We start from the raw sequence: 42,015 nt of genomic DNA, 5'->3' as shown, positions 1-42,015 counted from the left end.
AGCCAGGTCTCGCCGGGGAGAGCACGATATAAGCTGTAAGGCCATTGCGCAGGGAAGGCCGGAGTGTTTCCGCTGAACCTGTATGCTCGTGTGCGCGTTGCTATGTGTATCTTGGCACGCGAGATCGCGGGTGCAGCGCGCACCCGGTCTTCCCTGCGCCCTCTCTTTTTGAGGGCAAACGTTTTTGCAAAACTCGGGCGCATCGCGTCGCGAGACCGTCAAATCATATCTGCCAGCAATTAGCGGATGCCGCGGCACATCCATCGAGCTCTCTGAACGGCGGATGAACGATCGGTCACATTATTATGTGTTCGGGAACCTAGTCACAGCGCTTACGCTATCGTGATTGCACTCGAATCATCCAAGGGGGATTCCATGAAGTCACTCGCCTATGTTTTCGCAGCTTTGCTCACCCTGGCCGTTGTCGCGCCGTCGGCGGCCAGCGCGCACCATCATCACCACCATCACCATCACCACCACTAATGAGATTGGCCCCTTAACCGGGGCCTTTTTCTTATCGGCTCCGGGACATTCAACCGATCCGGCGGTTGCGTGGGAACCTGGATCGCGGTCAAGCGACGCTTGATCTCGCGAACGGCTTGCTGAGGAATTTCGATCCCTTCAGGCCGTAGCGCCACGGCAAATCCGCAGCCTTGGTGATTCCGATGCGGACACCGGTGGCAATATCGGCTTTGCCGATGCGTGCATGCAATCCGAACGGTGGCTGGTCGAGCGCCAGCTCGCTGGTCCGGATGGTGATCCCGAGCGCTTCGCACAGCTTGCCGGGCCCCGAACACAGCGCGCGCTCATCCTCTACGCCGCGACGACGGCGCATCGCGGCGAGGCCATGGGTCGGCTCCAGCGCGCGGATCAGCACCGCGCTGGCGGAGCCTGCTTTTTCGCAGACGAAATTGACGCACCAATGGATGCCGTAGGAGCGATAGACGTAGGAGAAACCGGGCGGTCCGAACATCACCATGGTGCGCGGGGTCGGCCCGTTGAACGAATGCGCGGCCGGCTCGGTCTGGTGATAGGCTTCGACCTCGACGATGATGCCGCCGACGCCATTGACCAAAAGGGTCGCCCCGATCAGATCGGGCGCGACGTCATGGACGCTGCGGTCGAAGAACGAACGCTTCAGCGGCCGCCCCAATTTGGGGGCAGGTGCCTCGGTTGCGATTCGGGTCGCGGAAATGCGGTTTCGAGCCATTCAAAACGATCAGCGGCGGGCGGGGCGGACGGAACTGCGTGGAGGCCGATATGCTAGAGGTTCCAGGCGTCCATGGCGAGCGGTTGCGATTCCCGGTCAGGCGGATTAGCTAAAGCGTTTTCGAGCGAAGTGGGCACCGGTTCGCATGAAGAAAACGCGTCAAAACAAAAGACTATAGCCCCGTTCCGATTCCGTCGGAACGGGGCTATAGGGCATCTGTTGAGAACGGATAGTGCATGGTCGTCGTCGTCGATACCATTTCAGCCACGCCGCTGCGCCCGCGTCACCCCGAAAAGGTGAACCGGCCGGACGCCTTGTCGCCGCCGAAACCGGACTGGATCCGGGTTCGGGCGCCGAATACGCGCGGCTATGCCGAGACCCGCAATATCGTCAAGGAAAACGGCCTCGTCACGGTGTGCGAGGAGGCGGGTTGCCCGAACATCGGGGAGTGCTGGGACAAGAAGCACGCTACCTTCATGATCATGGGCGACACCTGCACCCGGGCCTGTGCGTTCTGTAACGTCAAGACCGGCATGCCGGGCGCGCTCGATCCGCTGGAGCCGGCGCATATCGCGGAAGCGACCTTCAAGCTCGGGCTCGCCCATATCGTGATCACCTCGGTCGATCGCGACGACCTCGCCGACGGCGGCGCCGCGCATTTTGCCGAGACCATCCGCGCGATCCGAGCCCGCTGCCCGCGCACCACGATCGAGATCCTGACCCCGGATTTCCTGCGCAAGGAAGGCGCGCTGGAGATCGTGGTTGCGGCGAAACCCGACGTATTCAACCACAACCTCGAAACGGTGCCGTCGCGCTATCTCACGGTGCGCCCGGGAGCGCGCTATTTCCATTCGATCCGGTTGCTGCAGCGGGTGAGGGAACTCGACCCCACCATCTTCACCAAGTCAGGCATCATGGTCGGGCTTGGCGAAGAGCGCCATGAAGTGCTGCAGGTGATGGACGATTTGCGCACCGCCGAGGTCGATTTCCTCACCATCGGGCAATATCTGCAGCCGACCCGCAAGCATCACGCCGTGATGCGCTACGTGCCGCCGGATGAGTTCGCCGGCTACGAGAAGGTGGCCTATACCAAGGGTTTCCTGATGGTATCGGCGAGCCCCCTGACCCGCTCGTCGCATCACGCCGGCGACGATTTTGCGAAACTCGCGGCGGCGCGGGCGGCGATCTCCCGCTGAGCGTTCGATAATGCCGAGATTTTCCAGCAAGCGCCGCGTTCATCACAGCGCGCCCCAGATGTTCGATCTGGTGGCCGATGTCGAGCGCTATCCCGAATTCGTGCCGTTGTGCCAGTCGCTGAAGATCCGTCAGCGTACGCCGCAGGCGGACGGCACCGAGATCGTGATCGCCGACATGACGGTGTCGTTCAAGCTGGTGCGGGAATCCTTCACCAGCCGGGTGACGCTCGACCGCGCCAATCTGAAAATCCTGGTGGAATATCTCAAGGGGCCGTTCAGCAATCTGGAGAACCGCTGGACCTTCGAGCCGAAATCCGACACCGATTGCGACGTCGGCTTTTTCCTGAGCTACGAATTCAGGAGCCGGATGCTCGCGCTGTTGATGGGCACCATGTTCGACGCCGCGTTTCAACGTTTTGCCGCAGCCTTCGAAAAGCGCGCCGACGTGGTTTACGGCAAACCGGACATTGCAAAGTCGTCGTAAGGCCTCACGCCCGCGTCGGACGCCGCCGTTTGACCGCGGTTCGGCGCGGCGAGCGGGCGAGGCGCGGGCGCAGGCGGCTGGTGGTTTCTCGCTGGGGCTTGGCGGACGGTTGCGGCCCGCGCGCGAGCTCCATCAGCATGCGCAGCGCCTCCACAACGGAGCGCTGACGCACCGCGGTGCGTCCGATCGCGCCAAAGCGGCATTCGCGATGCAGGATGCGTCCGTCGCGGGCGGCGGCGGCGAAATGCACCAGGCCTACCGGCTTGCCCGGCGTGGCCCCGCCAGGGCCGGCAATGCCGGTGATCGAGACCGCGAGATCGACGCCGGCTTTCTCCAGCGCACCGATCGCCATCGCGGTCGCGGTTTGCTTGCTGACCGCGCCGAAGGTTGCAAGCGTGGTGGCCTCGACGCCGAGCATCGCGCGCTTGGCATCGTTGGAATAGGTGACAAAACCGCGGTCGATCACGTCGGAGGAACCGGGAATGTCGGTCAGTGCGCCCGCCACCAATCCGCCGGTGCAGGATTCGGCCGTGGCGATCGTCAGCTTGCGCATCCGGCACAAATCGAGCAGCGAGCGGGAGAGGGCGCGGGCGTCGCTGCCGCTCATGTCAGTCGCTCCGGCCCTGATCGTTCGGGCCCTTATCGTCCCAGGGAAGGCGGATGGTGGCGCTTGCGGTCGCCGCGATACCTTCCTCGCGGCCGGTAAAGCCGAGCCGCTCACTGGTGGTCGCTTTCACTGCGACACGCGAGATGTGCAAGCCGGTGATCTCGGCGATCCGCGCGCGCATGGTGTCGCGCAGCGGTCCGATTTTCGGACGCTCGCAGATCATGGTCACTTCGAGATTGGCGATACGGCCGCCGCGCGCGGTGACGCGATCGACGGCGTATTTCAGGAAGCGGTCGGACGCCGCCCCCTTCCACTTCATGTCGCTGGGCGGGAAATGCGATCCGATATCGCCGTCCGCCAGCGCGCCGAGAATAGCGTCGACCAGCGCGTGCAGGCCGACGTCGCCATCGGAATGCGCCAGAAAGCCGCGGCTGTGCGGCACCCGAACGCCGCAGATCATCAGGTGATCGCCGTCGCCGAAGGCGTGAACGTCATAGCCGGTACCGGTCCTGATATCGCCGAGCGCTGCGGCAAGGCGGGCTTCTTCGCGGGCGAAATCTTCCGGTGTCGTCAGTTTCATGTTTGCAGGATCGCCTTCAAAGGTCGCCACCGTCAATCCCGCCCATTCCGCCAGCGCGGCATCGTCGGTGAAATCGCTGCGGCCATCGCGCGCGGCGCGGCGATGCGCATCGAGAATCACATCGAACCGGAACGCCTGCGGGGTTTGCGCGATGCGCAGCCGCGCGCGCTCCGGGGTCGCTTCGACATTCCCGGTCGCGCCAACCAGCTTGATGGTGTCGGTGACGGCAATCGCGGGAACGGCAGCGCCGGTGCGACCGGCGGCTTCGATGGCGCGCGAGATCACCGCCGCCGTGACGAACGGCCGCGCGGCGTCGTGGATCAGAACGATATCGGGCTTCTCGCTCGCAAGCGCTTCAAGGCCGGCGTGCACCGAGGCCTGGCGCGTGGCCCCGCCATTGGCGGGCGGTGCGTGGCGCAAGCCGCTGACGGCCTCGTTGAAAACCGCGGCATCGTCGGGATTTAAAACCGGCTGCACCGCGAACACCTGCGGATGGCGACAAAATGCCTCCATCGCCCGATAGATCACGGTCTGGCCGCCGATCTCGCGATATTGCTTGGGACCTCCCGCGCCGGCGCGAAGTCCGCGTCCGGCTGCGACAAGGATGGCTGCGGTACGCTCAGATTTGGACATGGTGACTCAATGAAAGGCAATTCAAGGTTGTTTTCGGGGCGGATCGGCTTGGCCGGCGCACAGCCCTTATCATGCCAGCGGCCCAAAAACAGAGCGATTCCCAATAGCTGTGGGAAAACTTGTTTTTGCTGCAGTGCACTTGCACATTTGATAGAACTGTCTAAAGTGTAGGCATGAAGCTTGACTGCCCAAGGTTTGAGCGCAGAATGTGCAGCAGCCGTCGCAATGATGCGGCAGGCGGAAAAACGAGACACCCGTGACCGGCTCGCCATCGTCGTGCCTTAAGCCTTTGAAAATAGGCGGTATTACAGTCTCCAATTCGGTCTTCCTGGCGCCGATGTCGGGCATCACCGATGCCCCGTTTCGACGTCTGTGTGCAACGCTCGGAGCCGGACTTGTCGTGTCCGAGATGACCGCCAGCAACGATCTCGTCAATGGCCGCCCGATGTCGCGGTTACGCTGCGAGGCGACCGGGGTCGGCCCACATGTTGTGCAGCTCGCGGGCTGCGAGGCGGATTGGATGGCGGAGGGCGCACGGATCGCGGAAGCCGCGGGCGCCGACATCATCGACATCAATATGGGCTGTCCGGCGCGCCATGTAACGGGGGGCCAATCCGGGTCGGCCCTGATGCGCGATCTCGATCATGCCCTGACCTTGATCGAGGCCACGGTATCGGCGGTCAAAATTCCGGTGACGCTGAAGATGCGGCTCGGCTGGGACGATCGCTCGCTCAATGCGCCCGAATTGGCGCGCCGCGCCGAATCAGCCGGCGTACAGATGATCTCGGTGCATGGCCGCACGCGCTGCCAGTTCTACAAGGGCGAAGCCGATTGGAGCGCGGTGCGCGCCGTCAAGGATGCGGTTGCGGTTCCGCTGGTCGTCAACGGCGACATCACCTCGTTCGAAAAAGCCGTCACCGCGCTCGAAATGTCCGGCGCCGATGCCGTGATGGTCGGCCGCGGCGCGCAGGGCCAGCCCTGGCTGCCGGGCCAGATCGGCCGTCGTCTTCAGGGCGGAGCCGCCGAATCCGCGCCGTCGCTGGCGCAACAACTCGGCTACATCCGCGCGCTCTATGATGAAATCTGTGGCCATTATGGTCTGCGTATCGGTCTGCGCCACGCGCGCAAACATCTCGGTTGGGCGCTGGACGCAGCCTCCCAGTGCAGCCGGGCGCCGGCCGCGACGATCAAGGCCTGGCGGCAGAAGATTCTGACATCAAGTGATCCCGCCGGCGTGCATCGCGCGCTGCAAGATGCATTCGACGACTTTGCATGGAGCGCAGCTGCATGACGAGAGCCGTGGAACATCTCCGGCCAGCGCCGTCCGATGGCGAGGCCATCCTCAACGCGCTTCCCAATCCGGTGTTGCTGGTCGGGCCCGATGGCAAGATCGTCGACGCCAACATGGCGGCGGAATCCTTCTTCGAGATTTCGACGCAATTCCTGCGGCGCCAGTCGCTGAAGGAACTGGTGCCGTTCGGCAGCCCGTTGCTGGCCCTGATCGAGCAGGTCCGCGCCAGCGGCTCGCCGGTCAATGAATACAAGGTCGATCTGGGCACACCGCGGATCGGTGGCGACCGCCAGGTGGATCTGCACGTCGCGCCGCTGACCGAACGGCCCGGCCATATCGTCGTGATGCTGCAGGAGCGCACCATCGCCGACAAGATGGACCGGCAATTGACGCACCGAAGTGCCGCGCGTTCGGTGATCGCGCTGGCGGCGATGCTGGCGCACGAAATCAAGAACCCGCTGTCCGGTATCCGCGGCGCGGCGCAATTGCTGGAGCAGGCGGCCTCGTCCGAAGACCGCATGCTGACGCGACTGATCTGCGATGAAGCGGACCGCATCGTCACGCTGGTCGACCGCATGGAAGTGTTCGGTGACGACCGGCCGGTGGCGCGCGGTCCCGTCAACATTCATTCCGTGCTCGATCACGTCAAGCGGCTGGCGCAATCCGGTTTCGCCCGCAATATTCGCTTCGTCGAGGAATATGATCCGTCGCTGCCGCCGGTGCTGGCCAATCAGGACCAGTTGATCCAGGTATTTCTCAATCTGGTGAAGAACGCCGCCGAAGCCGTCGCCGATCTCGGCTCTGACGCGGAAATCCAGCTCACCACGGCGTTTCGTCCGGGCGTTAGGCTTTCGGTGCCGGGCAAGAAATCCCGCGTGTCATTGCCGCTCGAGTTCTGCGTCAAGGATAACGGGCCGGGCGTACCCGAGGACCTCTTGCCAAATCTGTTCGATCCGTTCGTCACCACCAAACAAACCGGCAGCGGGCTTGGCTTGGCGCTGGTGGCCAAGATCGTCGGCGACCATGGCGGCATCATCGAGTGCGAATCGCAGCCGCGGAAGACCACTTTCCGGGTGCTGCTGCCGATGTTCAACAGCGCGAAACATTTCGATCAAAGCAACCGCGATGACGTTTCGGGTACGTCACAGGACTCAAGATGAGGATTAACAATGCCCGCAGGTAGCATACTTGTCGCCGATGACGACACCGCCATCCGTACCGTGCTCAATCAGGCGCTCTCGCGTGCCGGATATGAGGTGCGGCTAACCGGGAACGCCGCGACCTTGTGGCGCTGGGTCAGCCAGGGCGAGGGCGATCTCGTCATCACCGACGTCGTGATGCCGGACGAGAATGCATTCGATCTGTTGCCGCGGATCAAGAAGATGCGGCCGAATCTGCCGGTTATCGTGATGAGTGCGCAGAACACCTTCATGACCGCGATCCGTGCGTCCGAGCGCGGCGCCTATGAATATCTGCCCAAGCCGTTCGACCTCAAGGAACTGATCGCCATCGTCGGCCGCGCACTGGCGGAGCCGAAGGAACGTATCGCCAACCCCGCCGATGAAGCCGAGTTCGATTCCATCCCGTTGGTCGGCCGTTCGCCGGCGATGCAGGAAATCTATCGGGTGCTCGCGCGCCTGATGCAGACCGACCTTACGGTGATGATTTCAGGGGAATCCGGCACCGGCAAGGAACTGGTCGCGCGCGCGCTGCACGATTACGGCAAGCGTCGCAACGGTCCGTTCGTCGCCGTCAACATGGCGGCGATCCCGCGTGACCTGATTGAATCGGAATTGTTCGGCCATGAACGCGGCGCGTTCACCGGCGCCAACACGAGGGCTTCCGGACGGTTCGAACAGGCCGAAGGGGGCACGCTGTTCCTCGACGAAATCGGCGACATGCCGATGGAGGCGCAGACCCGCCTGCTGCGCGTGCTGCAGCAGGGCGAATACACCACCGTTGGCGGTCGCACGCCGATCAAGACCGACGTGCGGATCGTGGCGGCGAGCAACAAGGATCTGCGGATCCTGATTCAACAGGGCCTGTTCCGCGAGGATCTGTTCTTCCGCCTCAACGTGGTGCCGCTGCGGCTTCCGCCGTTGCGCGAGCGGATCGAGGACTTGCCCGACCTGATCCGGCATTTTTTCGCGCTGGCCGAAAAGGACGGCCTGCCGCCGAAGAAGCTCGATGCGCTGGCGCTGGAACGGATGAAGCAGCATCGCTGGCCGGGCAACGTCCGCGAACTGGAGAACCTGGCGCGCCGGCTGGCGGCCTTATATCCGCAGGACGTGATCACGGGTTCGGTGATCGACGGCGAATTGGCACCGCCTGCCGTGAACTCGGGCGGCAGTGTTTCCCTCGGCGTCGACAATCTCGGCGGCGCGGTCGAGGCCTATCTGTCGTCGCACTTCTCCGGATTTCCCAATGGCGTGCCGCCGCCCGGCCTCTATCACCGGATCCTCAAGGAGATCGAAGTGCCGCTGCTGACGGCGGCGCTGGCCGCCACCCGGGGCAATCAGATCCGCGCCGCCGATCTTTTGGGCCTCAACCGCAACACGCTGCGCAAGAAGATCCGAGATCTGGATATTCAGGTGTACCGGAGCGGGGGCTAGCGAGACGGCGTAACCTCCCGCAATGAGGCAGTAAAACCACGGGGAACGTCGCTTTTCTCGGAGGGGCACGCCGCGGAATTGTCGCAATTCGGCAACATTGTGATATGAATGCATCAGTCTGTCGCTGGACAACTCCGGCGACCAGACGGCCTTCAGCCCCATTGCCGGAATGACCAGCGCAGACCCTTCGACCCCACCGTTCGATCCGACGCTTGCCGAATCCAAGAGGGGTCTCTTGCGGAGGTGGCTGGCGCCGTTTGCCGTCGGCCTGGCGCTGCTGTCGGCCTTCCTGACCTTCGTGGTGCTGACCGGCGTGACCCGGGTCGCGCCGACCCGCGACGTTGCTGTCACCTTCATGCTGATCAACGGCGCCACCATCCTGGTGCTGATCGGCTTCATCATCCGCGAGATATGGCAGATGCTCCAGGACCGCCGCCGCGGTCGGGCGGCGGCGCGGCTGCATTTCCAGGTCGTCGGCCTTTTCTCCGTGATCGCCGTGTTGCCGGCGGTCCTGGTCGCGATCATCGCCAACTTGACCATCGATCGTGGGTTCGAGCGACTATTTTCAGGTCCGACCCGCGAGGTCATTCAGAACTCGCTGAGCATTGCCAGGGCTTACACCAATGAGCATGCGCAGCTCATCCATGGTGACATTCAGGGAATGGCCAACGACATCGCGCGTGCCCGGCCGCTCTACGACCAGGACCGCGGCACGTTCCAGGAGCTTTTGACCGCGAGTGCTGCCGCGCGCAATCTCCCGGTCGCAATGCTGATCGACAAGGATGCCACGCCCCTGGTGAAGGCGGAAACCGGCGTTCAGCTCAACTTCAAGCCGCCGCCCGCCGAGTTCCTCAGCAACGTCAATGAGAACGAGCCTGAGATTTCGGTGTTCCCCGAAAACTACGTGGCGGCGGTGATCCGGCTGCGGGCGTTTGACAATACATTCCTTTACGTGGCTCGGCTGCTGGATCCCCGCGTGGTCGCGCAGCTGCGGCAAACCGAAGCCAGCGTCGCCGAATATGCCGAGATGGAATCGCGCCGGCTAGGTCTGCAGGCCAATTTCGCGCTGATTTTCGCGGTGATCGCGCTGACCATCCTGATGGCCTCGGTGCTGATCGGCTTGAATTTCTCCAATTGGCTGGTGTCGCCGATCAAGCGGCTGATGAGCGCCGCCAATATGGTCTCGACCGGCAATCTCGACGTACAGGTGCCCGTGCACAAATCGGAAGGCGATCTCGCCCAACTCGGCGAGACCTTCAACAAGATGACGCAGGAATTACGCACCCAGCGCGACGAACTGGTCAGCGCCAGCGATCTGATCGACAGCCGCCGCCGGTTCATCGAGGCCGTGCTGTCGTCAGCCAGCGCCGGCATCATTGGTGTCGATGCCTCCGGCAGCGTCGGCATCATGAACCGTTCCGCCGAAAAACTGATCGGCCACGCTGAATCCGAGACGCTGGGTCATCCGCTATCGGAGGTGCTGCCCGAACTCGACGATATGATGCAGTCGGCGCGCGAGGGCAACCAGCGGCTGGTTCAGGGCCAGATCACCATCAACCGCGAAGGCCACGAGCGCAATCTGTCGGTTCGGGTCAGCGCCGAGTCGACGAGCCAGGCGCGCGACAGCTTCATCATCACGCTCGATGACATCACCGAACTGGTCTCGGCGCAGCGGACTTCGGCGTGGGGCGACGTGGCCCGCCGCATCGCCCATGAAATCAAGAATCCATTGACGCCGATCCAGCTCTCGGCCGAGCGCATTCGCCGCAAGTTCGGCAAAGTCATTACCGAAGACAAGGCGATCTTCGAGCAATGCACCGACACCATCGTGCGCCAGGTCGACGACATCAGGCGGATGGTCGACGAATTTTCCCGCTTCGCACGGATGCCGAAGCCGGTCATGGAAGGCGAGGACGTCTCCGACACCGTGCGGCAGGCGGTGTTCCTGATGCGGGTCGGGCATCCCGACGTCGATATCGAAGCCGAAATCAAGCAAGATCCGCTGCGGGCGCAGTTCGATCGGCGGCTGATCTCGCAGGCGCTGACCAATATCATCAAGAACGCGACCGAGGCGATCGAGGCCGTCCCTCCGGATGAACTCGGCAAGGGTCGTATTGATGTCATCGCCGCGCGCGACAACGAAGACATCGTGATCGACGTCATCGATAACGGCATCGGCCTGCCCAAGGTCAGCCGGGCGCGTTTGCTCGAACCCTATGTCACCACGCGCGAGAAGGGCACCGGCCTTGGTCTCGCCATCGTCGGTCGCGTTCTGGAGGACCATGGTGGCCGAATCGAACTCAAGGACGCATCCGATTTCCGGCCCGGCCAACGCGGGGCATGGATGCGGTTGCGATTTGCGGTCTCGGGCGAGGCGGCCAAGGATGAGGTGAACAAGCCCGAACTGAACCAGTCTGGACCGAACAGAGCCGAGGCAAGCGAGACCCAAGCGAAAGTACCGACCGTCGATACCAAAGGCCCGGCGGCCGAAACAAAACCGCCGGAATCGGGAACCGTTGAACCGGTTGAAGCGACCAATAACCAAGCAAAAATCAAAGCCGCAACAGGCAATTGACAAGACAGGCGTGATCCATGGCGAATGACATTCTCATTGTTGACGACGAAGCAGATATTCGAGATCTGGTCGCCGGCATTCTCGACGACGAGGGATTCTCGACCCGGACCGCGCGGGACAGCGATTCGGCGCTGACGGAAATCGCCAATCGCCGGCCGCAGCTGGTGTTTCTCGATATCTGGCTGCAGGGCAGCAAGCTCGACGGGTTGCAATTGCTGGAGCAGATCAAGAAAGACCACGCCGACGTGCCGGTCGTGATGATCTCCGGCCACGGCAATATCGAGACTGCGGTCGCGGCGATCAAGCGCGGCGCTTATGACTTCATCGAAAAGCCGTTCAAGGCCGATCGGCTGATCCTGGTGGCGACCCGGGCGCTGGAGACGTCGCGGCTGAAGCGCGAGGTCAAGGAACTCAAGCAATTGGCACCGGCGGCGAGCGTGTTGACCGGACGCTCGGCCTGCATGAACCAGTTACGCCAGACCATCGAACGCGCCGCCAAGGCCAACAGCCGCATCCTGATCGTCGGCCCCTCCGGCTCGGGCAAGGAACTGGCGGCGCGCACGCTGCACAATGCTTCGAGCCGCGCCGAAGGCCCGTTTGTCGTGATCAACGCCGCGGCGATCACGCCGGAGCGCATGGAAGTCGAACTGTTCGGCATCGAGCAGTCCAATGGCGAACAGCAGCGCAAGGCGGGCGCGCTGGAAGAAGCCCATGGCGGGACGCTGTTCATCGATGAAATCGGCGACATGCCGCGCGAAACCCAGAACAAGATCCTGCGGGTGCTGGTCGATCAGACATTCCAGCGTTCCGGCGGCACCGCCAAGGTCAATGTCGATGTTCGCATTATTTCCTCCACCGCGCGCAACCTGGAAGAGGAGATCGCCGAAGGACGGTTCCGCGAGGACCTCTATCACCGGCTCTCCGTGGTGCCGATCCGGGTGCCGCCGCTGTCGGAACGCCGCGAGGACATTCCGGAACTGATCGATTATTTCATGGACCAGATCTCGGTCGCGACCGGCTTGCCGAAGCGCCAGATCGGACAGGACGCCATGGCGGTGCTGCAGTCCCACGTCTGGCCCGGAAACGTCCGGCAGCTTCGCAACAATGTCGAGCGCGTCATGATCCTGGCGGGCGGCGGTCCGGAGGTCATCATCACCGCGGACATGCTGCCGCAGGACGTGGGTTCGATGGTGCCGGCGATGCCGACCAGCAACAACGGCGAACACATCATGGGGTTGCCGCTACGTGAGGCCCGCGAAGTGTTCGAACGCGATTATCTGATTGCCCAGATCAGCCGCTTTTCCGGGAATATCTCTCGCACGGCGGAATTTGTCGGCATGGAGCGTTCGGCGCTGCATCGCAAGCTCAAGGCCCTGGGCGTCGGCTAAACGCCACCCGGGATCGCGCATCCATGCATTTGCTTGAGAAATTGGGACATTTTCCGGACTTTTCCCGGGAATTGCCCATTTCGGCGGTGGTAGTCACACGTGAACTGGCTTGCCTAAAAACCGCGCCTGCCTTCTAATCATGCCGCCGCGCCCCCCGGAGGGGGATCTCAGGGGAAGCCGGCAACCGGGGGACGCTCCATCAGAGAGCAGCAACCGGTTCAATAAAATAAAAAGAACGGGACAAAAACAATGGCGGCAGACCGCGCACAAAACCTACAAGACACCTTCTTAAATCACGTTCGTAAAACCAAGACACCGCTGACGATCTTTCTGGTCAATGGCGTAAAGCTGCAGGGCATTGTCACCTGGTTCGACAATTTCTGCCTGCTGCTTCGGCGCGACGGTCATTCGCAGCTTGTATACAAGCACGCGATCTCGACCATCATGCCGGGCGCGCCGATCCAGTTGTTCGAAGGCGGCGAGGATGCTCCGGCTTGAAAGTGATCTGATTGGAACCCCGAAATCTTGAGGGGAATGCCGACCGTCCGCGGTCGGCGGGGGGTAAAGCGACCGGGCGGGTGATCGTCATCGGCCCTTATTTGCGGATGCGCCGCGGTGATCCCGAGGCGCAAACGGAGAGTCATGCCATGCGCGGGTCGGAGGCGCGGCTCGAGGAGGCCGTCGGCCTCGCGCGTGCCATCGACCTCGTCATCGCGGAGGCGCTGATCGCGGCGGTCAGCGAGATCAGGCCTGCGACCTATCTCGGCAAGGGCAAGGTCGAGGAGATCACAGGCCTCATCACCGGACATGACATCGAACTCGTGGTGATGGATTGCGCGCTCTCGCCAATCCAGCAGCGCAATCTCGAGAAGGCCTGGAACACCAAGGTGCTCGACCGCACCGGACTGATTCTGGAAATCTTCGGCCGACGTGCCAAGACCCGGGAAGGCACGTTGCAGGTCGAACTGGCGCATCTGAACTATCAGCGCAGCCGCCTGGTGCGATCATGGACCCATCTGGAGCGCCAGCGTGGCGGCTTCGGTTTCATGGGCGGTCCCGGCGAGACCCAGATCGAGGCCGATCGGCGCCTGATCGGCGAGCGCATCACGCGGCTGGAGAACGAGATCAAGAAGGTCCAGGCCACGCGGCGGCTGCATCGGGCCGGCCGGCAGCGGGTGCCTTATCGCGTGGTCGCGCTGGTCGGTTACACCAATGCCGGCAAATCCACGCTGTTCAACCGGCTGACCCGCGCCGACGTGCAGGCCGCCGACATGCTGTTTGCGACGCTCGATCCGACCTTGCGCGCACTCAGCCTGCCGCATGGCGGCAAGGCGATGCTGTCGGACACCGTCGGCTTCATTTCCAATCTGCCGACCCAACTGGTGGCGGCCTTCCGCGCCACGCTGGAAGAGGTGCTGGAGGCCGATATCATCCTCCACGTCCGCGATATCGCGCATGAGGATGCCGAGGCTCAGGAGCGCGACGTCGACACCGTGCTGCGCCAGCTCGGCATCGATCCGAATGGTAGCCAGGGTATCCTTGAAGTCTGGAACAAGATCGATCGCTTCGATCCGGATGAGCGCGAGAACCTGCGCAATATCGCAATGCGCCGGCCGCCGGAGCGGCCATGCTTCCTGGTCTCCGCGGAAACCGGCGAGGGCGTCGATGCGCTACTCGCCGCGATCGAGGACCGGCTCGCCGCAACGCGGATGACGCTGGATCTGTCGATCGACGCCTCCGATGGCGCCGGCATCAGTTGGCTGCATCGCAACGCCGAGGTGCTCAACAAGGAGCTGAACGACGGCCGCTTCGACATGACCGTGCGCGTCGACGAAACCAAGCGCGACATCGTGGTCAACCGTTTCGACGCGGTGCCGCACCCGGTATAAGCGGCTTCATGATCGTGGCGTTGTCGCGGGGGGCGACCCCTCACTCCTTCGTTTTCGCCTCGTTCCACAGCGCATCCATCTCGGCCAGCGAAGCGTTTTCGAGCGATCGCCCCTGTGCTGCCAGCGTCTGCTCGATATAGCCGAAGCGACGTTCGAACTTGGCATTGGTGCCGCGCAGCGCAAGGTCGGGATCGGCCCCGACATGCCGCGCCAGATTAACCAGTGCGAACAGGAGATCGCCGGTCTCGCCGGCGAGTTCATCGGCGTCGCCATGATCGAGGGCCGCTTCGATCTCGTCGGCCTCTTCGCGGATCTTGCGCAGCACCTCGCGCGGATCGTTCCAGTCGAAGCCGACGCTGGAAGCCTTGCGCTGCAACTCCATCGCGCGGCTCAGTGCCGGTTGTCCGGCCTTGACGCCCGAGAGTAACGCTACGCTCGTTGGCTGCGCCTCCGGCGGCCGCCGCGCCGCGCGTTCAGCCTTTTCTTCGGCCTTGATGCGATCCCACGCACCCTTGACATGCGCTGGCGTGATCACGCCGTCATGGTCGGCGAAAACATGCGGATGCCGCCGGATCATCTTGCGCGTGATCGCCTCGACCACGTCGGCGAATGCGAACGCGCCTTGTTCTTCCGCCATCCGGGCGTGGAACACCACCTGCAGCAAGAGGTCGCCGAGTTCGTCGCACAAATCGAGCAGGTCGCCGCGCGCGATCGCCTCCGTGACTTCGTAGGCCTCCTCGATGGTGTAGGGCGCGATGCTCGCAAAGTCCTGTTCGAGGTCCCACGGACAGCCGGTGCCCGGCGTTCGCAGCGCCGCCATGATCTCGAGCAAGCCTTTGATGTCGCGGGAAGGGGTCATGATGCACCGGGGCCAGGATACGCTGAAAGGATACGCTGAAATCTGAGTTGTTCAGGCCTGTATGCCGCAAGACGCTGGCCCATCCCAGCGAAACGCGCCGGATTTCCCGCCGTTTCCACCGATTGGCGCGGGTGCCGATGGGTGCTATGGGCAGCGCCATGAGCGATCAATCGAGCGACCGGTTCCAGACCGAGACCGCGCTGGTGCTGTTCTCCGGCGGGCAGGATTCCGCGACCTGTCTGGCGTGGGCATTGCAACGCTTCGCGCGGGTCGAAATGCTCGGCTTCGATTATGGCCAGCGTCACCTGATCGAGCTGGAGTGCCGTGCCAATCTGCTCGATGGCATCAAGGCCTTACGGACGGATTGGGCCGCGAAACTCGGCCAGAGCCATACGTTGGAGATTCCGACGCTGGCGGAGATTTCCGATACCGCGCTGACCCGTGATGTCGCGATCACGATGGGCCAGGACGGCCTGCCCAACACCTTCGTCCCCGGCCGCAATCTGGTGTTCCTGACCTTCGCCGCGGCGTTGGCCTACCGGCGCGGCATCAGCCACATCGTCGGCGGCATGTGCGAAACGGATTATTCCGGCTATCCGGATTGCCGCGACGAGACCATCAAGGCGTTGCAGACCGCGCTCAATCTCGGCATGAGCAAGGCATTCGAACTGCATACGCCGCTGATGTGGCTGGACAAGGCCAGTACCTGGAAGCTCGCCGGCCAGCTCGGCGGGGCAGGGCTGGTCGACCTGATCTGCGAGCATTCCCACACCTGCTATCTTGGCGAACGCGGCGCGCGACACGCCTGGGGATATGGCTGCGCCGAATGCCCGGCCTGCGCGCTGCGGGCAAAGGGCTGGAAGCAATACGCCGAGCAGCGCGGATAGCAGCGTCTGGCGCGGGCGGCCGACCGTCGACGCGGAAGCTTTGTGTTTTTTATTTCTGGACATGTCCTGAACGCGCAAGACCATTCACCTCGTCGCGCGTCATTTTTTTATCCACGAATCGAGCTTGCTGTTTTATAGCGAAGCATGATCCTGCGGCGCTCCCGCTTTGTTCATCTTTTGCCGGTTGGCGACGATCGCTCACTCATCGTGCACGCGATCAGCCATATGCGCCTGCCTGCCAATGGCGAGATCTGCGCCCTGCTCGAGCATTTCACCGAGCCGCGCCGAATCCCGGAGGATTGCGAGGCCATGATGGCGCTGTTTCCGCAAGCGCGGGATACGCGGACGGATTTGCGCGAGGTGATTGAGCGCACGGTGCTGGACCTGCGCGAACGCCAGATCCTGACCGACCAGACACCCGAGCAGGAATTGGCATCGGTCGGCGCCGAGCTCGCTCCCACCCATGGCCGAGATCCGGCCGAAATCCTCGAACGTTATCGGCGTGATCGGCAGCAAGGGCCGGCGTCCTATTGGGCGGTCGGCGCCTCCTACGGCATCGACGATTTCGCCGCCATCGGCGAGAGCCTCGATGTCATCCTGATGGGCGATTGCGATATCCAGATGGAGGCCGATTTTCTGCGCCGGGAAGCGGCGCGGCGCGGCATCGATTTGCGGGTGTCGGCGACGTTTCCGGACGACATTCGCTTTGTCGGTGAGAGGAAGCATGACGCCGTCTTCATCGGCGCGTTGCGGGCCCGCCATCTCGTGGCCGGCGATCTCGCCGACGGCCTCAATCCGCATGCCGCCTTCATCGCCTTTGCCACGCAGCTTCTGACGCAATTGCGCGAGATGACCGCAGCGCCGATCCTGATCGACAATCTGCCGGAACCGACCGTGCAGCCGATGGGGCTGGCGGAGCGCGGCATTGCCGGACACCGCACCCGGTTCCGGCTGACCAATGTCGCGCTCGCCGAATTGGCGAACTCGCTTCCGGGTGTCTACGTCGTCGACGTTGCGGCAGCATTTGCCGCGGTCGGCTCCGAACGCATGCTCGACGATGGGCAGGTCGGATTCACCCATTTCGGTTCGCCCGGATGGATGCTGCAACGGCCGGAAAGCGAAAAGGCCGCCGTCCACGGCATCTTTCCGGATGTCGCTCCGCTGGCCCACCTGCTGGATGGCGACCCCTATGGTCGCGAAGCGCTGATGGCCGCGAGGCATATCGATGCGCTGGTCACCGTGACCGGAAGCGGGCGCAAGAAATGCGTCATCCTCGACCTCGACGGCACGTTGTGGCCGGGCGTGCTGGCCGAGACCGGCAGCCCGTTTGCGTGGACCCCCGAAGTCAGCGGCGCCTTCTCCTTTATCGGGCTTTATTTCGGCCTGCACGAAGCGCTGCTGGCGCTCAAGAAGCGCGGCATCGTCTTGGCCTGCGTCAGCAAGAACGACGAAGCCACCGTTCGCGAACTCTGGAAATATCCCGATCACTATCCGGCACAGCGTCTGCTGAAGCCCGACGATTTTGTCACCTGGCGCATCAATTGGAACGACAAGGTCGGCAATATCCGCGAGATCGCGGCGGAACTGGGTTTTGCGCTCGATGCGTTCCTGTTCATCGATGACAATCCGGTCGAACGCGACCGGGTTCGCCAGCGTCTGCCGGAGGTGGAAGTCTGGGGCGAGGACCCGTTCGGCCTCAGGCGTCGATTGCTGAACGATCCCCGTTTGCAGTTACCGGTGATCACCGAGGAGGCGGCCGCGCGCAGCACGCTGGTCAAGGCGCAGATCGAACGCCAGCATCTGCGGGCGGAGACCCTGAACGACGCGCGCTATATCGAATCGCTCGGGATCCAATGCCGGTTCGAATGCCTGACGCCGACCTCCGCGCGATGGCAAAGGGTCGAGGAACTGTTCCAGCGCACGACGCAATTCAACACCAATGGCCGCAAGTTCTCTGCCACCGAACTGGCGGCGCTCGCCGCCAATCCAGAACCCTGCGTTTTTGCGCTGGATGTGTCGGACCGCTTCGGCCATCACGGACTGGTCGGAGCCGCCGTGGTCGCCGGGAACGAAATCCAGGGTCTGGTGGTCAGTTGCCGGGCGCTCGGAATGGGGATCGAACACAGCTTCCTGCGTCATGTCCTCGATACGATGCGAGGCACGATAAAAGGCAGATCGCCTGCGCTGCGCGGGCAAATCATCCCGACCGCCCGCAACATCCCGGTGCGCAACCTCTATCGCGATAACGGTTTTGCGGAAGTCGAGGCCGGCGTTTGGGAATGCAGGCTTTGAGGGCGGGACGCGAGGCCTACCCCTCGAAATCCTCGGGGCGCAATTCGATCGGCGTGCCGTGCGGGGTGCGATCGGCGGCGTGATCCCAGGCATCGCGATAGCGGTGCAGCGTCTCTGATGTCGCGACGCCCTTCGCCGATACCAGCCGCTCCAGCGTGGCCATCCAGTGCCGGTAATAGGTCTCGCCGGTGTCGGGATCGCCGGCCGCCTGCGCGCGCTTGATCTCATCGGACAGCGTGGCGGCCCATTCGTTCCAGCTGAACAGCCCGCGCTCATGCAGCGTCAGCGCCATCGCGAAGGCCTGCGCCTCCCACGGCTCGCGAAACACCGGCCCCTCGGCGTCATGGGGAATGCCGGGGACGGCGCCGGTCGCGCGCGCCGCAGCGGCCGCATCCATCATGCCGGCTCCAGATAGGGCTCGAACGCATCAACCGAGATCTTGACGGTCGGATCGGCATCCGGCCCCCACAATTCAGCGCCGTCGAACACCACCGTGTAGAGCCATTGCGGGTTCTCGCCGGCCTCGATCGCGGCCGTATCGGGATAAACACTGCAGCCGAGATTGAGCTCGACCACGCCGACATGGCCGCGCACGTAACGCGGCAGCCGCGTATGCGTCGTGGGGTGGATGTTCTTCGCACGCACCCGGTCACCCGGCTTGAATTTCGCGGGCGCCGGCGGCGTACGGCCGAATTGACCGCGCACCATGATGCGCTCGACCTGGTCGACCGTGAACTTGCCATGCTTGAGCGGTTTCGGCGGTTCTGCCGCGTGGCCGGCCGCGACTTCCGCCGTGGTGATGTAGCCCTTGGCGATCAAATTCTCCTCAAGGCCAAGCAGCCATTTCTTGTAGTAGGAGCTGGTGAGATAGACCTCAGGGGGCAACGCCTCGCGGTAGGAACGCGAGGTATCGATGTTGAAGGCGCCCGCGGCCCCCATCGCCCGCACCATCGCCAGCACGCGGCTTTCCCATTCGGTATGAAACATCGGTTCGTTCGGCTCCGGCTCGACCTTGCCGAAGCCGTCCATGCCGCCCATGTCGTGCACGCCGTTCATGAGGGCGCGCCCGGCGTTGTGGGGAATCCGGTTCCGATCATGGAGTCGCGCGTCACGATCTCGGCCAACTGCGCCTCGCTCCAGCCCTCGGTCCCCTCCGGCCGCATCGGCAACACCAGAAAACGCGTCTCGGCGGTCGAATCCCAGACCCGGATTTCGGTGTCCGTAGGCAGGCTGACGCCGAAATCGGCCAGCACGCCGCGCGGATCCTTGACGGCGCGGGAACGGTAGGGCGCGGCCTTGTACCAGACCGGCGGCAGCCCCAGCACTTCCCAAGGATAACAGGAGCACAGCGTGCACACGACCATGTTGTGGCGCTGCGGCGTGTTCTCGACCGCGACCAGATGATCGCCGACCCGGCTGACATGGCCGAGCGTGCCGACGGCCTTGCTGGCATCCGCCAGCAGGGCCTGTTTGAAGGCCGGATCGGACCAGGCTTTTGCTACGACCTGCGCGCCGTTGCGGGGGCCGATCTTGCTCTCATAGGCCTGGACGATGCTGTCGAGCGCGGCCGCGTCGACATAGCCTTTTTCGGTCAGGATGGTTTCGAGCGCGCGCGTGCGCAGCTCCATCTCCGACAATTCCGAATGGTCGTGATCGTGATCATGGTTGCTCATGGGCTTAAGAATAATCGCCCGGTCGGGCGCTGTCGAGATCGGCGCACCCGCAAACCGGCATGGCCGGTCCGTCCTCACGGTAAAAGCGCAGGCGAGAACAGCGCGGGATCGCTATCCCGGACTCACCGCGAACAGCAGCAGCGAGCGACCGGTCACTTCGTAGGCGCTGCCGGCCTTGAACAGCTCTTCGGAAGCCGCATCAGGCATGTTGGTGTCGATCAGCAGCGACCAGGATTCGCTGGTATCGGAGGCGGGCAGGGTGAAGCCGACCGGTCCTTCCCAGCTATTCATGACCAGCAGCACGGTCTTGTCGTCGCCGCGCCGCTTGATGCCGGTCTTCTGCGCGCGGCCGTCGAGCATCATGCCGAAGCACTTCATCCATGGGTTCTTCCAGTCGGCGTCCTGCATCTCGTGGCCGCTGGCGTTGATCCAGGTCACGTCCTTGATGCCGAGCCCCTCGTCGAATTGCCCGGTCAGGAACCGGCTACGGCGCAGGGCAGGGTAGGACTGCCGCAGTTTGATCAGGCGTTTGGTGAATGCGAGCAACCTGTTGGCATCGTCACCCAGATTCCAGTCGAACCAGGAGATGTCGCTGTCCTGGCAATACGCATTGTTGTTGCCGCGCTGGGTCCGACCGAATTCGTCGCCGCCGAGCATCATCGGCGTGCCCTGCGAAAACAACAGCGTCGCCAGCATGTTTCGCTTCTGCCGCTGGCGCAGTGCGGCGATCGCCTTGTCGTCGGTCGGGCCTTCGACGCCGCAATTCCAGGAACGATTGCTGGAGCTGCCGTCCTTGTTGTCCTCGCCATTGGCTTCGTTGTGCTTGTCGTTGTAGCTGGCCCAGTCGTTGAGGGTAAAACCGTCATGGGCGGTGATGAAATTAACGCTGGCCCAGGCGCGGCGGCCGCCATGGTTGAACAGGTCGCTGGAGGCGCAGAGGCGCGGCGTCAGGGCCGCAATGCTTGTCTCCGCGCGCCAGAAATCGCGCACGGTATCGCGGAATTTGTCGTTCCATTCGGCCCAGCCCGGCGGAAAGCCGCCGACCTGGTAGCCGCCCGGCCCGCAGTCCCACGGCTCGGCAATCAGTTTGACTTGGGCGAGCAGGGGGTCCTGATCGACGGCTTTCAGGAAGCCGCTCTGATCGTCGAAGCCGTAAACTTCACGCGCCAGGATGGTCCCGAGGTCGAAACGAAAGCCGTCGATATGCATATGCGACGACCAATAGCGCAGGCTGTCAGCGACCATCTGGATGACGCGCGGGTGCGACAAATTGACGGTATTGCCGGTGCCGGTGTCGTTGATGTAGCGGCGCTTGTCGGCGGGCAGCCGGTAATAGCTGACGTTGTCGATGCCCTTGAATGACAGCGTGGGGCCGAGTTCGTTGCCCTCGGCGGTATGGTTGTAGACGACGTCGAGAATGACCTCGAGGCCACCGGCGTGCAGCCGCGCCACCATCTCCTTGAATTCGCGCAAACTGTTGGGAACGTCCGACGCGTAGCGCGGATCGGGCGCAAAAAACCCGATGGTGTTGTAGCCCCAGTAATTGGTGAGCTTCTTGTCCAGCAAATTGCTGTCGTTGATGAAGGTGTGGACCGGCAACAACTCGATCGACGTCACCCCGAGCGCCGTCAGGTAATCCACCATCGGCTGGCTGCCGAACCCCGCATAGGTGCCGCGCAGATTTTCAGCAACGCCTGGGTGCTGCTTGGTAAAGCCCTTGACGTGGACCTCGTAGACGACGGTCTGATCCCACGGCACGGCCTGCCGGCCGGCTTCACCGGTCCAGTCGAAATCCGGATCGACGATCACGCATTTGGGCATGAAGGGCGCGCTATCGCGTTCGTCGAACGTCAGATCGTCGCCGGTTTCCATCTTGTAGCCGAACACGGCGGAATCCCACTTCAGCGAGCCGGCATGGGCGCGCGCGTAGGGATCGAGCAACAATTTGTTCGGGTTGAAGCGATGCCCGGCCTCGGGCTGATAGGGGCCGTGGACCCGATAACCGTAAAACGTGCCCGGACCGACATCCGGCAGATAGCCGTGGAAAATCTGGTCGGTATATTCGGGAAGTTCGATGCGGCTGAGTTCGCGCTCGCCGGTCTCGTCGAACAGGCAGACCTCGACCTTGGTGGCATTGGCGGAAAACAGGGCGAAGTTCGTACCCTTTCCGTCCCAATGCGAGCCGAGCGGGTAGGGCAGACCTTCTTCAATTGATTTGACTGGCACGCTGTCCCCCGAACGACCCGCGCCCCAATGCGCCGATTACAACGATGATAGCTCCGGATTGTTGCAGTGCGTTGGGGGATTTTTGCGGAACGGCGCCCCGTTGCTCAAGCGCGACGTCCGGCATGGGTGGAGCACGTGCCCCCGCGCTTCCCTTGCGCTTTCAACTAAACGTGTGGGGTCAAATCCGTAACATGCGAGCCTGCCGCCCGAACTTGACGCGTGAACGACAAACGGAGGTTCAAAATGCGCGCATGGCCATTGCTTGTTATCGGGACGCTCGCGGGGTTCTCTGCGCCTGTTGCGGCGGCTGCGGAACGGCCCATCGTGGTGGAGCTGTTCACGTCGCAAGGCTGCTCTTCCTGCCCGCCGGCCAACGCCTACCTGAATGAGCTGTCGCAGCAGCGCGCCGACGTGTTGGCGCTGGCCTTCCATGTGACCTATTGGGATTATTTGGGTTGGAAGGATCCGTTCTCCCTGCAAACCGCGACCGACCGGCAGGCGCGCTATGGGCAACGGTTCGGCGATGGATCGTATACGCCGGAAATCGTCGTGGATGGTTCGAGCGGCCTTGTCGGCTCGTATCGCGACGACGTGAACAAGGCGATCGCAAAGGCTCGCAGCGCTATCACGACAGAAGCTGACGTGCGCGTCGTCGCCAAGGATGGCAAGGTCTCGATCGACATAGGCGCAGGGCAGGGCGCAGCAAAGGTGCTTCTTGTCGGCTTCGACCGCGAGCACGTGACGCCGATCGGCCGCGGCGAGAACCGGGGACGCACCATGGCGGAGTCCAACATTGTCCGGTCGTTCCGACCGGTCGCGGACTGGCGCGGCGCGCCGGTCCATATCGACCAGCCGCGTCCGGACGGCGAAGAAATTGCCGTGATCCTGGAAGCCCCGGACGGCCATATCGTCGGAGCTTCGCGCGCCTCACACCCGGGCGCTTCATGACGGCCGCGGCGCGGGGCCTTACTGCACGACCGTGGTCACATGCTTGCCGATCCAGTCGAGCAGGATGTCGGCAATATCGAGGCTGTTGTCGTCCTGCATCAGCATGTGGGTGTTGCCCTTGATGCCGATGTCCGGCAGCACCAACAACTCGGCCTTGCCGCCGGCCGCATTGGCCGCGGCGATAAAGGCGCGGCAGTTCGCAAGCCGCGGCGCCCAGCGGGGAAACTCGTCGACATAGTCGCCGAACAGCACCAGGATCGGCAGGCCCGCATACGGCTTCATATCTTCGGTCGGGGTGGGGCAGGCGCCCGGCTCGATCGAAACGATGCCGGCAATGCCCTTGCGGCTCAGCGCCGCGGTCTGGAACGGATAGATCCCGGACTGCGAATGGCTCATCAGCACCGTGCCGCCGATCTTCTGGGCCAGTTCCGATAGTGCCGGCACGGTCGGGTTGGGCGTCGGCAGGTTGTTGAGACTGTCCGGCACCATCTGCTTCCAGAACTCGGCTTGGGCTGCGAGCGGATAGCGCATCCCGGGCATGGTTTGCGGATATTCCTTGCCGAACCGGAAGATCGCCCAGGCGCCTTCGTGGCCGGCCGAGAACACCGTCGGCAATTGCTCGATCGGGGCCTTGCCGCTGCGCACCGCGTTGATCGCCGATGGATCGCCGGCCGAACGCCCACGCCAGACCTGATCGATGACGTAGGTCGGATGGCTGTGTCGGACGAAATACTCGTCCCAGCCCATGCGGCCATCAGGGGTGGTCTCCCAGGTCTTGCCGGTCAGGCAGCAGCCGTGGATCAAGGTAATGGGAATACCGAGTTCACCGACCGGCACCTGATAGCGCACATACATCTGGTCGATGGTGATGGTGCCGGAGGAGGCATAGGCCGGCAGCGTCGACAGCGTGTCGGATTTCACGTCGCGGCCGCCGACGAAGAAGCTGCCTTGGCGGGCGATCGTCAGCGGGCCGGGGTCGGGACGGGCGGTTTGGGCTGACGCCGAGACGGCGATGGAGCAAAGGCTGGCGGCGAGCAGCACGGCGCGCATGGTGTTTTCCTTCCAAGTCGAGGCGTTACGCCTTCATTCGTGAGCCGAAATGCAACGGATCGGCTGGTACGGACAGTCTTACCCCACGCCTGTGGCGGGGTCGATTCCAGTCGCAGCAGCAAATGCCGACGACGGCATCAAGCCGGGAGTCCATCAAGGGATTTTGACTATCGGCGCGGCCCGCACGCGGCTAGACAGCCGCAAGAAAACCCAAAAATCTCAGGCGCGTACGGGAAGATCATGAAATTCAACACTAGGACGATTTTTGTCAGCGCCGTACTTTCGGCCGCGCTGTTTGCGGGATCTGCGTCGGCGCAGCAGCCGCCTAAGCAGGCCCCGTCCTACGGACCGGAGCTGGAGGGATTTGACTATCCGTTCCCGGTCCAGCGCTTCAGCTTCACCGCGCAACGGCAGAAGCTCGAGATGGCCTATCTCGACGTCAAGCCGGACCATCCGAACGGACGCACGGCGGTGCTGCTGCACGGCAAGAACTTCTGCTCCGCGACCTGGGAGCCGACCATCAAGGATCTGGTCGCTGCCGGCTACCGCGTGATCGCGCCGGATCAGATCGGCTTCTGCAAGTCGAGCAAGCCGGCCGCCTATCAGTTCACGTTCAAGGAGCTTGCCGGCAACACCCATGCGCTGCTCGCCAGCCTTGGCGTGGAGAAGCCGGTGGTGATCGGGCATTCGACCGGCGGCATGCTGGCGGCGCACTACGCGCTGCTGTACCCGAAAGACGTCAGCCATCTCGTGCTGGTCAATCCGGTCGGGCTGGAAGACTGGACCGCAAAGGGCATTCCGCCGATCCCGGTCGACCAGTGGTATGCGCGCGAGTTGAAGACCAACGCCGACGGCATCCGGGCCTATGAGAAATCAACCTATTATGCAGGCAAGTGGGAGGACCGTTATGAACGCGCGGTCGATATGCTGGCCGGTCTCAACAACGGCCCGGGCAAGGAAGCGGTCGCCTGGGACTCGGCGCTGATCTACGACATGATCATCACCCAGCCCGTCGTCTACAGATTTCCCGACATTGCCGTGCCGACCTTGCTGATGATCGGCCAGAAAGACACCACGGCCATTGCCAAGGACATGGCGCCGCCGGAGCTTCGTGCAAAACTCGGCAATTATCCGGAGTTGGGGAAGGCGGCCGCTAAGGCCATTCCCGGCGCCAAGCTCGTCGAGTTTCCCGACTACGGCCACGCGCCGCAGATGACCGACCCCGAAGGGTTCGACAAGGCGCTGATCGCGGGCATTGCTGCGCCCTAAAGCATGATGGGTTGGAGTTGGCTCGCTGTCAGCGCCAGCACGGCACATCTGGGTGCTCTGGAGGGGTCAGGCACAAAATAGCGAAAACAACCCCATGCAAAGTAGGACGGCGACCTAATCTCACCCCGCTCCAGAGTCCGAATTAGCGCCAGCCGAGGGCGGGGGCGATGCTGGTCAGGATCGCCTCGATGACATGGGTGTTGTAGGCGACACCAAGCTGGTTGGGGACGGTGAGGAGCAGGGTGTCGGCCTCGGCGATGGCTTCGTCCTTCCGCAGCTGCTCGATCAGCACGTCCGGTTCGGCCGCGTAATTGCGCCCGAAGATCGCACGCGTGTTCGCGCTGATGAAGCCGATCTGGTCTTCCGCCTCGCGCTCGTGACCGAAATAGGCGCGATCGCGATCGTCGACCAGCGCGAAGATGCTGCGGCTGACCGAAACCCGGGGTTCGCGCGCATGGCCGGCCTCCTTCCAGGCGGCGCGGTAGGCACGAATTTGCTTGGCCTGCTGGACGTGGAATGGTTCTCCGGTTTCGTCGTCCTTGAGGGTCGAACTCTGCAGGTTCAAGCCGAGCTTGGCGGCCCAGACCGCGGTGGCATTGGAGCCGGCGCCCCACCAGATCCGCTCGCGCAGACCCTCCGAATGCGGTTCGAGACGCAGCAGGCCCGGCGGATTTGGAAACATCGGCTGCGGGTTCGGCTTTGCAAAACCTTCGCCGCGCAGAACGTCCAGAAACAGCTCGGCGTGACGCCGCCCCATGTCGGCATCGCTCTGGCCCTCGGCCGGCCGATAGCCGAAATGGCGCCAGCCATCGATCACCTGTTCGGGCGAGCCTCGGCTGATCCCGAGCTGGAGACGCCCGCCGGCGATCAAATCGGCGGAACCGGCGTCTTCGGCCATATACAGCGGGTTCTCGTAGCGCATGTCGATCACGGCGGTGCCGATCTCGATACGCTTGGTCCGGGCGCCCACCGCCGCCAGCAGCGGAAACGGGGAGGCGAGCTGCCGGGCAAAATGATGGACCCGAAAATAGGCGCCGTCGGCACCGAGTTCCTCGGCTGCGACTGCCAGATCAATCGACTGCAGCAGCGTGTCGGCCGCCGATCGGGTCTGGGATTGCGATGATGGGGTCCAATGCCCGAACGAAAGGAAGCCGATCTTTTTCATGCGGGCACTGTACCGGTACTCGGGAGCCGTTTGAAGGCGTAGCGCCGACCGAAAATTCCCGGCTGACGTCGAAACCTGTAGCGGAGCGGAAAGAATCCAGTCCCTCCGCACTGCACATCAGTCAGCAAGCCCTGATCAACGATCCGTCAAGCGGGGTCTATGTAGGGGATCAACAAGGTTCTATCCAAATGCATGATAAGCTATCGTCAGTTGATCGGTAGGTATGACGAGGCGGGCTTTATCGGATGCATCCTCGGAGGACGACATGAACGCGGCGATGTCCACTCCGGCCGGCTGCGGCACCGCTCCCATGATGCAAGTCGAGGGTTTGTCCAAGTCGTTCGGCAAGATCGAGGTGCTGAACGACATCGGCCTGCAAATCGTACCCGGGACGCAAAGAGAGAATTGAAAACACGAGATGGAACCCGGTGACGACATTGCCGGGTTCTCGTCCTTCTCCTCAGAACCCGATCCCGGCGCGAGCGGGGATCGGCTGCAAAACCAACACCAAGCAAAAAAATCCGTCAGCGACGTCCTCCGGCGTGGCGGGACGGCCCAACGGGAGAGAAAAATGCCTGCCACGATGAAAGGACCTGCGATTTTCCTTGCCCAGTTCGCGGGCGACACGCCGCCATTCAACAGTTTCGATGGCATTTGCCGCTGGGCCGCCGGGCTCGGTTACAAGGGTGTGCAGATTCCGACTTTCGATCCACGCATGATCGATCTGGACAAGGCGGCGGCCTCGCAAACCTACTGCGACGAGATCGTCGGCGTTGCGGCGAGCCACGGGCTTGCGATCACCGAACTATCGACCCACTTGCAGGGACAGCTCGTCGCAGTTCATCCAGCCTATGACGAAGCTTTCGACGCGTTCGCGCCACCGGCGCTTAAAGGCAAGCCGGAAAAACGCCAGGTCTGGGCCGTGGACCAGTTGATGAAAGCCGCGCAGGCGTCCCGACGCCTCGGTCTCACCGGCAGCGTCAGCTTCACCGGTGCGCTGGCCTGGCCGTACCTCTATCCGTGGCCGCAGCGGCCGCCAGGGCTGATCGAGACCGCCTTCGACGAACTTGCCCGGCGCTGGCGCCCGATCCTCGACGCATACGATGAAGCCGGCGTCGATCTCTGCTACGAGATTCATCCAGGCGAGGACGTGTTCGACGGCGCCACTTTCGAGATGTTTCTCGAGCGCACGGGCAATCATCCGCGCTGCGCTATCAACTACGATCCCTCCCACTTTGTTCTGCAGCAACTCGACTACCTGGCCTTCATCGACATCTATGCGGAGCGTATCCGCGCCTTCCACGTCAAGGACGCCGAGTTCAATCCGACCGGCCGGCAGGGTGTATATTCCGGATTTCAAAGCTGGATCGACCGGGCTGGCCGCTTCCGTTCGCTGGGCGACGGGCAGGTCGACTTCAAGGCGATCTTCTCCCGGCTGGCCACCATTGGATATGACCGCTGGGCAGTTATCGAGTGGGAGTGCTGTCTGAAGAACGCGGAGGACGGCGCCCGGGAGGGCGCGGCCTTCATCAGGGATCATATCATCCGCGTTACCGAAAAGGCATTCGACGATTTCGCCGGCGGTGCTGCCGATGACATGCAGGCCCGGCGCATGCTGGGGCTCGCCTGAGCAAGGACGTGAGATAACGAGATCAAGGAGCACAACATGGCCGACACGCGCATTCGACTGGGAATGGTGGGCGGCGGGGAGGGCGCGTTCATCGGCGCCGTCCACCGCATTGCCGCGCGCCTCGACGACGCCTACGTCCTCGTCGCCGGCGCGCTCTCCGCGTCCCCCGAAAAGGCGAAGCGTTCCGCCGAGGCCATCGGGCTTGCGCCCGAGCGATCCTATCCGGACTTTCGGATGATGGCGCGGGCAGAAGCGGCGAGAGCCGATCGCATCGAGGCGGTCTCGATTGTCACCCCGAACCATATGCACGCGGCCATCGCCGAGGCCTTTCTGGAAACCGGCGTCCATATCATCTGCGACAAACCGTTGGCGGCAACTTTGGAGGAAGCACGCCGCCTGCGTGACAAGGCGCGCGCCAGCGGATTGATCTTCGCGACCACCTATAACTACTCCGGCTATCCGCTGATACGTCATGGACGCGCCATGGTGCGTGGCGGCGAACTCGGCACGATTCGGATCGTTCAGGTCGAATACCCGCAGGATTGGCTGGCAGCACCGATCGAGACCACAGGTCAGAAGCAGGCCGAGTGGCGCACCGATCCAGCGCGGGCGGGGGCAGGAGGCTGCATCGGCGACATCGGCACCCATGCCTATCAGCTCGCCCACTTCGTCACCGGAATGGCCCCGGAGCAGATTTTGGCCGAAGTAACCACCTTTGTGCCGGGGCGTCGCCTCGACGACAACGTGCAGATTCTGCTGCGCTACGCCAACGGGGCACGGGGCGCATTGTGGGCAAGCCAAGTCGCACCGGGCAACGACAACGGACTTCGATTACGGGTGTTCGGCGAGAAGGGCGGGCTGGAATGGAGCCAGGAGGAGCCAAACCGCCTTCTCTGGTCGCCGCTCGGCGAGGCGCCGCGGCTTGTTCGCCGTGGCACGGCGGTTATGAATGCCGACGGCCAGCGCATCAATCGCATTCCGTCTGGTCACCCCGAGGGCTATTTGGAGGCGTTCGCGACGATCTACACCGAGGTGGCCGCGGCCATCGTGGCCCGTCGCACAGGCGCGCCGATCGATCCGGCGGTGACCTTTCCGAGCGTCGAAGACGGCTTCGCTGGCGTCGCGATGGTCGATGCGGCGCTGCGCTCGAATGCCGCCGGCGGGATCTGGGTTGTACCGGAGCGTTGAACGGTAGCTCGGACGGTGCAAGGGCCGGCATTGCTGTCGTGGGACCGGCGACGCGAACTCGAAATGAGTTGGATGGGACACGCTTTCTGTTGGGACGTTCGCGACCTGCGGCAGCATCCCGATATCCTAGATTCGCATAAGGTATATTATGGAATATTTATATCCATAGGAATTACAGAGACTTGTCGGAAACTCCTATCATTCCAAGGTAACTCAGGCCCGGACCGGCAGATATCCGGCCGCGGCAAAGCCGCCATCGACGTTGAGGATGTGGCCAGTGACAAAACTCGCTTTGCTGTCGTCCATCAGGAACAGCGCCGCGCCGGCGATCTCGTCCGGTGCTGCGTAGCGCCGCTGCGGGACCTCGCTGAGCCATTCCGAGCGCATCCGGTCGGTCTGCATCGCCTGGACCAGCGGCGTCTCGACCGGACCCGGCGCGATGGCGTTGACCCGGATGTTCTGCGGCGCCAGCTCGCAGGCCATCACCTGGGTCAGCGTGATCACGCCGCCCTTCGACGCGCCATAGGCCGACCGGCCGAGATTGCCGCGCTGGCCCGAAATCGAGGCGATGTTGACGATGGCGCCACCGCCATGGGCCCGCATCAATTTGCCGGCCTCGCGGGCTACCGTGAAGCTTCCGGTCAGGTTGATATCGAGAATCTTGCGAAACAGCTCGACGCTGGTGTCGAAGAACGGCACGTCGCAGCCAATTCCGGCCGAATTGACCAGGCCACGGACCGGGCCAAAACCGGCCTCGCAGCGCTCCAGCCCGGCGATCACGCTGGCCTCGTTGGCGACGTCCATGACCACGCATCGGGTGGCATCGGCGCGCACTGATTCGAGTTGGGCGCGCGCGGCATCCAGCGGACCTTGCGCCAGATCGGCGATCACGATCTTCCAGCCATCGCCGAGCAGGGCCTTCGCAATCGCCAGCCCAATACCGGAGGCCCCGCCGGTCACGATTGCAACGCCGCGATCGGTCATGATGGCCTGCCCTTCCTTTGATCAGCCGGTCTTATGATCAGCCAGTCTTGGCCGCCGGCCTCGTTACGGCAACTTCGCACGAAATCAATCCGCATAAAAGCTGACGGCGGAACGCTTGGTATTTTCACGGAAAGCGGGCAATAGACCGGGGCAATATGCCCCAACAAGGCGTGCCAAGACTGTTGGTGCCAAGACCGTTGGTGACCCGGCCAGACCGGGCCCGTATGATGTCGAACAAGAAAACCGCGAGGGAGAAAACGAGATGAGCTTTTCACGACGCACGCTGCTGAAGGCGACCGCGGCATCGGCGGTCATGGGCGGCGTCGGCGCGCCCTATGTCGCCCGCGCGCAAGCGGCCGAGTTCAATTACAAATTCGCCAACAATCTGCCGGAGTCGCACCCGTTCGTGACGCGCGCCCGGGAAATGGCGGCGGCGATCAAGACCGAGACCAATGGCCGGTTCGATCTGCAGGTTTTCCCCAACAGCCAGCTTGGCTCCGACACCGACATGCTCAGCCAGGTCCGTTCCGGCGGCGTCGAGTTCTTCACGTTGTCGGGCCTGATCCTGGCGACCCTGGTGCCGGCGGCCTCGATCAACGGCATCGGCTTTGCGTTCCCGGATTACCCGACGGTCTGGAAGGCCATGGACGGCGATCTCGGCGCCTATGTGCGTGGCGAGATCAACAAGTCCGGCCTCGAGGTGATGGACAAGATCTGGGACAACGGCTTCCGCCAGACCACGTCGTCGACCAAGCCGATCACCGGCCCCGACGACTACAAGGGTTTCAAGATCCGGGTGCCGGTGTCGCCGCTCTGGACCTCGATGTTCAAGGCGTTCGACGCCTCGCCGGCCTCGATCAATTTCAGCGAGGTCTATTCGGCGCTGCAGACCAAGATCGTCGAGGGCCAGGAAAATCCGCTGGCGCTGATCTCGGCGGCGAAGCTCTACGAAGTGCAGAAATATTGCTCGATGACCAATCACATGTGGGACGGCTTCTGGTTCCTGATGAACCGCCGCGCCTGGGCGGCGCTGCCCGATGACATCAAGACCATCGTCGCCAAGAACGTCAACGCCGCGGCGGTCAAGGAGCGTGAGGACACCGAAAAGCTCAATGCCAGCGTCAAGCAGGAGCTGGCCGGCAAGGGCCTCGTGTTCAACCAGCCCGATGTGGCACCGTTCCGGGAAAAGCTCCGCGCCGCCGGTTTCTATGCCGAGTGGAAGGGCAAATACGGCGATCACGCCTGGGAGCTCCTGGAAAAATCCGTCGGCAAGCTGTCTTGAACGGGCAGACCTTCTTGAACTTGCAATCTTCTTGAACAGGTCTGCCTGAGGGGACCGGCACATGGTTCAGATCGAATTCACCCACACGGCGGCGGGCGGGGCGGTGCCCCCTCGCCGCCGTTCGGTCACAGGATCGATCGAGGCCGTGCTGGGCCGGCTTGTTGAAATCCCGGCGGCGCTGCTGGTGGTCGCTGAGATCGTGATCCTGTTCGCCGGCGTGATCTCGCGCTACGTCATGCACCAGCCGCTGATCTGGTCGGATGAACTGGCCTCGATCCTGTTCCTGTGGCTGGCGATGCTCGGCGCCGTGGTGGCGTTTCGCCGCGCCGAACACATGCGAATGACCGCGGTGGTGGCCAGCGCGGGTCCGAAGATGTGGGCCTATCTCGACGTCGTCGCGACCTGCGCCGCGCTGGCGTTCCTGTTGATGATCGTGTGGCCGGCCTATCAGTACGCCTACGAAGAAAGCTTCATCACCACGCCGGCGCTGCAAATCCCCAACACCTGGCGCGCCGCGGCGTTGCCGGTCGGCATCTGCCTGATGGCGGTGTTCGCGATACTGCGGCTGTTCCGGTCGGCCGACCTGCGCACCACGCTGGCGGCGATCATTTCGGTCGCGGCCATCATCGGGCTGTTCTGGCTGGCGCAGCCCTGGCTGCGGCCGCTCGGCAATATCAACCTGGTCATCTTCTTTGTCGGCGTCGCCGGCTTCTGCGTGTTCGCCGGCGTTCCCATTGCATTCGGATTCGGGCTGGCCGTGTTCGGCTATCTCGCGCTGACCACCCACACGCCGCTGATGGTCTTGGTCGGCCGCATGGACGAGGGCATGAGCCATCTGATCCTGCTGGCGGTGCCGCTGTTCGTGTTCCTGGGGCTCTTGATCGAGATGACCGGCATGGCGCGGGCCATGGTGGCCTTTCTGGCCAGCCTGCTCGGCCATGTCCGCGGCGGTCTGCATTACGTGCTGCTGGGCGCGATGTATCTGGTATCGGGCATCTCGGGCTCCAAGGCCGCCGACATGGCGGCGGTGGCGCCGGTGCTGTTTCCGGAAATGAAGGCGCGCGGCGCCAAGCCGGGCGATCTCGTCGCCCTGCTCGCGGCGACCGGCGCCCAGACCGAAACCATTCCGCCGAGCCTCGTGCTGATCACGATCGGTTCGGTGACGGGCGTGTCGATCTCGGCGCTGTTCACCGGCGGCCTGCTGCCGGGCGTGGTCTGTGCGATCACGCTGGCGACATTGGTGTGGTGGCGCTATCGCGGTGAGGATCTCAGCCACGTCAAGAAAGCCGGCCGCGGTGAAATCGCCAAGGCCTTCGTCGTCGCCCTGCCCGCACTGGCGCTGCCGTTCGTGATCCGCGCCGCCGTGGTCGAGGGCATCGCGACCGCCACCGAAGTTTCCACCATCGGGATCGTCTATGGCATCGTCATTGGCCTCGTGATCTATCGCCAGTTCGACTGGCGGCGGCTGGTGCCGATGCTGATCGACACTGCCTGCCTCTCCGGCGCGATCCTGATGATCATCGGCACCGCGACCGGCATGGCCTGGGGCCTGACCCAATCCGGCTTCTCGCGCGGGCTTGCGGCCGCGATGACCGGCCTGCCCGGGGGTGCAGCGAGCTTTATCGCGGTCTCGATCGTGGCCTTCATGGTGCTCGGCAGCGTGCTCGAGGGCATTCCGGCGATCGTGCTGTTCGGACCGCTGTTGTTTCCGATCGCGCGCACGGTCGGCGTCCACGAGGTGCATTATGCGATGATCATCATCCTGGCGATGGGCATCGGCCTGTTCGCGCCGCCGTTCGGCGTCGGCTATTATGCGGCCTGCGCCATCGGCCGGGTCGATCCCGCCGAAGGGATCCGGCCGATCTGGGGCTATATGCTGGCGCTGCTGGCGGGCCTGATCATCGTCGCCATATTCCCATGGATATCTATCGGGTTCCTGTAGTCTTGAATTTTACGACCCAACGAGGTGGCCGATGAGTGGCAACCAGAACCAGTACAATACCGGACTGGACAAGACGCCCGCCAATTATGTCGCGCTGACGCCGCTGAGTTTCCTGGCGCGTAGTGCTGCGATCTACCCGAACCATGTCAGTACGCTTTACGAGGGCCGCCTCTTCACCTGGTCGCAGACCTATCAACGCTGCCGGCGTTTTGCGTCCTATCTCGCAAGCCGCGGTATCGGTCACGGCGACACGGTGGCGGCGATGCTGCCGAATATTCCCGCCATGAACGAACTGCATTTTGCCGTGCCCATGGCGGGCGCCGTGCTCAACGCGCTCAACATCCGGCTCGATGCCGGCTCGATCGCCTTCCAGCTCGATCATGGCGGCGCGAAAATCATTCTGGTCGATCCGGAATTCGCAGGCGTGATCGCCGAGGCGCTCACTTTGATGACCGGCCCGAAACCGGCGGTGATCGATGTCGATGACACGGCTTTTGGCGAGCCAAAACACATCGGCGAGATCGAATATGAAGCCGCACTTTCGCACGGCGACCCCGGCTTCACGGCGCGGCTGCCGTCGGACGAATGGGACGCGATTGCGCTTAGTTATACCTCGGGCACCACGGGCAATCCCAAGGGCGTGGTGACCCACCATCGCGGCGCCTATCTCAACGCCGTCAGCAACATCCTCGCCGGCAATCTCGGTCAGCACCCGGTCTATCTCTGGACCTTGCCGATGTTTCACTGCAACGGCTGGTGCTTTCCGTGGACCTTGGCGGCAACCGCCGGCATCAACGTCTGCCTGCGCAAGGTCGATCCAGCGAAAATCTTTGAGCTGATCCCCAAGCACGGCGTCACCCATATGTGCGGCGCGCCGATCGTCTACAACACGCTAATCAATGCGCCCAGCGCGCCGAAAGGCGCCGCCGCCCGTCTTGTGACCGGATTGATCGCGGGCGCAGCACCTCCGGTTGCGGTGCTCGAAGGCGCCGAACGCATCGGGATCAGGCTGACGCATGTCTATGGCCTCACCGAGGTCTACGGTCCGGCATCGGTCTGCGCCGAGCAGCCCGGCTGGGATGAACTGCCCGCCGACCAGCGCGCGCAACTCAAGCGCCGGCAGGGTGTGCCCTACCCGCTACAGGAAGACGTCACCGTGCTCGATCCCGAAACCATGCGCGAAGTGCCGCGCGACGGCGAGACCATCGGGGAAGTGATGTTCCGCGGCAATATCGTGATGAAGGGCTACCTCAACAACGAAAAGGCCACCCGCGAGGCGTTCGAAGGCGGCTGGTTTCACACCGGCGATCTCGGCGTGCTCGACGAGCACGGCTACGTCATCATCAAGGATCGTTCAAAGGATATCATCATCTCCGGCGGCGAAAACATTTCCTCGGTCGAGGTCGAGGACATCCTCTACAAACACCCCGCGGTGCTGTTTGCCGCCGTGGTCGCAAAACCCGATGCAAAATGGGGCGAAGTGCCCTGCGCCTTCGTCGAATTGAAGGACGATGCGCACGCCACCGAAGCCGACATCATTGCGTTTTGCCGCGGCCAGATGCCGGGCTTCAAGACGCCGAAGGCCGTGGTGTTCGGCGCCATCCCGAAAACATCGACCGGGAAAATTCAAAAATTCATGCTGCGCGATCAGGTGAAATCGGCGAAGGCGATAACGGCGTAGGCCGTCGTTGCGAGCGCGTGCGCCCTACCCTGCGCGCTCCAGCGTCAACCGCATGCCGTCATAGGCCGGGATCACGCCGTCAGGCAGTTGCTGGCGCAGCACCTCGTAATCGAGGTCCGAATGCAGATTGGTGACGACGGCGCGGCGCGGCTTGAAGCGGTCGATCCATGACAGCGCATCGCTGACGCTGAAATGGCTGGGATGCCCGGTGAAGCGCAGGGCGTCGATGACCCAGAGCTCCAGATTTTCAAGCTGTGGCCAGCTGTCGGGCGGGATGTCGCTGACATCGGGCGTATAGGCGGCATCGCCGATGCGATACCCAAGTGCTGGAATGTTGCCGTGCTGCACCAGGAAGGCCGACAGCGTCACCGCACCGCCCTTGCCTTCGATGGTGCGGCTCTCGCCGGCCTCGATCGAATGCTGGTCGAGGATCGGCGGATAGTCGCTGCCCGGCGGCGAGACGAAGCAATAGGAAAACCGCGACAGGATATCCTTGCCGGTCGACTGGTTCAGGTAGAACGGAATGCGCCGTCGCTGATGCAGTACGACCGAGCGCAGATCGTCGATGCCATGGGTCTGGTCGGCATGCTCATGAGTCAGGAACACCGCCTCGATGTGATCGACATCGGCATCGATCAACTGCTCGCGCAGATCAGGTGAGGTGTCGATCACGATCCGCGTCACCCCCGCATCCGAGGCCCGCTCCACCAGCAGCGAACAGCGGCGCCGGCGGTTTTTCGGGTTATTCGGATCGCACGCGCCCCAGCCCAGCGCCGGCCGCGGCACGCCGGCGGAGGATCCGGAGCCGAGTATCGTCAGCATCAGCGTCATGCCGCGGCTTCCAAAGCGGGTACCTTGCTGAACAGTCGAAAGAAGTTCTCGGTGGTCTGGCGCGAAATCTCCTGCAGCGAAACCCCGCGGGTTTCCGCCAGCACCTTGGCGACTTCCACCACATAGGACGGTTCGTTGCGCTTGCCGCGAAATTTTCCGGGCGCCAGATATGGCGAGTCGGTTTCGACCATGATGCGATCGGCCGGCAGTTCCGCCGCGAGATCGCGCAACGCCTGCGACTTCTTGAAGGTCAGAATTCCCGTGAACGAAATCGAAAGGCCCATGTCGATCGCTTTCATCGCAAGTTCGCGTCCGCCGGTATAGCAATGCAGCACGGCGCGAAACGATCCCTTGGCCATTTCGTCTTGCAGGATGCGGCCGCAATCCTCGTCGGCCTCGCGGGTATGAATCACCAAAGGCAGCCCGGTCGCACGCGCAGCCTGGATGTGGGCGCGGAAGCCGCGCTCCTGCGCCTGCCGCGAACCGTGCTCGTAGAAATAATCCAGCCCCGCCTCGCCCAGCGCCACGACCTTGGGATGCCGCGTCAGTTCGATCAGTTCGTCGGCCGCAATACCGTCTTCCTCGTCGGCTTGATGCGGATGGGTCCCGACCGAGCAATAGACGTTGGGAAACCGTGCGGCGATATCAAGCAGCGCGCCCAGACGCCTGACCCGGGTCGAGATGGTGACGATACGTCCGATCCCGGCTTCGCTCGCGCGCGCGACGATGGCGTCGAGTTCATCGGCGAAGTCGGGAAAATCGAGATGGCAGTGGCTGTCGATCAGCATCGGCGTTGACCGTTCAAGCCGCTGGTGGTTCGACGTAGCGCGGAAACACCCCGACCGGCGCGGGCAATGTGGTGCCCGGCTGGATGCGGGCGGCACCGCCGAGTGCCGCGAAGTTGCGGGCACTCCCTTCGGCAATGCCCAGGCTGTCGAGCAGCTTTGCCGACGCGGCCGGCATCACCGGTTGCGCCAGGATCGCGATCTGGCGCACCACTTCGGCGGTCACGTACAGCACGGTCTTCTGCCGCGGCGGATCGGTCTTGGCCAAAGCCCAGGGCGCCTCGCCCGCGAAATAACGGTTGGCTTCCGCGACCACGGCCCACACGGCGTTGAGCCATTGATGAATCTGCTGAGTATCGACAGCTGTCCGCGCCAGCGCCAGCATGCCGTCGGCCTGCGCCAGGATCGCCCTGTCGTTATCGCTGAACTCTCCCGGTTCCGGCAGCACGCCGGCGTGTTGCTTGGCGATCATCGACAGCGATCTCTGGGCGAGATTGCCGAGGTCGTTGGCGAGGTCGGCATTGATGCGCGCGACGATGGCTTCGTGGTTGTAGCTGCCGTCCTGTCCGAACGGCACCTCGCGCAGGAAGAAATAGCGCATCTGATCGACGCCATATTGATCGGCCATGGTGAAGGGGTCGACGACATTGCCGACGGACTTCGACATCTTCTCGCCCCTGTTGAACAGGAAGCCGTGGGCGTAAACCCGCTTCTGCACCGGGACACCCGCCGACATCAGGAACGCCGGCCAGTACACCGCGTGGAAGCGGATGATGTCCTTGCCGATGATATGCACATCGGCCGGCCAGTAGCGCCAATTGTCGCTGCCCTCGTCGGGAAAACCGACGCCGGTGATGTAATTGGTCAGCGCGTCGACCCAGACATACATCACGTGATCCGGGTCGTTGGGCACCTTGATGCCCCAGTCGAAGGTGGTCCGCGAGATCGAGAGGTCCCTCAGGCCGCCCTTCACAAAGCTCATGACTTCGTTGCGGCGCGAGTCGGGGCCGATGAAATCGGGCTGGTCGTGGTAGAGCGCGAGCAGCCTGTCCTGATAGGCCGAGAGCTTGAAGAAATAGCTCTTCTCTTCGACCCACTCGACCGGCGTGCCCTGCGGGCCGCGGCGCACATTGTCTTCGCCGACGACGGTTTCGTCTTCGGCGTAATAGGCCTCGTCGCGCACCGAATACCAGCCAGCATAGGCGTCGATATAGATGTCGCCGTTCTGCTGCATCCGGTTCCAGATCACCTGAACCGAGTGATGATGCGCGGGTTCCGAGGTGCGGATGAAGCGGTCGAACGAGATGTTCAGGCGCTCGTCCATTTCCTTGAAGCGCGCGGCATTGCGGGTCGCCAGGTCGGCCGGACTCATGCCCTCGTTCTGCGCGGTCTGAACCATCTTCTGGCCGTGCTCGTCGGTACCGGTGAGGAAGAACACGTCCTTGCCGTCGAGCCGTTGAAAGCGCGCCAGCGCGTCGGTCGCGATCGCCTCATAGGCGTGGCCGATATGCGGCATGCCGTTCGGATAGGCGATCGCCGTGGTGATGAAATAGGTGTTGCGCGCCGCGGCCACCGCAGCAGGCTTTGCGATCGCGGCAGGTTTTGCGCGCGCGAGCGCCGCGGCCGGTTTCGCTGCTGGTGGCGACGCTTTCGCCGTGGTCTTGACCGGCGCGGTGTCAGTTTTTTTTGCTGCCGACTTCTTCACCGATTTCTTCACCGACTTCTTGGTCGATTTTTTCGCGGCCTTTTTGGCGGCAGGCTTTTTGGCTGCGGCCTTTTTAACGGTTTTTTTTGCGGCTTTCTTGACAGTCTTCTTGGCCTTCTTCGCGACGCGCTTGCCCTTCTTGGCGCGCTTTTTCGCGACCGCTGCTTTGGCGGCTTTTTTCGTGGCGGCCTTTTTGGAAGCCTTTTTCCTGGATGTTTTCTTAGCCGGCGTTGCCACCACAAATTCCTTCGTCGTTCAAGCGAGATTGCCCGGAGAATATCCTGGCGGCGCCGTTACTGCATGGCTTCCGCAAGCAGGCCAAACACCGAGAAAACCAGCGGTTTTCGTTCAAGATTGTAGGATTCGGTGTCGCGCGCGGCGCGGTTGATCTTTTCCCATACCTCCGCCAGCCGTGCAAGGCGGGGCAGGTTCGCATTGGCGTTGGTCGGGTCGGCGCGCATGCGTTCGCCGACCCAGCGATCGACGCTGTCGATGAAGGCTGCCAGCGCTACCCGGTCGCTGCCGCCGAGCGCCTCCCCCAGCGCATGCAGTTCGCGCGGATCGACCCGCGGCAAGCTCGACAGCAGCGCGGCCGTGCGCTGCTGAAGCTTGAGCGCATCGCCGCCGAGCAAGGTCAGCGCGCGCGAGACACTGCCCTCGGAGGCCTCGGCGGCCTCAGCAAGCGCGGGATCGTCGGCCGCGATGTGGGCGGCATCGGTCGCCGCGCGGATCACGTCGGCTGTCGCCAGCGGCCGCAACGGCAGCTTGCGGCATCGTGACAGGATGGTCGGCAGCACCCGCGCCGGTGCGTGACTGACGAGCAGGAACAACGATCGTTGCGGCGGCTCCTCGAGCACCTTGAGCAGCGCGTTGGCGGCGTTGGGATTGAGTTCATCGACGGTGTCAACGATGCAGACACGCCAGCCATCGACCGCCGCGGTCGATCCGAAGAACGAAATGGTCTCGCGGGTCTCATCGACCGTGATCACGGTGCGCAGCACGCCTTTGTCGTTGAGCGAGCGCTCCAAGGTCAACAGGCCGCCATGGGATCCGGCCGCGACCTGGCGCGCCACCGGATGCGACGGATCGACCCAAAGCGTCTCGGCCCGCTGCACGTCGGCGCCTTGCGGATCGCGATGGGCGAGCACGAAGCGGGCCATGCGATAGGCCAGCGTCGCCTTGCCGATGCCCTGGGCGCCGCCGATCAACCAGGCATGTGGAATGCGCCCGCTGCGATAGGCATTCAACAACGCCGTCTCGGCCTCGCGATGCCCTGACAGGGTTGAGGTTTCGCGCGGATGCGCGACCGTGATCTGCGGTTCGACCTGGCGCGGGCTCATGCCGGATTGACCGCGTTGCCGGTCTTGGTCGCAAACAGCCGCTCGCGCATAGCGGTCCATATCATCGCCGCGACCGTGCCGGGATCGGCGCTGGCGTCGATCAGCACGCATCGCCTGGGTTCGCCGGCTGCGATCTGCCGATAGGCCTCGCGCAATTGGCGATGAAACTTGACGTCCTCGGCCTCGAACCGGTCGGGCGCCCCGCTGCCGCGGCGGGCGGCGGCGCGCTGCATGCCGATTTCGACCGGGACATCGAGAATGAACGTCAAATCGGGCTTGAGATCACCGATCGTGACCCGCTCCATCGCGTTGAGGAGCTCGGGGGAAACCTTGCCCAGCCGGCCCTGATAGGCGCGCGTCGAATCCGAAAACCGGTCGCACAGCACCCATATTCCCTGACTGAGCGCCGGCCGGATCACCGTGCGCACATGGTCGTCGCGCGCGGCGGCAAACAACAGCGTTTCCGCGTCAGCCCCCAACAGCTTGCCCATGCCGGACAGCACCAGATGCCGGATGATCTCCGCACCCGGCGAGCCGCCCGGCTCGCGGGTGACGATGGCGCGCATTTTCACAGCGTCGAGGCGCTCGGCGAGGGTTTTGATCTGAGTGGACTTTCCCGATCCCTCGCCGCCCTCAAACGTGATGAACCGTCCGCGCCCTGGAGATCGTTTGACCGCTGTCTCGGCCATGCTCAGAGCTTCTCGGCGCCCGCGCGAAACACGCCGATCACGAGTTCGCCGACGCCATCGACCGCGCGCCGCATGGTCGATCCCTTGCCGACCGCTTCGGCCGCATAAACCGGCGCTTCCATCGCAATGTTGGCGCCGCGCCAGACCCTGACGATGCCGACCGGCTGACCGGCCTCAACGGGGGCCCGCACCGGCCCATTATAGACAATGCGCGCGATCAGTTTCTCGTTGCCGTTTTTCGGCACCATCACCTTGATCGGATCGGGACTGCTGAGTTTGACCGAGCCGCTGTCGCCGCCGAACACCTTGGCGTATCCCACCGGCTGTTGGGCTGCGAACAGGGTCCTGACTTCGAAATTGCGATAGCCCCATTCGAGCATCTTCTTGGCCTCGGACGCCCGGTCCTCGGAATCCTCCAGGCCGTTGACGACGCCGATCAGCCGTATCCCGTTCTGGACGGCGGAGCCGACCATGCCGTAGCCGCCCTCCTTGGTGTATCCGGTCTTGAGCCCGTCGGCGCCCTCGAGCGAGTTCAGCAGCGGATTGCGGTTGGGCTGCTTGATCTTGTTCCAGGTGAATTCCTTTTCGCCGAACAGCTTGTAAAACTCCGGATAGGTCTGGATGACGTAACGCGCGAGCCTTGCGAGCTCGCGCACCGTCATCTTGTTGCCGGGGTCGGGCAAGCCGTTGGAATTGGCGAATGTCGACTGCGTCATGCCGATCTCGCGGGCGCGCTTGGTCATGTTCTCGGTCGCGAAGGTGTGCTCGTTGCCGGCGATGCCCTCGGCCAGCGCGATGCAGGCATCGTTGCCGCTCGGGATCAGCGCGCCGTGGAGCAGGTCATCGACTGAAACCTTGCTGTTGATGGCCGCAAACATCGTCGAGGTGCCGGAGGGAGCGCCGCCCCTGCGCCAGGCGTTTTCGCTGATGCGATATTCGTCAGTCAGCTTGATGTCGCCCTGCTTGATCGCGTGAAACACCACTTCGGCGGTCATCAGCTTCATCATGCTGGACGGCGCGCGCAACTCATCGGCGTTCTTCTCGAACAGCACGCTGCCGCTGCTGGCTTCAATCAGGATCGCGGTCGGCGCATCGCCGTCAAAGCCGCCCTCCTCCTTTTTAAA

36 protein-coding genes are annotated in these 42,015 nt (G+C 63.3%); 19 read left to right on the top strand and 17 right to left on the bottom strand.

Annotated elements, in window-relative coordinates; all coding sequences use genetic code 11:
* Window positions 1-571: 571 nt before the first annotated feature.
* Window positions 572-1,210, bottom strand: coding sequence for a DNA-3-methyladenine glycosylase (locus GSQ88_RS00535; RefSeq protein WP_159005276.1), 639 nt, complete (start codon window positions 1,208-1,210; stop codon window positions 572-574).
* A gap of 236 nt (window positions 1,211-1,446) precedes the next feature.
* On the opposite strand from GSQ88_RS00535, the gene lipA reads away from it, so the two are divergent.
* Window positions 1,447-2,406 (top strand): lipoyl synthase, encoded by a 960-nt coding sequence (gene lipA, locus GSQ88_RS00530; RefSeq protein ID WP_159005275.1) that lies wholly within the window; start codon window positions 1,447-1,449, stop codon window positions 2,404-2,406.
* A gap of 10 nt (window positions 2,407-2,416) precedes the next feature.
* Entirely contained in the window at window positions 2,417-2,890 is a 474-nt protein-coding gene (locus GSQ88_RS00525) for a type II toxin-antitoxin system RatA family toxin (RefSeq protein WP_159005274.1), read from the top strand.
* Window positions 2,891-2,894: 4 nt separating this feature from the next.
* Here GSQ88_RS00525 and GSQ88_RS00520 read toward each other — a convergent pair whose 3' ends face one another.
* Together GSQ88_RS00520 and GSQ88_RS00515 are read right to left on the bottom strand one after the other, a co-directional pair.
* Complete coding sequence (locus GSQ88_RS00520; protein ID WP_159005273.1) at window positions 2,895-3,497, bottom strand: CinA family protein; 603 nt, start codon at window positions 3,495-3,497, stop codon at window positions 2,895-2,897.
* Between the two features lies 1 nt (window position 3,498).
* Complete coding sequence (locus GSQ88_RS00515; RefSeq protein WP_159005272.1) at window positions 3,499-4,710, bottom strand: bifunctional 2-C-methyl-D-erythritol 4-phosphate cytidylyltransferase/2-C-methyl-D-erythritol 2,4-cyclodiphosphate synthase; 1,212 nt, start codon at window positions 4,708-4,710, stop codon at window positions 3,499-3,501.
* A gap of 289 nt (window positions 4,711-4,999) precedes the next feature.
* On the opposite strand from GSQ88_RS00515, the gene dusB reads away from it, so the two are divergent.
* The 7 genes from dusB to hflX all read left to right on the top strand — a co-directional run bounded on the left by dusB (window position 5,000) and on the right by hflX (window position 14,465).
* Entirely contained in the window at window positions 5,000-6,001 is a 1,002-nt protein-coding gene (dusB, locus tag GSQ88_RS00510; RefSeq protein WP_159005279.1) for a tRNA dihydrouridine synthase DusB, read from the top strand.
* Window positions 5,998-7,161: a two-component system sensor histidine kinase NtrB gene (locus tag GSQ88_RS00505; RefSeq protein ID WP_159005271.1), complete on the top strand. Its 1,164-nt coding sequence runs from the start codon at window positions 5,998-6,000 to the stop codon at window positions 7,159-7,161. The genes dusB and GSQ88_RS00505 overlap by 4 nt, the downstream gene beginning before the upstream one ends.
* Window positions 7,162-7,170: 9 nt before the next feature.
* On the top strand, window positions 7,171-8,613 hold the full coding sequence (gene ntrC / locus GSQ88_RS00500) for a nitrogen regulation protein NR(I) (protein WP_159005270.1): 1,443 nt from the start codon (window positions 7,171-7,173) through the stop codon (window positions 8,611-8,613).
* Between the two features lie 169 nt (window positions 8,614-8,782).
* Window positions 8,783-11,188, top strand: coding sequence for a sensor histidine kinase NtrY-like (locus GSQ88_RS00495; RefSeq protein ID WP_159005269.1), 2,406 nt, complete (start codon window positions 8,783-8,785; stop codon window positions 11,186-11,188).
* Between the two features lie 17 nt (window positions 11,189-11,205).
* Window positions 11,206-12,576 (top strand): nitrogen assimilation response regulator NtrX, encoded by a 1,371-nt coding sequence (gene ntrX / locus GSQ88_RS00490; RefSeq protein WP_159005268.1) that lies wholly within the window; start codon window positions 11,206-11,208, stop codon window positions 12,574-12,576.
* A gap of 249 nt (window positions 12,577-12,825) precedes the next feature.
* Window positions 12,826-13,074: an RNA chaperone Hfq gene (gene hfq / locus GSQ88_RS00485; RefSeq protein ID WP_006020546.1), complete on the top strand. Its 249-nt coding sequence runs from the start codon at window positions 12,826-12,828 to the stop codon at window positions 13,072-13,074.
* Window positions 13,075-13,085: 11 nt separating this feature from the next.
* Window positions 13,086-14,465 (top strand): GTPase HflX, encoded by a 1,380-nt coding sequence (gene hflX / locus GSQ88_RS00480; protein WP_159005267.1) that lies wholly within the window; start codon window positions 13,086-13,088, stop codon window positions 14,463-14,465.
* A gap of 40 nt (window positions 14,466-14,505) precedes the next feature.
* Here hflX and mazG read toward each other — a convergent pair whose 3' ends face one another.
* Window positions 14,506-15,324 (bottom strand): nucleoside triphosphate pyrophosphohydrolase, encoded by an 819-nt coding sequence (mazG, locus tag GSQ88_RS00475; RefSeq protein ID WP_159005266.1) that lies wholly within the window; start codon window positions 15,322-15,324, stop codon window positions 14,506-14,508.
* A gap of 158 nt (window positions 15,325-15,482) precedes the next feature.
* On the opposite strand from mazG, the gene queC reads away from it, so the two are divergent.
* Together queC and GSQ88_RS00465 are read left to right on the top strand one after the other, a co-directional pair.
* Window positions 15,483-16,211 (top strand): 7-cyano-7-deazaguanine synthase QueC, encoded by a 729-nt coding sequence (queC, locus tag GSQ88_RS00470; protein WP_159005265.1) that lies wholly within the window; start codon window positions 15,483-15,485, stop codon window positions 16,209-16,211.
* 225 nt (window positions 16,212-16,436) lie between these two features.
* Window positions 16,437-18,503 carry an HAD-IIIC family phosphatase gene (locus GSQ88_RS00465; protein ID WP_159005264.1) on the top strand — a complete coding sequence of 689 codons (2,067 nt, stop codon included), beginning with the start codon at window positions 16,437-16,439 and terminating at the stop codon, window positions 18,501-18,503.
* A 16-nt stretch (window positions 18,504-18,519) separates the two neighbouring features.
* On the opposite strand, the gene GSQ88_RS00460 is transcribed toward GSQ88_RS00465, so the two are convergent.
* The 4 genes from GSQ88_RS00460 to glgX form a co-directional block, all read right to left on the bottom strand.
* Complete coding sequence (locus GSQ88_RS00460; RefSeq protein ID WP_174247876.1) at window positions 18,520-18,900, bottom strand: nitrile hydratase accessory protein; 381 nt, start codon at window positions 18,898-18,900, stop codon at window positions 18,520-18,522.
* Window positions 18,900-19,559 (bottom strand): nitrile hydratase subunit beta, encoded by a 660-nt coding sequence (nthB, locus tag GSQ88_RS00455; RefSeq protein WP_159005262.1) that lies wholly within the window; start codon window positions 19,557-19,559, stop codon window positions 18,900-18,902. The genes GSQ88_RS00460 and nthB overlap by 1 nt, the downstream gene beginning before the upstream one ends.
* On the bottom strand, window positions 19,556-20,176 hold the full coding sequence (gene nthA, locus GSQ88_RS00450; RefSeq protein WP_159005261.1) for a nitrile hydratase subunit alpha: 621 nt from the start codon (window positions 20,174-20,176) through the stop codon (window positions 19,556-19,558). The genes nthB and nthA overlap by 4 nt, the downstream gene beginning before the upstream one ends.
* Before the next feature lie 111 nt (window positions 20,177-20,287).
* On the bottom strand, window positions 20,288-22,402 hold the full coding sequence (gene glgX, locus GSQ88_RS00445; protein ID WP_159005260.1) for a glycogen debranching protein GlgX: 2,115 nt from the start codon (window positions 22,400-22,402) through the stop codon (window positions 20,288-20,290).
* A 219-nt stretch (window positions 22,403-22,621) separates the two neighbouring features.
* Between glgX and GSQ88_RS00440 the strand changes: the two genes are divergently transcribed.
* On the top strand, window positions 22,622-23,350 hold the full coding sequence (locus tag GSQ88_RS00440) for a DUF1223 domain-containing protein (protein ID WP_349628194.1): 729 nt from the start codon (window positions 22,622-22,624) through the stop codon (window positions 23,348-23,350).
* 18 nt (window positions 23,351-23,368) lie between these two features.
* Here GSQ88_RS00440 and GSQ88_RS00435 read toward each other — a convergent pair whose 3' ends face one another.
* The gene (locus tag GSQ88_RS00435; protein WP_159005259.1) at window positions 23,369-24,400 is read right to left on the bottom strand and encodes an alpha/beta hydrolase family protein; all 1,032 of its coding nucleotides are present in this window, start codon (window positions 24,398-24,400) and stop codon (window positions 23,369-23,371) included.
* Window positions 24,401-24,640: 240 nt separating this feature from the next.
* Here GSQ88_RS00435 and GSQ88_RS00430 point away from each other — a divergent pair, with 240 nt between their 5' ends.
* Entirely contained in the window at window positions 24,641-25,669 is a 1,029-nt protein-coding gene (locus GSQ88_RS00430; RefSeq protein WP_159005258.1) for an alpha/beta fold hydrolase, read from the top strand.
* Between the two features lie 142 nt (window positions 25,670-25,811).
* Here GSQ88_RS00430 and GSQ88_RS00425 read toward each other — a convergent pair whose 3' ends face one another.
* Window positions 25,812-26,834 (bottom strand): LLM class flavin-dependent oxidoreductase, encoded by a 1,023-nt coding sequence (locus GSQ88_RS00425; RefSeq protein ID WP_159005257.1) that lies wholly within the window; start codon window positions 26,832-26,834, stop codon window positions 25,812-25,814.
* Between the two features lie 265 nt (window positions 26,835-27,099).
* On the opposite strand from GSQ88_RS00425, the gene GSQ88_RS00420 reads away from it, so the two are divergent.
* The 3 genes from GSQ88_RS00420 to GSQ88_RS00410 all read left to right on the top strand — a co-directional run bounded on the left by GSQ88_RS00420 (window position 27,100) and on the right by GSQ88_RS00410 (window position 29,652).
* Window positions 27,100-27,243, top strand: a complete 144-nt coding sequence (locus GSQ88_RS00420; RefSeq protein ID WP_159005256.1) for a hypothetical protein — start codon at window positions 27,100-27,102, stop codon at window positions 27,241-27,243.
* A gap of 162 nt (window positions 27,244-27,405) precedes the next feature.
* On the top strand, window positions 27,406-28,464 hold the full coding sequence (locus GSQ88_RS00415; RefSeq protein WP_159005277.1) for a sugar phosphate isomerase/epimerase family protein: 1,059 nt from the start codon (window positions 27,406-27,408) through the stop codon (window positions 28,462-28,464).
* 36 nt (window positions 28,465-28,500) lie between these two features.
* Window positions 28,501-29,652 carry a Gfo/Idh/MocA family protein gene (locus GSQ88_RS00410; protein ID WP_159005255.1) on the top strand — a complete coding sequence of 384 codons (1,152 nt, stop codon included), beginning with the start codon at window positions 28,501-28,503 and terminating at the stop codon, window positions 29,650-29,652.
* A 213-nt stretch (window positions 29,653-29,865) separates the two neighbouring features.
* Here the strand turns inward: GSQ88_RS00410 and GSQ88_RS00405 are convergent, their stop codons facing one another.
* Window positions 29,866-30,636 carry an SDR family NAD(P)-dependent oxidoreductase gene (locus tag GSQ88_RS00405; RefSeq protein ID WP_159005254.1) on the bottom strand — a complete coding sequence of 257 codons (771 nt, stop codon included), beginning with the start codon at window positions 30,634-30,636 and terminating at the stop codon, window positions 29,866-29,868.
* Window positions 30,637-30,898: 262 nt separating this feature from the next.
* On the opposite strand from GSQ88_RS00405, the gene GSQ88_RS00400 reads away from it, so the two are divergent.
* The 3 genes from GSQ88_RS00400 to GSQ88_RS00390 all read left to right on the top strand — a co-directional run bounded on the left by GSQ88_RS00400 (window position 30,899) and on the right by GSQ88_RS00390 (window position 35,541).
* Window positions 30,899-31,918 (top strand): TRAP transporter substrate-binding protein, encoded by a 1,020-nt coding sequence (locus GSQ88_RS00400; RefSeq protein ID WP_159005253.1) that lies wholly within the window; start codon window positions 30,899-30,901, stop codon window positions 31,916-31,918.
* 61 nt (window positions 31,919-31,979) lie between these two features.
* Complete coding sequence (locus GSQ88_RS00395) at window positions 31,980-33,860, top strand: TRAP transporter large permease (protein WP_159005252.1); 1,881 nt, start codon at window positions 31,980-31,982, stop codon at window positions 33,858-33,860.
* 31 nt (window positions 33,861-33,891) lie between these two features.
* Window positions 33,892-35,541, top strand: coding sequence for an acyl-CoA synthetase (locus GSQ88_RS00390; protein WP_159005251.1), 1,650 nt, complete (start codon window positions 33,892-33,894; stop codon window positions 35,539-35,541).
* A 24-nt stretch (window positions 35,542-35,565) separates the two neighbouring features.
* Here the strand turns inward: GSQ88_RS00390 and GSQ88_RS00385 are convergent, their stop codons facing one another.
* From GSQ88_RS00385 to GSQ88_RS00360, 6 genes are all read right to left on the bottom strand, one after another.
* On the bottom strand, window positions 35,566-36,372 hold the full coding sequence (locus GSQ88_RS00385; RefSeq protein ID WP_159005250.1) for an MBL fold metallo-hydrolase: 807 nt from the start codon (window positions 36,370-36,372) through the stop codon (window positions 35,566-35,568).
* On the bottom strand, window positions 36,369-37,160 hold the full coding sequence (locus tag GSQ88_RS00380) for a TatD family hydrolase (RefSeq protein WP_159005249.1): 792 nt from the start codon (window positions 37,158-37,160) through the stop codon (window positions 36,369-36,371). The genes GSQ88_RS00385 and GSQ88_RS00380 overlap by 4 nt, the downstream gene beginning before the upstream one ends.
* Before the next feature lie 13 nt (window positions 37,161-37,173).
* Window positions 37,174-39,099, bottom strand: a complete 1,926-nt coding sequence (gene metG / locus GSQ88_RS00375) for a methionine--tRNA ligase (RefSeq protein ID WP_159005248.1) — start codon at window positions 39,097-39,099, stop codon at window positions 37,174-37,176.
* 56 nt (window positions 39,100-39,155) lie between these two features.
* On the bottom strand, window positions 39,156-40,202 hold the full coding sequence (locus tag GSQ88_RS00370) for a DNA polymerase III subunit delta' (RefSeq protein WP_159005247.1): 1,047 nt from the start codon (window positions 40,200-40,202) through the stop codon (window positions 39,156-39,158).
* Complete coding sequence (gene tmk / locus GSQ88_RS00365) at window positions 40,199-40,891, bottom strand: dTMP kinase (RefSeq protein ID WP_159005246.1); 693 nt, start codon at window positions 40,889-40,891, stop codon at window positions 40,199-40,201. Before tmk ends, GSQ88_RS00370 begins: the two co-directional genes overlap by 4 nt.
* A 2-nt stretch (window positions 40,892-40,893) precedes the next feature.
* The coding region (locus GSQ88_RS00360) for a D-alanyl-D-alanine carboxypeptidase family protein (RefSeq protein WP_159005245.1) at window positions 40,894-42,015 on the bottom strand (1,122 nt) is incomplete at its 5' end.

The sequence above is a fragment of the Bradyrhizobium sp. S69 genome, from assembly GCF_009766005.1.
GTDB lineage: Bacteria > Pseudomonadota > Alphaproteobacteria > Rhizobiales > Xanthobacteraceae > Bradyrhizobium.
The sequence above is the reverse complement of the archived record's forward strand: the minus strand, read 5'-3'. Positions and strand labels throughout refer to the sequence as shown.

Coding starts and splice junctions, on each gene's coding strand:
- GSQ88_RS00535 (WP_159005276.1), bottom strand. CDS start 1,210: ATGGCTCGAAACCGCATTTCCGCGACCCGAATCGCAACCGAGGCACCT.
- lipA (WP_159005275.1), top strand. CDS start 1,447: ATGGTCGTCGTCGTCGATACCATTTCAGCCACGCCGCTGCGCCCGCGT.
- GSQ88_RS00525 (WP_159005274.1), top strand. CDS start 2,417: ATGCCGAGATTTTCCAGCAAGCGCCGCGTTCATCACAGCGCGCCCCAG.
- GSQ88_RS00520 (WP_159005273.1), bottom strand. CDS start 3,497: ATGAGCGGCAGCGACGCCCGCGCCCTCTCCCGCTCGCTGCTCGATTTG.
- GSQ88_RS00515 (WP_159005272.1), bottom strand. CDS start 4,710: ATGTCCAAATCTGAGCGTACCGCAGCCATCCTTGTCGCAGCCGGACGC.
- GSQ88_RS00505 (WP_159005271.1), top strand. CDS start 5,998: ATGACGAGAGCCGTGGAACATCTCCGGCCAGCGCCGTCCGATGGCGAG.
- ntrC (WP_159005270.1), top strand. CDS start 7,171: ATGCCCGCAGGTAGCATACTTGTCGCCGATGACGACACCGCCATCCGT.
- GSQ88_RS00495 (WP_159005269.1), top strand. CDS start 8,783: ATGACCAGCGCAGACCCTTCGACCCCACCGTTCGATCCGACGCTTGCC.
- ntrX (WP_159005268.1), top strand. CDS start 11,206: ATGGCGAATGACATTCTCATTGTTGACGACGAAGCAGATATTCGAGAT.
- hfq (WP_006020546.1), top strand. CDS start 12,826: ATGGCGGCAGACCGCGCACAAAACCTACAAGACACCTTCTTAAATCAC.
- mazG (WP_159005266.1), bottom strand. CDS start 15,324: ATGACCCCTTCCCGCGACATCAAAGGCTTGCTCGAGATCATGGCGGCG.
- queC (WP_159005265.1), top strand. CDS start 15,483: ATGAGCGATCAATCGAGCGACCGGTTCCAGACCGAGACCGCGCTGGTG.
- GSQ88_RS00465 (WP_159005264.1), top strand. CDS start 16,437: ATGCGCCTGCCTGCCAATGGCGAGATCTGCGCCCTGCTCGAGCATTTC.
- GSQ88_RS00460 (WP_174247876.1), bottom strand. CDS start 18,900: ATGGATGCGGCCGCTGCGGCGCGCGCGACCGGCGCCGTCCCCGGCATT.
- nthB (WP_159005262.1), bottom strand. CDS start 19,559: ATGAACGGCGTGCACGACATGGGCGGCATGGACGGCTTCGGCAAGGTC.
- nthA (WP_159005261.1), bottom strand. CDS start 20,176: ATGAGCAACCATGATCACGATCACGACCATTCGGAATTGTCGGAGATG.
- GSQ88_RS00435 (WP_159005259.1), bottom strand. CDS start 24,400: ATGCGCGCCGTGCTGCTCGCCGCCAGCCTTTGCTCCATCGCCGTCTCG.
- GSQ88_RS00430 (WP_159005258.1), top strand. CDS start 24,641: ATGAAATTCAACACTAGGACGATTTTTGTCAGCGCCGTACTTTCGGCC.
- GSQ88_RS00425 (WP_159005257.1), bottom strand. CDS start 26,834: ATGAAAAAGATCGGCTTCCTTTCGTTCGGGCATTGGACCCCATCATCG.
- GSQ88_RS00420 (WP_159005256.1), top strand. CDS start 27,100: ATGAACGCGGCGATGTCCACTCCGGCCGGCTGCGGCACCGCTCCCATG.
- GSQ88_RS00415 (WP_159005277.1), top strand. CDS start 27,406: ATGCCTGCCACGATGAAAGGACCTGCGATTTTCCTTGCCCAGTTCGCG.
- GSQ88_RS00410 (WP_159005255.1), top strand. CDS start 28,501: ATGGCCGACACGCGCATTCGACTGGGAATGGTGGGCGGCGGGGAGGGC.
- GSQ88_RS00405 (WP_159005254.1), bottom strand. CDS start 30,636: ATGACCGATCGCGGCGTTGCAATCGTGACCGGCGGGGCCTCCGGTATT.
- GSQ88_RS00400 (WP_159005253.1), top strand. CDS start 30,899: ATGAGCTTTTCACGACGCACGCTGCTGAAGGCGACCGCGGCATCGGCG.
- GSQ88_RS00395 (WP_159005252.1), top strand. CDS start 31,980: ATGGTTCAGATCGAATTCACCCACACGGCGGCGGGCGGGGCGGTGCCC.
- GSQ88_RS00390 (WP_159005251.1), top strand. CDS start 33,892: ATGAGTGGCAACCAGAACCAGTACAATACCGGACTGGACAAGACGCCC.
- GSQ88_RS00385 (WP_159005250.1), bottom strand. CDS start 36,372: ATGACGCTGATGCTGACGATACTCGGCTCCGGATCCTCCGCCGGCGTG.
- GSQ88_RS00380 (WP_159005249.1), bottom strand. CDS start 37,160: ATGCTGATCGACAGCCACTGCCATCTCGATTTTCCCGACTTCGCCGAT.
- GSQ88_RS00370 (WP_159005247.1), bottom strand. CDS start 40,202: ATGAGCCCGCGCCAGGTCGAACCGCAGATCACGGTCGCGCATCCGCGC.
- tmk (WP_159005246.1), bottom strand. CDS start 40,891: ATGGCCGAGACAGCGGTCAAACGATCTCCAGGGCGCGGACGGTTCATC.